The sequence below is a fragment of the Microbacterium sp. OVT16B genome (genome assembly GCF_019969705.1).
Classification (GTDB): Bacteria; Actinomycetota; Actinomycetes; order Actinomycetales; family Microbacteriaceae; genus Microbacterium; species Microbacterium natoriense.
The window spans coordinates 3692015-3749105 of sequence record NZ_JAHXZA010000001.1; the positions used below are offsets into that span (position 1 = coordinate 3692015).

Below are 57091 nucleotides of genomic sequence, written 5' to 3' on the forward strand. Positions count from 1 at the left end.
AACGTCGCCGGCCACCCGGGAGGACCCCAGAAGCGCTCGAGCTGCCGCGGGTCGCTGTAGGCGCTCCAGACCCGCTCGATCGGCGCCGCGAAGTCCGCGACGACGGTCATGGTGAGGTTCTCGGCATCCGTGGTGATGTCGGTGACAGGCATGTCAATCTCCCTGCTCTTTCGGTTCGGTGGTGCTCTGCTGCATGGGTGCCGGCTCGGCCAGCAGGTCGTCGAGCCGGGCGATGCGCGACCGCCACAGCTCTTCGTATCGGGCGAGGAGCGCCCTGGCGCGGGCGATCATCTCGGGGTTCGCGCGGACGAGCCGCTCGCGCCCCTCGGCGCGCTTGACGATGAGGTTCGCCGCTTCGAGCACGGACACGTGCTTCTGCACCGCGGCGAAGGACATCTCGTATTCGGAGGCGAGGGTCGAGACGGACTGCTCCCGCTCGATCGTCCGGCGCAGGATGTCGCGCCGGGTCGCCGTCGCCAGTGCGTGGAACACACGGTCGACCTCCGCTTCGCTGAGTTCTCTTTGTACAACCATTTGGTTGTACGTTATGCGACAGCGGATGCCGTGTCAAGAGGTTCCGTCAAGAACCTCGACGTAAGCCCCGGCTGGTACCCACTGCTGGCGCGACTCGACGCCCGCCTGAACGCGATCGCACCGGGATACGTCGGCAGCAGTGCAAGTCGAAGTTCGGCTCACTGTCGTTCTATGCCCTCCCGTCGGATGACGTCAGCGAGAACAACGAAGAGTTCAACGAGACGATCCGTGTTGCCGAGTGGGAGAGCATCGAGACCTGTGAGGCGTGTAGCTCAGCTGGCGCGTAGTACGTGATCCATCTTTGGGTGTCGACGCTGTGTCCCGCGCATCACAGAGCGAGGATAAGCCCCGCCGACGATGGGGTCAGTTAGCCCTTCGCATCCCGTCCAGCAGAAATCTGCCGTCGTAGATGGGCTGCTAGAAGCCGATCCCGGCGGCGACTAGATCACGAGCCAGCTGCAACGGAATGCGCTCCTGCTCAATGCGCCGCGCTCGCCCCCAGTTGTCATCAATGAGATCGAAGTACAGGGCACGCTCGTCGTCGGTGAGATGCTGCACCGGTCGCGGTTGACGAGGACCGAGGGCGCCTCCCCGCTTGTCAACGCTTGTCCCGAACCTCTCCCAGCGTGCAAAGGATCCTCGATCCATGAAGATCGAGCTAGCCAGTACGCCTGCCGCCCGGAAACCGTCGAGGATTTCAAGCCCGTCGGCATCCATGTCTCCCCAGTAGATGACGGCAGGAGCGCCGGTGATCCATTCGAAAGCCGCGATCGTCGAGCATCCTGTACCGGCGCCTTCGACGCTGATCGCACCGGCGAGCTCAGGAAAGTTCACCGCAGTGTCCTTGTTCTCGGAGATGATCACGACCCGTGGGTCATAGGCCGGTGCGAAGCGATCGCCTACAGTGGGGCTGTCGTACCTACGGCCGCCACCGTTGCGATGAGCCGGATCGAGGTAGGTGAAATGGATCCGTGATGGATGGTTCGGCGCCAAACCCAGATCATCCCGTCCCGCAAGCGCGGCAATCAGAGGCTGCCGGGTGTTCAACCACTTTGCGTGGAATCCCTCTAACGGCACCTGCCGCGGGGTGAGACCCGCGGCAGATTTCTCCGCGAACCATTCCGCTGCATGAAGGAGGAGCTCGAAATCGACATCGTCGAAACCGTCGACCTTGCGCAGCAGGCCGGCACGCACTTCAACGGCGGGGAACTGCTTGCAAAGCTCTGCCTCTCGGAGCCGTCCTCGCCGTAGACGCCCCGGCCAATCTCCTCCGATCAGTTCCGCAGCTGCGTCGATGCTGTCGATTGCGATGCGCGAGGGGATCGAATGCGGGACCCCACCAAGCCACCGGGTCCGGCTCTCGAGAATGACACCGCGCTCACGGGTCCACGATCGCCACAGGGTCACGGAGCCCTCTCAGGCCCTCGCACCTCCTGAGTGCATCTGAGCAACAGCCACCTCAGACGGACGTGCTGGCTTTAGCAACACGCCCTAGTCTCATCACCCTCGAAGGAACGGGTCGCCAAGGAAGATCGGCAGCCGAGCCCTGCTATTCGTCCCGATTCTGCGAGTTCATCGAACGACCAAACATAACCACTCCCATGCCAAGATACGAATATGACCCTGAAGGACGAGCCCTCGGAGCCGAGGACCTGGTTTATCGCTGACGCGCCGCTTTCCGACGCCGACAAGGACGCGTTCGGGCACCCAGATGTAGCCAACAATCTACTGACGATGTTGCGGGAGCCACACCTCGGCCGCAGAATGATCGGGCTGCTCGGATCCTTCGGCGTCGGTAAGAGCAGCGTTGTCGAGCTGTTAGGCAAGCTGCTCACCGGCGACAAGGAATACGCGTTGATCCGGGTGTCCGCAGAGCGCCACGAGATCGAGAACTTTCATAGATCGTTCGTCTTTTCCGTGGCAGAGGCGATACTGGACCGAGACCTTGCTTCGCGCCCTCAGGTCGAGCGGATCATCTCTCGCTTGGAATACTCCACGACTCAGAGTTGGTCTGATGTCAAGCTCTCAGGGGTCGGCCGCCTGCTGACGTTCATCAGTAGTCGCTTGCGGAGCAAGCTCGGCAAGTGGCTCGCGATCGTCGGCGGAATCGTGCTCGCGGTCCTGACGATCGCGACGCTCATCTTGATATTCAGCGGCTTCTTTACGACGGACACAGCCTCGCGCGTACTGTCCTGGACCGCAGCTTTCATTGGCAGCCTCGCGACGACGTTAGCTGCGGTGCCGCTATTCAGTCTCTTCCGGCACGCGGCGAAGCAAGCCGACCCATTCAAGCCAGGGCAGAGCACCTCGATGCGTCCGCGCGCCGAGGCAGCAGACGAGTATGAGCGAGTCTTCGCCAGTCTCGCTGAGCTCGTGAAGCCTCGTCTCGTGATCGCAGTCGACGACGTCGACCGCTTAGATCAGCATGAGATTCTTCCGGCGCTCAACGCGATCAGGAGCTTTCAGCTCACGGTGTCGACGGCTAGACAGCCGACGTTCATCGTCTCGCTCGATGACACGATCATTGCGAAGGCACTCGTCGCGCAGCGTGTGGACCAGGGGCCCATCAGTCGAGATGACGCGGATCTGCTCATCGATGAGTACCTCAACCGCCTGTTCACTCTCCGACAGATCATGCCGTTGCATGCGCGCCGAGACCTGCGAGCCTACGCGCGAGAACTCCTCGTCTCTACCGGCCATCGAGGTGCAGAAAAACTAGGGGATAGTCTCGAGACCGTCCTCAACATCCTCATTCATGACGAGGTGCAGTCCCCGCGCCACGTGATCCGATTGCTCAACGGGTACTTCGCTGACTACCGCCTTGCGATGAGACGCGAGCGCGGAGAGGACGGCAGGCGCGCAATCAGCGCGGGACTTGTGACGTCTGCGCCAGCGGTGCTCGCTCGGATGACTGTGCTGAAGAACGATTTCCCGACGTTCTTCGCTGCCCTCGTTGTCGACACCCAACTCGTCGCGGCCATAGAGAGCGATGTCCGGGGCACGCTCGATGCCACCGCCGCGGCAGAGGCCGCCGAGAAATCCGGGCTTTCAGTCGATTCGGCTACCTATGCCTCCCTGAAACGGTTCATTGGGCGCACCGCGACATGGACCGAACCGATCGAAGACCTGCTGCCTTTCCTTTACCTCGGCCAGGACAGCCTCGAGCGATCGATGGGGAGTGCCGATGCTCGTCGCGTCTTGTCTGTGCTGTCGAACCGCCAGATCGCAGAATTCGGTCAGCTCCTGGTCGATGCCTCCGGAGCACCCGACGAACAACGTGGCGCGTACGCCGAGTCCATCGTGGATGCGATCAATACCCTTGGCGGGCTTGAACTCGCCAACTCACTCGCAACCATTGTCGAGAACGCCGAGAGCGCGAACGCGCTCAGCAGCAAGATCGCTGACGCTGTTTCGGCAGGCATCGTCCGAGCGCCCGCCACAGACCTTTCAACAGAAGGTCTCGCGGTTCTCTTACAGGCAGTATCGAGCGACAAGCTGCGGGACGAGATTGCGGGCGCGCTCAGCAACGTCCCCGACACTGGCGATGCACGGGGAATCTGGACCACCTCCGTGCTGGATCATGACGCCAAGATCGCGGCCTATCCACTGGCGATCGGCAACGTCCGAACCGCTCTCCGCAGCGCGACTCGGGAGATGGTCGCAGGTCAGCTTGTCGAGGATCTGGAGTCCTACGCGAGCCACTTGCGTGCGGACTCAGACAGCGAGCTCGCCGAAATCATCCTTTCGTCCACGCTAGAAGCGTTCGCCCAATCTGAGAACGACTTGACTGAGGCCTTCGCGAACGCCTCCGCGGCGGCCGCGGCTTCGCTACCTGCATCCGCACTTTCGACGGAAATGAATGCCGCCGCGGTATCGGCGCTTCGCAGCGGAGCGACCTCGAACGGCGCACTCGCTGCGCTGCGTATCGTGCAAACGGTGGATCTCACGGTGCCGAAGCAACTGGCGGATCTGTCGTATGCGTATCTCGGAAGTGCAACGACCCCGACACGAGATGCGCTTGTGGACGGTTTCAAGCCCGACCATCTTGCCCCCGCCAAATGGTTGCTGACACAGACAATTCAGCGCGCTCCGGGGTTCACCGCCGCCTGGGGCGCAAAGCGAAAGGCAACTCTCCCTCGCCAGATCGCCGAGGTTCTCGCTCTGAGCATCGATGCCTGGAACACCATCTATCCCAGCGGCAACGAGATCGTTGCCACTCTTCTGAGAGAACGACCAAGTGATGCCACGCCGGTCGTCGCCAGCGCAGCGCGTCTCGTATCCCGCGCCACCGAGGAAATCGACAGCGACGAGCAGGCACTGCTTGAGCATATACTCGGCCATGCCTCGGATCTGTCTGATGAAGGGCTCACCCCGCTTCAGTCGGCGCTCCGGCAAGCCCTCCTCATCACCGGAGACAAAGGTCTTCGCGAACAAATGATCGCGCTACTCCCGCCGATCAGAACCGAACCTGATTGGGAGCCCTGGCTTGAGAAGACGGTGCTCGAGACGGCGGCGGCAGCTGACTCCACTCTCGCATCAGTAGAGGCTGCTGCTGACGTAGTTCTCGCGGCGTCGCCGCCTGAACCTTCGGCAACAGCGGCAACGGCCGTTCACGAGTTGATTCGAACAAAGATGATCCCCTACCGCCACTACGCTCCTGCCGTGCGCCTCATGGGCTCGTTCGACTGGCCGGAGGATAGCCTCGCGCCAGCACTGGAGATGATCGCCCCCGTTCTCGACGAGGGTGACGAAGCAGCGATCGAATCCGTTTTCAGGCACCTCGGCGATGTCGATCGAGGTGGCCTCACTCCGACAGCGGTCTCACAGATCCGCAACGCCGCTGAGGACCGATTGGATCACGCCCCAGCGGCGCGGGCGATGATAATTCGCCACCTGCCACTCGAGGAAGGACTCGAAGTCGCACTCACCGCCGGCCACGAAGGCAAGACGACAATGCTCGAAGCATTGGACGAAGCCTCCAGCGACGAGATCACAGCTCTCGTGGAGGGCATCCCCGCAATATGGGTGAGCCGAGAATCCTCAGCACCACTCGGAGCTGAGCTGCTCACCTACATCGCAGACTTGGACCAGACAACATATGTCGACGCCGTCGTTAAAGTCACATCGGACTTCATGGCCAACGACGATTCAGTTATCGTACCCGGGCGCCTCGGTGAGCTCGCCGACGCGAGCGAGTCGAGCATCGAACCAGTGGCTGAGGTAATCTCCTCCGGCCTGGCAGGCGCGGCCCACGAGGTACTCACAGCCACTCGGCTTTTGGGGGCCGTCGGCACTTCGTCTGCGCTTGACAAGAAGCTCTCGGCGCCGATCGCTGCGGCGCTCTGGCGGTGGAGCCGAGAGGAGTTGGATCGCGACATCGCCATACGCATCGCGGACGCCGCGCGCGCGGGGAGTGCGTCGAGAAGCGCCGCACAACAAATCATCGGTCCTCGCGGCCCTCGCAAAGAGCCTGCCAAGACGATCTACCTAGACGTACGTCGAGTTCTCTCCAAATCGGAGTGATCTTCGATCCCGCCGTGCGCGGGCAGAGCGAGCATTCTGGTCCTGGGCGATCGTCCATGTCATGCACGAGACCGGCATGTGGCAGGAAGAAGTCTGAGCTCTCGGCAACCGCCTTGATCATCTACGAAGCATCGAGAGGCGAGAAGATGCCCTTGCTACGGGTTGTCCCGTCGAAATCCGATCGAGAACGCGTGCTCCTAGTTTCGCCCGACTCGCATACGTTCTGGCTCGCCGTCGGCTCGCCGGGGAAACTCCTGCCATACCGGACCGAGATCGTCGACATCGTGAAAGACAAGGGATGGATTTCGGTATCCGCTCTGATGGCGACGCAACAGTCGACCATGGTGACTGAGGGGAAGCACAGCCCCGTGGAATGGTTCAGGCGTGGCGGCGACGTGGACGCGCTGGCCCGGATCATCGAGGGTCAGAAGTGGCGATAGAGATTATGGCCATGCAACGGCACAGCGGGCGCCGCCCACCTGTTGCCTAACGAGTGCGGCCTCGAGCTGCGAGAAACTCCGTCGCCGTCTCAACTTGATACCGCTCGTCGACGTAACTTGCCGGAGTGACATTTCGGGTTACGAAGAGGGTGCTTAGGTGAAACTGCTCGCCGTCAGGCGGGTCGCCGAGTCCGAGACGCGTCGCAATGCTCGCGACGTGGGGCGCTAGTTCGTTCTCCTTGCGGGCGAGCTGCGTTGTATAGCAGGGCTTGGTCCCGCGGTCTCCTACCTTGTCCCGGAAGAAGGTGCGCAGTTGGCGTGCCGTCTCAGCGAATCCGTGTACCGACGCAGGGTCCTTCGCCTCTATCAACCAGATGGTGCTATCGCCAGGGCGTCCGCAAACGAGGTCGACTTCGGTTGTGAGAGTCGGAACGCCGAGTCGCGCGTGGTCATTAGGTTTCACGCGGGCGATCGTGATGTATCCAAGTTCCTCCAGCTGAGTTTGGAGAATTCTTTCGAACCGAATGTTGCGGCGCGCACGGCGGTCCGCAAGCGCGTTGCTGACCGGCTGAGGGACGTCTCCCGCCCAGGGAAGAACTCCTTGGAGGAGGTGGCGGTAGTAGACCTGAACGGAGGTCAGTAAGTACTGCGGACTGACAATGAGTCGTCCGTCCGAGTCTTGCACCAGCGGTTGCACGAGGAGCCGATGACGCCGTGTGCGCGTTTGCCAAGGCTTCCAATCCACGGCTTGCATGTGGACGGCCGTGCTCGTGAGCATCCCGATAGCGGCTTCGACACGCGTGCTCTGCAACTCATCCGCGCCCCGGCCCAGCGCGTCACATACCCATGCTGTTGCTTCGGCCACGGTGACGTGCGCGGTCGTTCTGCCTGGCTCGAACGTCTCCCACTTTGCGAGAGCGGCGAGGGTGGAGAGCATGTCCTGCGACGTCGCCCCCCATGCCTGCTGGAAAGCACCCTCGACGTCGTCTCCTTCGTTCGTCTGTTGCAACGAATCGTCATCTTGAGTGCCATACAACCGAACGCTTGCGACCGCACGGCTCAATTCGTCGTTACGCAGGCCCCACGCCGAAACGTCGGGATGCGAATCGTCGTCGACGGCCAGCTCGTACATCGGGCTGAGGTTGATGACTGCAGGCGCGATTTGGTGATACATCCGCTCGCTCAATGTGGTCGCGGTGAGGTACGCGTCTGCGGCGGCAAGAAGACCGCTCCACGCCTGAGGAGTGATCGGCTTCGCTTCCGCCGACGCATCCAGGATGCGCAAGGCGGCTTCCACCACGATCTCGTTGCATTGACGAAGCTGAAGTGTCTCCGCCGAGAGCTCGGCGGTGCGGGTGAGCGGATCCCATTCGGTCGAGAGGTTCGCCGCGACTCGGGACAGATCGTCTTGCTGATGAATAGCGCTGTCCATTACTCTCGCCAGCTGCTCCATTCCCGTCAACACCACCTCGCTCACGTCGTGTCTCTTGATTCCTTCCATCAGAGTTTCGAGAGCAAGGGGCGCAAGATGTTCGCGGATAAGTCGATTCGCGTCGTCCGCTCGGTACTCTCCAGGTTCGACGCCGGCATCGTGGAGTCGGCGCCCCAAAGCCGCAATCATGCGGCTCTCGTCAGAGGGTCGTAGACGCCACGGATCAGGCAGGTGATTGAGAGTGGTCCGCGACTGCTTCATCTCCAGGATGAGAAAGGGTTTTGCTGTGCGCCACTGGTCGCGGAGCGCCGCTGCAACTTCAATATCCATGCCTCCCGCGCGGAGGAGGTCGAACACTGCGTCCACTGTTAGGAGATTCGCCGCGTGCGGATCTCCATTTGCCGAGTCTGCGAATCTTTCGACATCGATGCGCCACAAAACGTTGACTGGTTCATCGACGGCACGCGCGACGGGGTCGAGATACGCCGTGACCACGCTGGTTGATTCATCCGAGGCCGTTTCCGATGTGTGGAGATAGAGGACATATCCGGGCACATCGTTCGTCTGGTGCGCGGAACGCCATCGATCACCAAGCGAAGCGAAGCCGTAGATTAGCCCGCCGCATAAGTCGAAGATAAACCGTCGATGATCGGCAGACAGTTTCTCCACGCTCGCCCGCGCCACCGCAACGGGGGGTTCGGTGAGAGCGAGGGACCACCCGTCAACACCAGGCGCGGTGGCGACGCCGCGGGTGGCCTCGTACTTGGAGTCACCAGCGATCATCGCGACATTTGCGACGGGTCCCGGGGCGACCTCAGCTGCTCGGAGGTCTCGAATCGGGGGAAGCCCCACCCTGTGGAGCGCCACTTCGAGATCCGAGAGCTCTACCGCTCGATCCCACTCGGCCTCGCCCGCATGCGCTTCAAAGTAGACGGCAGTAGGTATCACACCGCCCTTGAAGAACGACTTGCCGTTGGCCTTCCATGGTTCCCAGTAGTTGATCGCTTCCCACCCGAAACTCTCGGGGAAATCGGGAGCGCTCAGATCCCGCGTGAATGCGTAGAGATCATCGTCGGACGTCGCCGTTCCCGCGATCCAGGTCAAGTCTTCGAGCGCGAGGTTGGCTTCACCGACCGCCTGCGACACAGCGATGTGACCGGCCGCAGCGAACACCGTCAGCGGGATGACCTCCGTACCCGGTTTGATGGTTCCTTGTCGCCCGCCCGCCATGCGCACCGAAACTGGGTCGGATTGCGACCTAATCTGTTTCGCCAGATCCACTGAGCCGATGCGCGGCGGTGGCGTAGACCCCAGATCGGGAACATAAATGACCGAGACTGCGATGCAGGTGGATGGGTTCACCGGCACCAGCCACTGAACGTCGATCCCTCGAAGCGGGGAATCGACACCTTCGCTGCTGGGAGGGGCTTCGATCAAGGTGTCGGAAAAGCGCCATAGGGCCTGGCGGATCTGGTTCAGGCAAGAACTCCGGAGTGCCCGTCGCGCATGCCCGTCTCGATCGAGCGCGGATATCAATTCTTGTACGGCATGAGCCATGATCTCTGGAACGAAGAGTGGCGGCACCCATCGGAATCCGCCAGCGGAGTCACCAAAGCGGAGGAACCTCCCGAATGGACTGGACGGGCTCTCGATATCGAACGCGGCCCCACCCGCGGAGTTCGTCATCCATTCCAACGCCCTTTTGTCAGCCTCGTCGAGTTCGATGTGGTCGACGGGGTCCATGTTGAGGAAGTCGCGCGTCGCTTCGTACTCAGCGCCCGGCAATGAAACTTCGTCGCTGAGCTCGAGGTCCGGGACTGCCACCCACGCGTCCGCAAGGTGGCGGACACAGAGATCGCCGTACCTCATCGCCAGGTTGACCACGTTCGCGATACCGAATCGAAATCGCCTGCGGAGCCGATCGTCTACCGCTTCGGCCATTCTGAGCGCGCGCGTGAGATCAGCGACGGGCCGTTCGGTGAGGCCAGGAACTGCACGCAGCGATTCAGAGCCGACGGCGAGGAAGGCTGTTCGGGTCGGGTCGGTGGGAATGAAGTCTTCACGCGCCGGGCCGATCCCATAGGTGGTAGCCACTAGATCGGACAGTGCTTGGATCGACGGCAGCGACTGGTACTCGTCTGATGCCGGAGCGGCGGAGGCTCGTAGTGCGGCCGCGAAGCTGCTTCCCAATGTCACCGATCGATGCCTGTTGCCCGGGGACGTGGCGGCGGCGAATATCAACGTCCAGAGCTCGTCCGGATCGTACGCTGAAAAGGCTTGTTCGAGTGCGTCTGGCTCCAGTTGCGTGGCGCTCACCGCGCGCGGTTGAGCTCGAGGCCGCTTGTTTCTACGAGATTGTCTGCTTTTCCCCACGCAAGCATTCAAGCGCAAGCCGGCGACATCCCAGCCCATTACTGTGCGTTGAAGATGTTGTTCAACGGGGAGAAGGGTCTGCTGCAGGAACAAGTGACATCTGAGCTGTGGTGCTGTAAGGCATCGCTGGAAGGATGAACGCCATGCCTAAGCCTTGCCCACGCGAGTCCCGAGACGAAGTCGTTCGGGACAGTTGCTTCGAGGGAGACATGGACACGGTCGTGAAGGACCACGCCCGGGCGTTCCTATTCCGGAGCCCGAATGACCCCGCCGACGCCTCGCAGTGGCGACATTCGCGCCCTATCGCAGATGGGACGACCGCGAGCGCAGGAAGAGCTCTTGTCGGAACCGCGTTTCGGCGACACGACCGGCCTTTGCATGACACGGGTCTGCTGTAGGAACTGGTTACATCTGAGCTGTGGCGCCTGGGGGTGCTGCTGGAAGGATGAACATCATGCCTAAGCCCTATTCGCGTGAGTCTCGTGACGACGTGGTTCGCGTCACGGAGAACCGTGAGCCCGGCGTCCCGTTGCGTCAGATCGCGGCGGACTTCGGGTTCAGCGAGGCGTGTCTGTAGAACTGGATGCGACAGGCCGCTGTCGAGACGGGAGCGAAGCCCGGGACGACCGCGACGGAGAACGCCGAGCTGCGTGAGTTGCGCAAGCGGAATCGGCTGCTCGAGCAGGAGAACGAGGTGCTGCGGCGGGCGGCGGCGTATTTCGCCCAGGCTCATCTGTCGGGAGAATGATGTACCCGCTCGTGAGAGAGCTCGCCGCTGACGGGATCCCCGTTGTGGTGCAGAGTCACATCCTGCGGCGACAACGCCTGGGCCGTTTGACACCCATCGAGTTCGAGACCACCATGACCAAGAACCTGACCCTCGCGACCTAACCGAAACTGTCACCAGTTCCTACAGCGGACCCCTGTACCGAACACCGGCGTCGTGGTCGCGTTACGCTTTCGACCCTTCGCTTCAGACGCCCGGGGAGGACGGTCTCTATCGGCGTGTGGAAGCCGAACGGTGCTCGGACAAACCGCCCCAAATTCAGCCTGGAATCAGTATGGCGAGCTCGCCGAGGAGGGGCGGATCCGCCCCTGGGCGGGAGACGGTGACTGCGGCTGCGCGCGCGCTGAAGCGGAGGAGCCCAGCGAGGGAGCTGCCGTCGATGCGGCGCAGCTTCTCGCGCGATTCCGCCGAGTCGAGGCCGAGATCGAGGAGGCCGTGGATGAGCGCGCTCATGAACGTGTCGCCCGCCCCGACCGTGTCCACGACCTCCACCTGCCGCCCGGGAACGTGCGTCACGCCGTCCCGGGTCACCGCGAAAGCACCGTTCGCGCCCTCCGTGACCACGATCACCGACGGCCCGCGTTCCAGCCACGACCGGGCCACGTCGAGGGGGTCGACGTCGGGATACAGCCACGCGAGATCCTCGTCGCTGGCCTTGACGACGTCGGCGAGGGCGACGAAGCTCTCCACATCGGCGACCGCCCGGCGATGGTCGGGGAGAAGTGCCGGACGCACGTTGGGGTCGTACGTGATCAACGATGTCTCCCGCATCTCCGTGAGAAGCGCGCGCACCGCCGCTGCCCCTGGCGCCATCAGGGCGGCGATGGAGCCGGTGTGCACGACTCCGACGCGGTCGGTGCCGGCGGACGCAGCCTCGGCCAAGGACCAGGAGATGTCGAACTCGTAGCGCGCCGAGCCGGAATCGTCGAGGCGTGCGGTCGCCGTCGCCGTCCGCGTCGTCGCCGAAGAGGTGACCCGGACTCCTGCCGCGGTCAGCCACTCGCGCACCTGCTCGCCATGCGCGTCATCGCCGAGCTGGGTCAGGAAGTGCGCGGTGTCGCCGAGGCGGCCGAGCGCGAGGGCGACGTTGGCCGGACTCCCGCCTGGGCTCTCGTCGATGCGCCCATCTCCGCGATGGACGACATCGACGAGAGCTTCTCCGATGACGAGGACGTGACGGCTCATGAACGCCCGATGGGCGTCAGGAAGGAGAGGACGCTCTGCGGTTCGACGATCCTCGGCACGAGCGCGGCGTTGAACGCACGCCCGGCCTCCGCCCCGAGATGCGCATCGAACGCTTCGCGGTCGCGGTACACCTCGAAGACGACGAAGCGGTCCGGGTCCTCGGCCCGGCGATACACCTCGAACCTCTCGTTGCCGGGTTCGGCCCGCACCGTCTGCGCATACTCCTGGATCAGGGCATCGACCTCGTCGGCCGCGGCGGGAAGCGCCGTGAACTCGGCGGAGAGGACGACTCGGCTGCCGCTCATGCCTGTGCTGCTCCCGTCATGATCGCCACGGCATCCGTCATGCTGTGCGACTGCGGCGTGATTGTCGCCGCCTTTTTGCCGAGACGCTGGATGTGGATGCGGTCGGCCACCTGGAACACGTGCGGCATGTTGTGGGAGATGAGGATGACGGGCACGCCGTTGCCTCGGAGGTTCTCGATGAGCTCGAGCACCTGGTTCGATTCGCGCACGCCCAGGGCCGCGGTCGGCTCGTCGAGGATGACCACCTTCGAACCGAAGGCCGCCGCTCGCGCCACGGCCACGGCCTGACGCTGACCCCCGGAGAGGTTCTCGACCGAGACGGTCACATCCTGCAGCGTGGAGATCCCCAGCTTCAGCACCTGGTCGCGGGCGTCCTTGCGCATGCCGGCGGTGTCGAGCGCACGGAACACGGAGCCGAGGATGCCGGGCTTGCGGCGTTCGCGCCCGAGGTAGAGGTTGGCGGCCACGTCGAGCGCGGGGGAGACGGCGAGGTTCTGATAGACCGTCTCGATCCCGGCGTTGCGTGCGTCCTGCGGCCCCTTGAACTGCACCGGCTGTCCGTCGAGAAGCAGCTGTCCCTCGTCGGGGATGTATGCGCCGGTGAGGCACTTGATCAGCGTCGACTTGCCCGCGCCGTTGTCGCCAATCACGGCGAGGACTTCGCCGGCGTGGAGCTTCAGGCTCACGCCGTCGAGCCCGACCACGCGGCCGAACGTCTTCACGAGACGCTTGGCCTCGAGCACGGGCACGCCGGTGGGGGTCGGTGCGGGCGAGAGGGCTTCCGCTGTCTGGCTCATTTGCGTACCTTTCGGATCCACTGGTCGATGGCGACCGCGACGATGACGAGGATGCCGATCGCGAGGGTCTGGTAGAGACCGTCGACGCCGGCGAGGAAGAGGCCGTTGCGGAAGACGCCGACGATGATGGCGCCCAGCAGCGTGCCCCAGATGATGCCGCGACCGCCGAACAGCGAGGTCCCGCCGATCACGACGGCCGTGATGGAGTCGAGGTTGAGGTCGGCGCCCGCGTTGGGGCTGGCGGCTCCCGATCGGCCGATCTGGATCCAGGCGGCGACGGCGAGGATGGCGCCAGCCGCGATGTAGACGCTGAAGAGCACTTTCCTGGTCGAGATGCCGGCGAGGCGTGCGGCATCCGCGTCGTCGCCGACGGCGTACACGTGGCGACCCCAGGCGGTGCGGCCGAGGATGTACGCGACGAGGGCGTACAGCGCGAGCATGACCAGCACGCCGACCGTGAGGCGGACGTCGCCGAGCGGCAGCGCCGTGGCGGTCCAGGTTAGCAGCTCCGGCATGTCCGACTTCCGGATCGTCTGGCCGCCGCTGTAGAGCAGCGTCAGGGCGATGAAGACGTTGAACGTACCGAGGGTCGCGATGAACGGGGGCAGCTTCACGCGGGTGACGAGCAGACCGTTCAGGGCTCCGGCGACGAGGGCGGCGATGAGCCCGACGAGCAGGGCGACGGGTGCAGGGAGGCCGTTGTTCGCGGCGGTCTGTGCCATGACCATCGAGGTGCCGATCATCAGGGCGCCCACCGAGAGGTCGATGCCCGCGGTGAGGATGATCAGGGTCTGCGCGATGGCGACGGTGCCGACGACCGAGACCTGGTCGAGCACGAGCGAGAGGTTCGCGGCGGCGAAGAAGCGCGGGTTGATCGTGCCGAACACGATCACCGCGATGACGAGCACGACGGCCGGGCTGATCGCCGGGTACCGGTGCAGGACGCCGCGGACCCGATCCACCGGCGTGCGGTGGTCGAGGAACTCCGCAGCGAGATCCAAGGAGGATGTGGGGGCTGTTTGCGTCAAGATGTCACTTCCGTAGGTCGTTGCGGGATGCCGCGGGCACGTGTTCCGGCCCGCGGCATCCGCAGGAGTACTGCTTACTCGCCGCCCCAGCAGATGCCGGAGGCTTCGGCGGTGTCGATCGACTTCACGCCGTCGACAGGCTGGTCGGTCACGAGCTCGACGCCGGTGTTGAAGAAGTCGAGGCCTTCGGAGTTCTCGGGCTTCGTGCCGTCGTTGACGAGGTCGACGATCGCCTGGACGCCGAGCTCGGCCATCTTCACCGGGTACTGCTGGCTCGTTGCGTCGATGATCCCGTCCTCGACCTGGCCGACACCGGCGCAGCCGCCGTCGATCGAGACGATCAGGACGTCGTCCTTGCTCTTGCCGGCAGCTTCGAGGGCCTGGTAGGCGCCGTAGGCTGCGGGTTCGTTGATCGTGTAGACGACGTTGATGTCGGGGTTCTTCGCGAGGAGGTTCTCCATCGCCGTGCGCCCGCCGTCCTCGGCGCCCTGGGACGCCTCGTTGCCGACGATCGTGTAGGAGCCGCCCTTGCCGCCGGTGTAGGAGCCCTCGGACTCCTCGTCCCCGTTGACCTGGTCGTCGCCGAGCTCGATGCCCATGCCGTCGAGGAAGCCCTGGTCGCGGTTGTAGTCCACGCTCACGGCCTTGTCGTCGAACAGGTCGACGAGTCCGATGACGGCGTCTTCGCCGTCGAGGGTGGCGGCGGTCCACTGGCCGACGTACTGTCCGGCGAGGAAATTGTCGGTCGCGAACGTGATGTCCACGGCGTCGGCGGGGTCGGGCGCGGTGTCGAGGGCGATCACGAAGATCCCCGCGTCACGGGCCTTGTCGATCGCGTCGAGCACGGCCGGGCCGTTGGGGGTGATCAGGATGCCCTTGTCGCCCTTGGAGATGGCCGCCTCGATGGCCTGGATCTGGGTGTCTTCATCGCCGTCTTCCTTGCCGGCGGCGAGGGTGAGCGAGACGCCGTCCTTCTCGGCCGCGGCCTTGGCGCCGTCCTGCATCGCCACGAAGAACGGGTTGGAGTTGGTCTTCACGATGAGCGACACGCCGATCGTGTCATCGTCGGATCCGCCGCCGGCGGCGTTCGTGCCGCCGGAGCAGCCGGTCAGTGTCAGCGCGAGACCTGCCGACACCGAGACCGCGGCCAGAACGGCGCGGGTGAATCGTGGGGTGTGCTTCGTCATTGAGTTCCTCTCGGCCGTCGTCGCCGGGTTGACAACGATGTCAAGGGATTTTCTAGTCGATCGCTCAAGTAGAGTCAAGTCACCCTTCAGGAAATGAGACTCAAGCGTGACATCGATGTCGACATCCCCGGCGCACCGGCCTCGCGCCACGATGAAGCACGTCGCCGCGCTCGCAGGCGTCGGGGTCAAGACGGTGTCCCGCGTCATCAACGACGAGCCGAATGTCACAGAGGCCACGGCAGAACGGGTGTGGAACGCGGTTCGCGAACTCGACTATCAGCTCGACCTGCAGGCGGGGAGTCTGCGACGCGCCGACGGGCGCACCCGCACCCTCGGCCTCCTGGTCGGAAGCGTGGACAACCCGTTCGCCGGCGCCATCCATCGGGCGGTGGAGGACATCGCATCCGCCCGTGGCGTCGCCGTCTTCGCCTCGAGCATGGATGACGATGCCGGTCGGGAATCGGAGGCTGTGCGGGCGTTCCTCCAGCGCCGCGTCGACGGACTGATCCTCACCACGGCCAGCGATCATCCCGAGTATCTGCCCCTGCTGCGCGAGCGCGGCCTGCCCGTCGTCTACGTCGACCGTGAGCCGGTGGAGCCCGAGGTCGATAGCGTCGCCAGTGACAACCGCGCGGGAGCGGCGGTCGCGACGGCGCACCTGCTCGCGCACGGGCATCAGCGAATCGCGCTGCTCACCGACCGGCTCGACCTCATCACTGCCCGCGAGCGGCGCCAGGGCTACCTCGACGCCCTGGCCGAAGCCGGGGTGCCGGTGGCGGAGGAGCTGATCGTCACGGGCCTGCGCGACGCGGAGGGAGCCCAGGCCGCACTCGCGCGCCTCCTGGTTTCGGGCTCTCCGCCCACCGCGGTCTTCAGTGCCCAGAACCTCATCACGATCGGGGCAGTGCACGCACTCCGGGCCGCTGGTCTCTCCCGGTCGACCGCCCTCGTCGGCTTCGACGACGTCGCGCTCGCCGACCTCATGGATCCGGGTGTGACCGTGGTGGCGCAGGACCCGCAGCACATGGGAACGCTCGCGGCTGAGAGGCTGTTCGCGCTTCTCGGCGACGATGACGATGCCCCGACGAAGACCGTCGTCCCGGTGGCGCTGATCCCGCGAGGCAGCGGCGAGATCGCTCCGCAGCCGACCTCCTGATCGCTGTTGCATTGGGCGGCGGCGACCCTCTAAGCTCCTTCATCAATGATTGACATCGATGTCAACCCACTGATCGCACGAAGGAGAGCGAACCGTTGCCTGATCCGAGACGTCCACGTCGGACGCAGTCCCGCATGCCCGGAAGCATCATCATCGGCGGGGCGGTGAGCGCGATGCTGGCCCTCGGCTGCGTGCTCCCCGCGGCGGCCGCCGAACCTCAGCCTGGGGAGGAGCAGTACCGTCCGCTGATCCACTTCACGCCCGAGAAGAACTGGATGAACGATCCGAACGGCATGGTCTACGTCGACGGGACGTATCACCTCTTCTACCAGCACAACCCGGCCGGAACCCGGTGGGGGAACATGAGCTGGGGCCACGCCACGTCGTCGGATCTGCTGCACTGGGAGGAGCAGCCGCTGGCGATCGGGCAGACGTTCGATGAGGACGGCGACTCCATCGAGGACATCTTCTCGGGGTCGATCGTCGTCGACGAGGACAACTCGGCCGGGTTCGGCCCTGCGGGGTCGCAGCCGCTCGTCGCGATCTACACCTCCGCGTATACGCCGGAGCACCCGGAGCACCCGGGAATCCAGGCCCAGTCGCTCGCGTACAGCCTCGACGGCGGACAGACCTGGACCAAGTACGACGGCAACCCCGTTCTCGACCGGAAGTCGGCGAACTTCCGCGACCCGAAGGTGTTCTGGTACGACGGCCCGGCCGGTTCGTACTGGGTCATGACCGCGGTCGAGGCACTCGACCATAAGGTGGTTCTGTACAAGAGCACTGATCTCAAGTCGTGGGAGCACCTCTCCGATTTCGGGCCTGCGAACTCGACCGCCGGCATCTGGGAATGTCCCGACCTGTTCGAGCTTCCGGTCGACGGCGACCCGGAGAACACCAAGTGGGTCATGGTGGTCAACCTCAACCCCGGCGCGGTCAACGGTGGCAGCGGTGGGCAGTACTTCGTCGGCGAGTTCGACGGCGTGACCTTCACCTCGGAGAGCACGGACGGCCCTGCGGAGCTGCCTGCCGGCACGACGTTCGCGGGCTTCGACGACGGTGACTACGACGGCTGGACCGCCTCCAACGAGCCCGGGAACTGGGCGAACGGGCCGTGGGGAAGCGTGCCGGCGACGGGTGCGCTGGAGGGCCAGAGCCCGGTTACCGGCTTCATCGGGGAGGGTCTCGCGAACAGCTTCCTCGACCACGACTGGGCGATCGGCACCCTGGAGTCACCCGAGTTCACGATCGAGGACGACTACATCAACCTGCTCGTCGGAGGCGGCAAGCATCCGCATGTCCCGGGTGGGCAGATCGGCAACGAGCCGCCCGAGGGGCGCACGATCTTCGACTTCGAGCTGCCCGAGGGGGAGACGCTGCAGAGCACCGGCTGGGAGCTCACGGGCGACTTCGCCGTCGACCCGTCACGGAACCCTGCGACGCAGGGCGGGGAGTACTACCTGGGCGCGAAGCGCGTGAACACCTTCGAGGGCGGCCCCAGCGGGGACGCGAACATCGGCACGATGACCTCGCCGACGTTCACGATCGACGGCGACTACGCATCGTTCCTGATCGGCGGCGGTCGTCGGGACGACGGAACGCTCCAGGCGGAGCTGGTCGTCGACGGCGAGGCCGTGCGCTCTGCGACCGGACGCGACGGCGGTGAGCTCGACTGGGTCTCCTGGGACGTGTCCGAGTTCGACGGCCGAGACGCGCAGCTGCGCATCCGCGACGAGGCCACCGGCGGGTGGGGGCATCTGACCTTCGACCAGCTCGTCATCGGCGACGAGGAGTCGAGGAAACGGTCGAACGAGACGAGCGTGAACCTGATCGTCGACGGCGACGTGGTGCGCAGCGCCACCGGCTCGAACAGCGAGAACCTCGACTGGGCGTCGTGGGACGTCGGGGAGTTCCGGGGCAAGCAGGCGACGATCCGTGCCGTCGACAACAATCGGCAGGGATGGGGGCACATCCTGTTCGATCAGGTGACGTTCTCGGATGCGCCGGTCCCGACAGCGCTCGAGGGGTACGACTGGCTCGATTGGGGTCGCGACTACTACGCCGCGGTGTCGTACTTCGGCACTCCGTCCGGATCCCGGATCATGCAGGGCTGGATGAACAATTGGGACTACGCCGGAGACATCCCGACCTCGACGTGGCGCGGCTCGATGAGCCTGCCGCGAGAGATCGTGCTCACCGACACGGACGATGGACCGCGGCTGCGCCAGCAGGTGGTCTCGCAGATCGACGGACAGCTCGACAAGAAGGCGGCGAAGACGCTCAGTGACGTCGCGGTCGACGGCGACACCGCGCTCGGGTTGTCCGCCGAGGTGGCGAAGCTCGATGTGACGTTGCGCCCGGGCGATGCGGATGCGGCGGGGATCACGGTCTTCTCCGACGGGAAGAAGGGAACGCAGATCGGCTACGACACCCGATCCGGGAGGCTCTTCGTCGACCGGACGAACTCCGGGAACGTCGGCTTCCACCCGTCGTTCGCCTCGGTCTCCGACGCCCCGCTCGCGCTCGATGAGGACGGCACGGTCACGCTCGAGATCTATCTGGATCGGGCATCCGTCGAACTGTTCACCGATGACGGGATGCTGTCGATCACTGATCAGGTGTTCCCCGAGGCGGGCGCCACGGCCGTCTCCGCCTGGTCTCGCGGGGGCGCAGCCACCGTCGAGGACATCACGGTCACGCCGCTCACGCCCACCATGTGGCAGGTTCCCGACCCCGTCGATGAGGCGGCGATCACGCTCAGCAGCAACACGGTGAAGGCCGGCGGCACGGTCACCGTCTCGGGTACCGGGTTCGAGCCCGAGGCTGATGTGAAGCTCGAGCTGAAGTCGGATCCCGTCTCGCTGGGGGCTGCCACGGCCGACGGGAACGGAGACTTCCGTCAGCAGGTGACGATCCCCGCGGCTACGCCGGTCGGGGCGCACACGCTCGTGGTGCTGCGGGCGGATGGCTCCGAGCTGTCGGCGCCGCTGACGGTCACGGCGCGAGACGGCGGCGGGACCGGCGGCGGTGCGGGAGCGGATCCGGGCAGTGATGGCAGCGGCTTGCCGGGCGGCCTCGCGAACACCGGCGCCGAGCCGTGGATGCTGCTGGCGGCGGGCGTCCTGACCGTGCTCACCGGTGCGGCGCTTCTGCGGCGGCGAATCCGGAGCCGTCTCCGCTGATGCCGAGTCGGCGTGTGGGGCGTAGTGCATCTGCGTCCTACACGCCGATTGATCCCGCCAAGAAACGCTCGTTCCAACCATTGGCATGGTCGATGAACAAGAGAGCCCCCGGAGTTCCGGGGGCTCTCTTGTTCTGCAAGGGCGGACGCGGACTCTGTATCGGCGCCTGCGCGAACTGCGCGGTCTGCCATTGCCATCGGCGCCTCGATGAGCATCTTGACGGGTTCGGACAGTTCAGACTTCGTGCGCTCGAGATCGATGACCCACATGCAGGTGAAGACTGCCTGGCTGAAGTCGTCGTCGCATCCCGTCTCTGGCATTCTTGTAAAGCCCGCAGGGATCGCGGATCAGCTCAAGCCGGCCGCGGATGTATGTAGCTCCGTAAGAGAGATCGTCTTCGATCCGTCCGAGTTGGGACTCCACGTTCTGCTTCTGATCCTCGGTCTCACGAGTGCGCGCGACTAGCTGCTGGAGACGGTTCTTTCACTGACCGCGGAGTTGGGGCTGAACCGCTCCTTGGTCGGCAAGTACGTTGTCGATGAACCGTCCCCGGACGGTTCACGCTGACGCTATGAGGTCCGGTGTATCGCTGCTGGGCGAGGCAGATGCGATCGCGCGCGTCTGCGCGATCGGGCAAGGTCCGACCTCGAGCCCCGGACGCGGGAGGCCGGCAGGGCGACGAATGACGCGATGACTTCCAGCAAGCGACGCATGCGAGTGCACCAGCAGGAAAGTGTCACGACAAGGGCGGCTCGAGAGAGCCATACGTCCCTCACCAGGTGACATTCAGTGTCATCTCGCCCCGTTTCCGACAGTTCTGCGAATGCGAATGCGGGCGCGACGGCTATCCGGCGCGCAGCCCCACCGATTCTCGACGCAGGCCGGAACGCGCCGACCCGAACCAGACGGCTCACAGCCCTTCGGCGATCTCCTTGATCGCGGCGAGGCGGCGGTCCCAGTCACGGCCGATGGCGTCGAGCTTCGCGGCGGTGACGGCGAGCTCGGCGCCCATCACGCGGAAGCGCACCTCGCGCCCGACCGGGATCGGCTCGACGAGGCCGACCTCCTGCAGGACCGCGAGGTGCTTCGCGATGGCCTGACGGCTCACCGGCAGGCGCCCGGCGAGGGCGGATGCCGAGGCATCCCCCTCGCCGAGAGCCGTCAGGATGCTCCACCGCGTCTCGTCTGCGAGAGCGGCGAACATGGGGATCAGAGTGTCCGCGGTCACACTTCACCTTCGACCAGGGCGACGAGCTTGTCCAGCTCGGAGTCCCAGCCGGTGCGGTGGCTCTCGAGGTTCTCGAGCGGGGCCGACGTGCGCTCGAAGCCGCTCTCGACGACGGTGAGCTGCGTGCCGCCGTCGATCGGCTCCAGCGTGAATGTGAAGACCGTCGAGGTCTCGGGGTCGAGCACCTCAGGTCGTGCATCCTGCGCGTCGTCGTTGCCCCAGCGGTAGGCGATGAGGTTCGGCTCGTCGCAGGCCTCGACGCGCAGCGGGATCGCCCCGTAGTCGGGGAACGTCATCGTGCCGGTCGCTCCGACGCCGGCCCCGTCGAGCACCGTGCGGCCGAACCAGCGCGAGATGTGCTCCGGTTCGGTCACGGCGCGCCAGACCTTGTCGACGGATGCCGCGATGCGGATCGTGCGCCGCACCGAGAACGTCTCCTCGTCGACGACGGATGCGGGGTTCTCAGTCATGTTGACCATCATGGTTCCTTTCCCGGGGTGCGGCCGGATCGCCGTTCACCTGCAACTCAAGAGTTGCACACAACCTTCGATACCGCAACCCTGGAGTTGCACTTGTTCGACGGCCCCGTCTCACGTCCGGAGCGTTCGCGCAACCCGCTGTGACCTCGAGCACCACGCGCCTACGCTCGGAGCATGGCCGATCTCACCCAGCCCACCGGACACGAAGACGCACTGCGCGCCCTCCCGCGCGACGACGGCACCCCGCCGCGCGCGCTGGTGCTCGGCGCGACCGGCTACATCGGCGGACGCCTCACCCCGCGACTCCTGAACGCCGGATACCGCGTGCGCATCCTCGCGCGCGACGCAGCGCGGGCGGCATCCTTCCCCTGGGGAGCCGACTGCGAGATCGTCGAGGGCTCGGCCGACGACGCGGATGCCGTCGCCGACGCCGTGCGCGATGTCGACGTCATCTACTACCTGATCCACTCGATGAGCGCGGGCAAGGGCTTCGAGGAGGCGGACGAGAGGGCGGCGGAGACCGTCGCCGAGGCCGCGGCGACCGCGGGCGTGCACCGCATCGTGTACCTGGGCGGGCTTCATCCCGCCGACGTCGCGCTCTCCCCACACCTGCGCTCCCGCGTGCGCGTCGGAGAGATCCTCCTGGCGTCCGGCGTGCCGACGCTCGTGCTGCAGGCGGGCGTGGTGATCGGCTCGGGCTCGGCATCCTTCGAGATGATCCGGCACCTGACCGAGGTGCTGCCGTACATGCCGGCGCCGAAGTGGGTGCGCAACCGCATCCAGCCGATCGCGGTGCGCGACGTGCTGCACTACCTCCTCGGGGCGGCCCGCGTGGATGCCGACGTCAATCGCGCCGTCGACATCGGCGGACCCGACGTGCTGCGGTACGGACAGATGATGAACGGCTATGCCGTCGAGGCCGGACTCCCGCAGCGGGCGATCGCCGCGCTGCCCGTGCTCACGCCGGGGCTCGCCTCGCACTGGGTGAACCTCGTCACCCCGGTGCCCCGCGCGATCGCGCGACCGCTCGTCGCATCGCTGCAGAACGAGTGCGTCGTGAAGGACAGGGCGGTGGACGAGATCATCCCGCTCCCGTCGGGCGGGCTCACGCCCTACCGCCAGGCCGTGTCGCTCGCGCTGGGCCGGCTCGACGCCGACAGCGTGGAGACCAGCTGGCAGGATGCGGAGGTGTCCGGCGCCCCGAGCGACCCGCTGCCGAGCGACCCCGACTGGGCCGGCCGCACGGTGTTCACCGACGCGCGCACCGTCGAGACCGACGCCTCGGCCGCCGACCTGTGGCGCGTCATCGTCGGCATCGGCGGGGAGAACGGGTGGTACTCGTCGCCGCTGCTCTGGGCCGTGCGCGGGTGGATGGACCGGCTCGTGGGCGGAGTCGGGCTTCAACGAGGACGCCGCAGCCGGAGCGCCGCGAGGGTCGGCGACGCGATCGACTTCTGGCGCGTCGAGGCCGTCGAGCATGCGGATGCCGGGAGCCTCCTGCGCCTGCGCGCCGAGATGAAGGTGCCCGGCGACGCCTGGCTGGAGCTGCGGGCGGTGCCGGAGGGGGATCGGGCGAGGTACGAGCAGCGGGCCGTTTTCTTCCCCCGCGGACTGGGCGGGCGGCTGTACTGGCTGGCCGTGCTGCCGTTCCACGGCTTCATCTTCGCGGGCATGGCGGCGCGGATCACCGCGGCGGCCGAGATGCCCAGAGAGCCGATGACTCCGGTCGCGGACATCGCGGACGACGCCGCCCCCTCGCACACCTGACCGTCGCGCGACGCCCAGGACGGACTAGCGCGGCCCGCGCCTGCCCACGCCCGCGAACAGCGAGTGCAGCAGCGGGAGCACCGACACGCAGACGAGCGTGATCCCCAGCGGCGGAGCGGACGGGACGAGCAGGGCGCCGCCGATGAGAAGCGCCGCGAACAGCACCCCGGAGGCGATGCGCCTCGCGATGCCCTCCAGACGATCGAGCCGCCGTTCGAGGCGCGACGTGTCGAACGTCACGCTGCCCTCGTCGACGCGCGTGATGATGTCGTCGATCCGCTTCGGCAGCCGCCAGGCCACGGCGGCGTTCTGCATGGCCTGCTTCGCGAGGTCCTGAATCAGGTTCCCGGACTCGTCGCGCAGCAGGCGCCCGGCGTAGGGCTCCGCGGCATCCCACACGTTGAACGACGGGTCGAGGCTGCTGCACATGCCCGACGTCAACGAGACGGCACGGATCAGCAGCAGCATGTTCTCGGGGAGCTGGAGGGGCAGCGACCGCACCATGTCGCCGAACTCGTCGGCGAAGTCGCGGAACTCCCGCGGGTCGACCGTGCTGAGCTCGGCGAAGCCCATGCCGCCGAAACGCGCGAACAGGGCGGTCAGCGCGCGTTCGAGCTCGGCCGTGTCGGCCGAGGGCAGCAGCACGCCGATCTCCTGCGCGGCCTTCACGAGGCCACGGCTGTCGCGCCCGGCGATCGCTATGAGGAGGGTGCGCAGCCCGTCGCGGAGGCTGTCGGGCACCTCGGCCATCATCCCGAAGTCGATGAAGGTGAGCCGGAAGCCGCGTTCCCCAGCGGCGGATGCCGGCACCGGGGTCACGAAGATGTTGCCGGGGTGCGGGTCGGCGTGCACGAAGCTGTGGGTGAAGACCTGGTCGAACATGACCTCGGCGAACACGTCGGCGACCTCGGAGGGGTCGATGCCCGCCGTCCGCAGGGCGTCGGTGTCGTTGATCTTGATCGCGGTGACGTCCGACAGGGTCAGCACCCGACGCGTCGAGCGCTCCCAGACGATCTCCGGGGTGTCGACGCGGGGGTCGTCGGCGAAGTTCTCGCGGAACCTCTCGGCGCTCGCGGCCTCGTGCAGGTAGTCGATCTCCTCGAGGCTCGTCTGCGCGAACTCCTCGACGAGACCGGGGGCGTCGACGCGGTCGGCGACGATCCGCACGCGGGTGAGCCAGCGCGCGACCCGGCGGAGGGCGGCGAGGTCGGTCGCGACGATCGCGTCGATGCCCGGTCGCTGCACCTTGACGACGACGTTCTCGAGGCCGGTGTCGGCGGCGTCGAGGTCGGAGAGCCGGGCGCGGTGCGCCTGGCCGAGGGATGCCGCGGCCACGGGGTTCTCGTCGAACCACGCGTAGGCGCGCTCCAGCGGAACCCCCAGCTCGTCCTCGGCGACGACGCGGATGTCGGCGAACGGCACGGCGGGCACCTCGTCCTGCAGCCCTTCCAGCTCCTTCGTGATCTCCGGCGGGAGCACGTCGAGGCGGGACGACATGAACTGCCCGACCTTGATCATGAGCCCGCCCAGAGCGATCGCGAGGGCGTGGAAGCGCCGGGCGAAGCGCTGCATCCGACCGGCGCGCGTGCGCTCGGACACCCGGCTCAGCCCGATGCGGGGCAGGACGAGCTCGAACCACCAGATGGCGAGGAACTCGCGCGCCGCGAACGACAGGATGCGGCGGTAGCGGGCGCGGTGGGCGCCCTGCGCCGCAGCATCCGTCATCGCGCCGTCCTCTCGCTGCTCCTCAGCGGAGGCCGCACTGCCACGCGGTCAGTCCTGGGCGAGGATCGAGTACAGCCTACGACGGGCCTCGTCGAGCACCTCGATGGCCTGCTGGACCTGCTCGGGCGACCCCGTGCGCCCCACCTGGGCGGCAGCCGCGGCGAGGTCGACGCCGGCCTTGGGCAGCGCGCTGAAGCGGGTGTGGTCGCGGGGTCCTGAGGCCTCCCACGGCGCGGGGGTCTCGGTGGCCTCGGCGGCGACCTCTGCTCCGGCATCCGTGAGCGAGTAGGTCTTGCGGCCGTTCTGCTCCTCGGCGGTGATGAGGCCCTCGTCGGCGAGCAGCTGCAGGGTCGGGTAGACCGAGCCGGCGCTGGGCTTCCAGCTGCCGCCGCTGCGCTCGGCGATCTCGTTGATGATCTGGTAGCCGTGCATGGGCTTCTCGGCGAGAAGCGAGAGCACGGCCGTGCGAACGTCGCCTCGCGCCATGCGCGAGCCGCCGCTGGGTCGGGGCGCGAACGAGGTGCGCAGCTGCTCCATGGCCTCGAAGAGGGCGGATGCCGGTCCGGCGCCCGCACCCGCGAACGGGTTCGAGGGGAATGAGTTGTTCATGGTGACCTCCCGATATCGGTAGCGATACTCAACGATATGTCGTTGAGGCTGGGAGTGGGGTGGGAATCTCAGACGTCGAGACGGCCGTGCACGACGCCCCACGACTTCGTGACCGGGTCGAGGATCGCGGGAACCTCGGAGTGCGGGGCCGCTCGACCCGCCTCCACGCACTGCCCCTGGCTGCACTGGTGCTGCACGACCACGAGCTCCTCCTCTGGCAGGCGGAGGAAGAGCCGGAAGACGATGCTCTCGTCGGCGATCTCCTCCGATCGCAGCACGCGGAGGGCGGTCGGGGCGCCGACCCTGACCAGCTCGACCGTGGCTGCCGCGCTCATACCCACGTGGAACCAGAGGCTCAGGCCGACGACCCCGAGGAACACGCTGACGAGGAACACCGACACGACGACCCACCAGTCGGGCACGGCGAGGATGCTCAGGACCACGCCGACGAGACCGACCACGACGAGCATGGCCGCGATGATGCGCTGACCGACCGCGCCGCGGAGGCTGGTCAGCTCGACCTCGGTCCATTCCGGGGGTTCGACGGGCATGTGGTCACTCTAGGGCGCGCCGTCGCGGACGCGGGCTTCCGGGGGCCCGTCGGCTTTCGGAGGGCTCAGTTAGCTTCCGAGGTCTCAGTCGCGCAGCACGGAGTCGAGCAGGCCGGGGAACAGCTCGTCGAGGTCGTCGCGGCGCAGCGTCAGCGTGCGTCGGCGCCCGTTGGGCTCGTTGCGGATGACACCCGCTTCACGGAGCACCTTCATGAAGTGCGACTTGGTCGACTTCGGCAGGTTCGGGTCGGTGGAGTGACAGGCGGCCATGTCGAGAGGGCCGTTGGCGAGCTGTCGCGTGATCGCCAGGCGCTCGGGGTCGCTGAGCGCGAAGAGCACGTCGGTGAGCCGGATGTCGGATCGATCCGGGTGCGGGAGGTCGCCAGGCATGGTTCGAGAATAGTTGAACAATCGACGGATGGCGAGTACGCTCCGATAGTTCGATGATTCTCGAACCGACAGGAGAGGTCATGACCATCACCCAGCCGATCGTCACTCCGGGGGCGACGCGCTCGCCCGCCGGGCCGCGGCGCGCACGGTTCGGTTTCGCGCTCGCGATCGCGGCGCAGATCGCGATGATGATCGGCGCGAGCGCTCCGTCGCCCTTCTACCCGGTGCTCGCGCAGGACATCGGGTTCGACGCGATCGTGATCAGTGCGGTGTTCGCCGTGTACGCGATCGCCCTGCTGCTCGCCCTGCTCACTGCGGGGTCCCTCTCCGATCATGTCGGGCGTCGCCCGGTCGCGATCGCCGGGTTCCTGCTGCTCGCCGCGAGTATGGCACTGTTCTGGCATGCCGACTCCGTCACGGCGCTCGTCCTCGCCCGTGTGCTGCAGGGCGTCGCGAGCGGCATTCTGATCTCCGCACTGTCGGCCGCCGTGCTCGACCTCGCGCCGGGCGGACGGACGGCCACCGCCGCACTGTGGAACGCGCTCAGCCCCGGCATCGGCCTCGCGCTGGGGGCGCTCGTCTCTGGAGTCGCCCTGGACCTCACCGGTCAGCCGCTGCTCGACGTGTTCGCCCCGCTCACCGTCGTGTACGTCGTGCTGGCGGCGCTGTTCCTGCTGGCGCCGGAGACCGCGCCGCGGCGACCGGGGGCATGGGCGTCTCTGAGCTTCCGGCTCTCGATCCCCGCCGGCATCCGCGCGGACTTCTGGCGTGCGGCGCCCGCGGTGATCGCCGGCTGGGCGACCGGCGGACTGTTCCTGTCGCTCGGCGCGACGATCGTGCGCACTGAGCTGGGCGGGGAGGCGCACACCTGGCAGGGGCTCTCGGTGGCGATGCTCGCCGGAGTCGGAGCGCTCACCGCGTTCGCGATGCGGCGGCGTCGCCCCCGTACGACGGTGATCTTCGGCACGGCCGCTCTCGCGTCCGGCACGGCGCTGTCTCTCCTGGCGCTCGGGGCGGGGTCACTGCCCTTCTATCTCGTGGCCACGGCGATCACGGGCATGGGCTTCGGCACCGCGTTCTCGGGCGTCGTCGCTTCGCTGGCTCCGCGCATCCCGGCGACGGAGCGAGCGGACACGTTCGCCGTGATCTTCCTGCTCGCCTATCTCGCGTTCGGCGTGCCGGCGGTCGTCGCCGGCGCCCTGGTCGGCGTGGTCGGGCTCGGTCCGGTGTGCGTCGGCTACGGGCTCGTCGTGATCACCCTGGCGGTGGTCGCGCTCGTGCTGCGGGTGCGGCGCGGGGAGTAGTGGGATGCCGGCGCGGCCAGTGTGACGGATGCCCTGGGGGGCTCGGGTGCCGGTCGCGTGACGGTCACCCGTGCAAGCCTGCGGGCGGTTTGTTCGCGTAAGTAGAGCTCACGTGCGTTCGTGTGCGTGAGCACAGCTCACGGACCGTCATTCGCGTGAACTCGCGTGACGCTCATTCGCGTGAACTCGTGTGACGCTCATTCGCGCGAGCTCGCGTGAGTTCTTTCTCGCGTAACGGCACCCCAGTGACGTCACTCGCGACCTCTCGTGACACCTCACGCGAACGCACGCGAAGGCAGCCCGCGCCGCCTCACGCCGCGATGTCGAACCGCGCGCGCCCGCCCAGTCTCGGCGTGCGGGACGCGTCGACGTATGCGGGCGGAATGAACCACACCCGCGCCGAGACCCCCGCACCGTCGATGCGGATCTCCCACCCGTTGTCGTGGATGCGGTGATGACAGCTCTCGCAGAGCAGCACACCGTTCGACAGGTCTGTCGGACCTCGGTCCCTCCGCCACCAGCGGATGTGATGAGCCTTCGTCATTCCCGGCGGGAGGCCGCACATCGCGCATCCGCCATCGCGTTCGACGAGGGCGAGGCGCTGCGCCCGCGTGAAGAGCCGCTTCTCCCGCCCCCAGTCGAGGATCTCGCTGTCGCCGCCGAGAACACAGGGGATGACTCCGCCACCAGCGGCCATCCTGCGGGCCGCTCCGACGCTGATCGACTGATCGATGCCGTCGATCGTCGCCGAACCGGTCCCGGACTCGAGGTCGTCGAGGGTCATCCGCACGATGACGGTCGCACCGGCCAGCGGGAGCCGTCGGTTCTCACACCCGAGGACGTGCGCGCACACGGCCGACAGCGCGTCAGCCTGAAGCATAGGGATCGTCCGCCGGTCAACATCGGGCGCATCGACGTCGGGCGCATCCTTGCGCGCCGCGAACGCCGCGGTGACGTACCCGCGGATGGCGGTGACGAGCGGCGCAGCGGTCTCGGCATCCAGTTGCGCGGAGAGATGCAGCATTCCGTCGCGCTCGAACATGGTGAGCGACCGGCGTGAGCGCTGCTCGTCCGACCGCGGCTCGACACCGTCGGGATCGAGCCACGCTTCGGCGCGCACGACGAGTGTGCGAACCTCGTCGAGCGCGAGCCCTGCGGCTGCCGCGGTCAGCACGCGCTCACCCTCCGCCACTCGCTCCGCACCGGCCGCGACGCGGCAGCGTTCAAGCAGGCCGATGATCAGCGACGCCGCCTGCGCGCCGATCTCCCCCGCGGCGAGCGCGGCACGGACGAGCGGATAGCGCGCGGGGAGACGAGCCCCCAGCAGGTCGGTGCGGGGCGCCGTCGCCTCACCCACCGAGACCAGCCTTGACGCGTCGCCGGTCGAGACGCCGACCGTCGCGGCGATCAGCTTCGCCGGCGACCGGAAGCCCTGTTGCTTCGCCAGCCCCTCGGCCCCCAGTTCAGGGCGCGACTCCCGCGAGATGGAGGCCGCCACGTCGACGTGCACGGCATCCAGTCGCCTGCGCACCACGCCGAGGGCCTCGTTCACGGCGAGAAGCTGCTCTCGACTCAGGCCGGTCGAGTCGCCGGCATCCGCCCACGCCTCATCGAGGCGGGACATCGCCTCCTGCAGACCGACCAGCTTCGACATGCCTCCATTTTAGGAGAGATGAGGGCGAGTTTCGTAGTTATGTTCTAATGGATTCCAGAACACCGGCATGCGTCGGTGTCGCTCTCGTCTCGTCACCCCCGGGGCAGCGTCAGCACCTCCGCGCCCGACTCGGTGACCGCGATCGTGTGCTCGGTGTGCGCCGTGCGGCATCCCGTGGCGCTGCGGAGCGTCCAGCCGTCGTCGTCCGTCACGAGCCGGTCAGTGTCGGCCATGACCCACGGTTCGAGGGCGAGAAGCAGGCCGGGACGCAGGATGTAGCCGCGCCCCGGGCGGCCGTCGTTGGCGACGTGCGGATCCTGGTGCATCGTCGAGCCGATCCCGTGGCCGCCGAACTCGAGGTTGACCGAGTAGCCCGCACCGCGCAGCACGGCGCCGATGGCGCGCGAGAGGTCGCCGATGCGCGCGCCGGGGCGTGCCGCGGCGATGCCTGCCGCCAATGCGCGCTCGGTCGCCTCGATCATCGCGAGATCGTCGGGAGACGCCGCCCGCCCGACGACGAAGCTGATGGCCGCGTCGGCCGCGATCCCCCGCAGCGACACGGCGAGGTCGAGCGTGAGCAGGTCGCCGTCTGCGAGCGCATAGTCGTGCGGCATGCCGTGCAGCACGGCGTCATTGACCGCCGTGCAGATGTAGTGGCCGAAGGGTCCGCGCCCGAAGGACGGGGCATAGTCGACGTAGCAGGACTCGGCGCCGGCATCCTCGATCATCTCCTTCGCCCAGCGGTCGATGTCGAGCAGATTCACCCCGACCACCGCGCGCTCCTTCAGGGAGTGCAGGATGCCGCCCACGAGCGCTCCCGTCTCCCGCGCCCGCTCCCGCTCGTCGGAATTCAGTATCTCGATCATGATGCGCCTGCTTTCCAATAACTATCCCGGTAATACTATCCCGGTATTAGAATCGTCACCATGATGGTCCGCCTGCCGTTGACTCCCGCCGAGATCGAGCGAGGAGAGCGGCTGGGCGCGCTGCTGCGGCGGGCGCGGGGAGAACGTTCCATGCTGGGCGTCGCTCTCGACGCCGGCGTCTCGCCGGAGACACTGCGCAAGATCGAGTCCGGACGCGTGGCGACCCCCGCGTTCGCGACGATCGGCGCGATCGCTCACGTGCTCGGCCTCTCGCTCGACGAGGTCTGGGCGGAGGTCGGCCCTCAGCCCGTCGACGCGACACGCACCCGGCTCGCGTCCTAGCGTCGTCCTACCGCCCGCGGCAGTTCCCCGAGACGGTCCGCCTCCTGCAGGGTCACCGCCCCGCGAGCATCTCCCCGAGCCGCCGGGCCTCGGCCTCCGGCATCCCGTATCCGTGCTCCGGCGCCGGGTACACGCCCTCGCGCACCTCGTCGGCGTAGGCTTCGACGCCCGCGACGGCGGCGGTGCGGAGGTCGGCGTAGCGCTTGACGAACTTGGCGGCGCTGCCCGGATAGAGGCCGAGGAGGTCGTGGAAGACGAGGACCTGCCCGTCGGCATCCGCTCCAGCGCCGATGCCGATCACGGGGATGTCGAGCAGCGGCATGAGTGCCGCGGTGACCTCCGACGGCACGGCTTCGACGACGAGCAGCGAGACACCGGCCGCCTGCAGGGCGAGGGCGTCGTCGATCACGGCGAGGGCGGCCTCGGCGGTGCGGCCCTGAGCACGGTAGCCGCCGAGGGCGGTCGCGGTCTGCGGGGTGAGCCCGACGTGGCCGACGACGGGGATGCCGGCGTTCACGAGCGCGCGGGCGCGGTCGACGGTCGTGCCGCCGCGCTCGATCTTGACGAGGTCGACGCCCGCCTCCTTGACGAAGCGCCGGGCCGTCTCGATCGCCTCGGCGTCGGAGGCCTCGTACGAGCCGAACGGCAGGTCGCCGACGAGGAGCGGGCGGTCGAGTCCACGGCGGACCGCCTTCGTGAGCATGAGCATCTCGTCGACCGTGACGGGCACGGTGCTGTCGTAGCCGAGCACTGTCATCGCGGCGGAGTCGCCGACGAGAACGAGGTCGACCCCGGCATCCTCGACGATCTGCGCGCTCGGGAAGTCGTAGGCCGTGACCATGACGAGGCGCTCACCCGCGGTCTTCTTGGCGGCGAGGTCGCCGAGGGTGAGGCGCTTCGTGGGGGCGGCGTGGGCGCTCACGCTGTCACCAGCTCTCCGACGGCGTCGTCGACCCTGATGATCGTGTTGCTCCGGTCGACGTGCACGACGGTCGGCTCGTAGTCGTCGAGGTCTTCTCGGGAGTAGTCGGCGTAGGAGATGACGATGATCGTGTCGCCCGTGTGCACAAGGCGCGCGGCGGCGCCGTTGACCTGGACGACGCCGGTTCCACGCTCTCCTTCGAGGGCGTAGGTCACGAAGCGCGCGCCGTTGTCGACGTCGACGACGTGCACCTGCTCGTGCGGGCGGATGTCGGAGGCCTCGAGCACGATGGGGTCGATCGTGATGGAGCCCACGTAGTGGAGGTCGCTGCCGGTGACGGTGGCGCGGTGGATCTTCGACTTCAGCATGGTGCGGAGCATCAGCGGGTGCCGTTCTGTTCTGAGGTGCGGCGGGGTTCTGAGGAGTGGGCGGGTTCGGGGGTGCGGCGGGGTTCTGGGATGCGGCTGGGTACTGGGATGTGGTCGTGCTCGGGGATGACGTTGTGTTCTGAGGGGTAGGCGGGTTCTGGAGTGCCGCTGGGGCCCGGGATGCAGTCGCGTTCTGTGATGCGGTCGTGCTCCGAGATGCGGTCGTGTTCCGAGGGGTGACCGGTGAGGAGGTGGTTGTCGATCAGGCGAGCCGCGCCGACGTGCGCGGCGACGGCGAGGAGGGAGTCCCGTGACGTGTCGGCGACGGGTTCGAGCGTCTCGGCGTCCCGGAGCTCGAGGTACTCGGTGCGGATGCCGGCGGCGTCGAGGACGTCGCGGGCGGCCGCGAAGATGCGATCGGCATCCCGTTCGCCGCCGTCGTGCAGCGCCTGGGCGGCGTCGAGGGCGCGGTTGAGCGCTGTGGCCTGCTGCCGGGCGGCGGGGTCGAGGTAGACGTTGCGCGAGCTCATGGCGAGTCCGTCGGCCTCGCGGACGATGGGGCATGCCTCGATGCGGACGTCGAGGTCGAGGTCGCGCACCACGCGCCGCACGACCAGGACCTGCTGAGCATCCTTCTGCCCGAAGTAGGCGACGTCGGGGCGGACGATACCGAACAGCTTGGTGACGACGGTGGCGACGCCGTCGAAATGATGCGCGCCACGGCTCGCGCCGTCGAGGACGTCGGTGATGCCGGCGACGTGGATGCTGGTGGCGAAGCCGTGCGGATAGACCTCGTCGGGCGCGGGGGCGAAGAGGATGTCGACGCCCTCCGCTTCTGCCTGCGTGGCGTCGCGGGCTTCGTCGCGCGGGTAGGTGCTGAGGTCTTCGTTCGGGGCGAACTGGGTCGGGTTGACGAAGAGGGAGACGACGACGAGGCCGTTCTCTTCGCGCGCGCGGCGCATGAGGGAGAGGTGACCCTCATGGAACGCGCCCATCGTGGGGACGAGGCCGACTGTTCTTTGTTTGGCCTTGGCTTCGCCGACCGCCTCGCGGACCTCGGGGATCGTGCGGAGGATCTTCATGCGCGGCCCTTCTCGGGGGTATGTGGGTCGGGCTCGGGGGTTTGCGGATCGGTCTCGGGGGTGCGCGGGTCGGCCTCAGAGGTGTGAGACACGGTCTCGGGGGCGTGAGACACGGCCTCAGTGTTGTGCGGGTCGACCTCGGGGTTACGCGAGTCGGCGATGCGCCTCGTGGCGGTGGCGAGCGCATCGAAGAGGTCCCGGTGCGCGCCCGTTGCGGCCCTCTGCGTCGCGACGGTGGCCTCGTCGCCGCGGACGATGGGTCCGGTGAGGGCATCCGCCGCGCCCTGATGCTGCCAGTTGTCGACCGACTGCCGGACGAGCGGGGCGAGGACCTCGCGCGGGTTCTCGACGCCCGCGGCGATGGTGAGCTGCTCGGCCGCATCGAGCACGGTGAGTACGAAGTTCGACGCGAAGGATGCCGCCGTGTGATACGCCGCCCGATCGGTCACAGTGAACGGGGTCATGCCGAGGGCGCGAGCGAGGTCTCTCGCGAGGCTCTTGTCCTCCTCGGTGCGTCCGTCGATCGCGGCACCGATGCCGTGGAACACGTCGGGGGTCTCGCCGCCGGTGAAGGTCTGGAGCGGGTGGATGCTGAAGTCCACCGCGTCGAGGCCGGTGGCGCCGGAGAGGTGGGCAGTTCTCGTGTTCTTCGTGCTGTTCGCAGCATCGGCAATCGCCGCGTCGGGAACGGCGAGGATCGCGATGTCGGTCTCGGGGATCTCGTCGGCTCTCCGGAACGGGCCGCGAACGTCGAAACCGGAGGCGCGGAGCGCTCGGGCGAGAAGACCGCCGAGACGTCCGGCGCCGACGATGGCGAAGGACGTCTCAGGAGTGAGCGAGGAGGTGGGATTCATGTCGGATGCCGGGTCACGATGGGGCGATCCGGATGGGACGAGTATCCGCCGCGGGAGGGGTGCGGGCCAAATCTGGGAGCAAGATGCTGCACGGGGAATCCCGGACCTCTACTTTTCGCTCCTAGTTACGTGGTTGTGCTTGTACTTTCGATCTCTTCTCTCACGTCATCCTGACCTAAGACCTCGCTAGTGCGGATTCTCTGGGGCAGTCGTTTGACTCGCGGGCGCTACTGCACCGCTTCTGGCGGGAGGACCCGATCACTTGGCACGCGAGACTGGGGCGAATTGGTCAAAAGGAAAGCACAGGAGCGTCCTCAAGCCGAGCCTCGGGAGTCACCGGCCTGCTTCGCTTGGCCGGGATCTCCGCGTCATCAGCCGCGAAGTACTTCTGCGCCTCCGACGCGTTCATGATGAGCAACCGCGCAATCCCCCCGGCGTTCGTCCTCGAAATAGCCGAACCTGTGGGATTGACTCCCAGCGATCGCAACACCGACGTCGCGACAGCCTTCGCGAGAAGGGGAGGGACCGAGTTCCCGATTTGCCGGTGTCCATGCCAGTTCGTTGCATGGAAACGGAACCAGTCAGGGAACGAATGAAGGCGAGCGGCTTCCCTAACCGTGATCACACGCGGCTCTGTGGGATGCAGCGGGCGGGCGGCACTGAACGCGCCACGTTCACTGCCGGTACCTGCGCGCAGCGTCCGCGAAGGATGCCGTTCCTTGAGACGCCATAGACGCGAAACACTATCCGTGTCGCCCTGCCGCAGCGCTTCAAATCGCTTGATCGATGAAGGGCGGTGCTCAGTGACGAGGTAACCACTCAGCACACCGCCGATCGCCGCTTGGCTTCGTGGATTCACATCACGCAGAATCGAGAGATACGGGTTGTCTAGCCCGGTCGCATATGCCGCCCCTTGGTCAGCGCTCATCTCGAGCAACTCGCCGTCCGCCTTGCTCCTGCCAACAAGACTGGGGAGGCCTTCCAGCGCATGGGCAACAGTGACCGTACCGAGAGTGGACTTTGTGATGGGTGCGAGTTCATACCCCTCGGCTACCCCGACGAGGAAGACTCGCTTACGTCGCTGCGGCACATCGTACTCGGAGGCGTCAAGCGGTTCGGAGTAGTCGCTGAGAGTGTACCCGGCCGCGCGGAAGCGGCGAACTGCGTCATCCAGCAGCGGAGCAAACTGGGGAGCGAGAATACCCGGAACGTTCTCCATGACGAACGCTCGTGGAGCAACCCCCTCCACGAGACGGACGAACTCTCCTACAAGCTCGTTACGGTCGTCATTCGCATCCTGCTTCCCCATAGTTGAGAACCCCTGACAAGACGGTCCACCAATGATGACATCGATGACTCCGTCCCAGTCGTCCGCTGGGTGGTGACGTCTCCAGCCCTCACCCGCTGCCGAAAGAAGGTCCGTAGGCAAGACTCGCCTCACGTCGCGGCAGAGGACTGGCGCCTCGGGGAAGTTGTAGGCGTGCGTCGCCGCGTGCACGGGATCGTACTCAACCGCTGCCACCACGTCGAAGCCGGCCATCTCGAACCCCAGGCTAAGGCCCCCTGCCCCGGCGAAGAGGTCGACGACGATCGGGCGGTGCTGACTGTCAGTTCTGGGGTCCACAGTGTAACGATCGCACAGGTTCTCGTATAGTCACAACTAGACTCGCACGAGGCTCAACGAGGCGCACCTGCAGGGGGGAATCAGAATGGCCGATACAACTGAATTGATCGATGGAAGCCCAACCAAGCGGTTCTTTATCGAGATCCTGACCCGCGATATCTCAATCACCGCGGCAATTCTCGATCTTGTAGACAACTCAATCGACAGCGCGAGGATGATGTGCCCTGACGGCGCCCTTGGTGGCCTGCGTGTCTCCATCACAGCAAATTCATCGGAGTTCTCGATTGAAGATAACTGTGCTGGTATTGGAGCAGCCAACGCCCGCGACTACGTGTTCCGGATCGGACGCCCCGACGATATCGCTCCGTCCCCGGAGTCGATCGGCCAGTTCGGCGTCGGGATGAAGCGAGCACTGTTCAAGATCGGTGCTTCCTTCGCGGTCGAATCAACGTCAAGCGCAGACAGCTTCACGGTCGACGTGGACACACAGGCGTGGATGCGCGATGAATCGTCCTGGACACTGCCGATGACAGTTCATGAACCATCGCTTGGCAGCACCGGGACGACAATCATCGTCGACAGGCTCTACCCCCAAGTTGCAGAAGCGTTCTCGTCAGAGAGCTTTCTTAGCCAACTAGCCGAAGAGCTCCGGTCCCGGCACCGCCTGGCTATGGGCAACGGTCTCACCATCACGCTGAACGAGAACGAACTAAAGTCGGCCGACTCCATGGTCGCCATGAGTGACCTCCTCCGCCCCGCAGTGAGCTCGTTCACAATTCCGACTCCCAACGCGGGTGACCTCTCGGTTCGAATAGTCGTTGGAGTCGCGCCGACGGGCCTCCACGGTATCGACGAGGACGCAGAACCAGAAGAACAGTCCAGCCCCGCCGCTGACGCGGGCTGGCTCGTCTTCGGCAACGGCAGGTTGCTTCTTGCCAACGACAAGTCCCGCCTTACCGGGTGGGGGTCAGGCCGCGCAAAGATCCCTCAGTACCACAATCAGTACGCCAGGTTTCGTGGCTTCGTGTACATGACTGCTCACAATGCAGGCGCGATTCCATGGAATACGATGAAAACGACGGTGGACCCGGATAGTCCCGTCTGGAGTCAAGTACTAACGCACATGATCACCACGGCTCGCGGTGTGATCGATCTGCTAAACCAAGCGAAAGCAGAACGTCGCCTGGCAACGGATGACATGGCGACCCCCACGCTGGATGCAATTCGATCCGCGTCGCCGGTTGACGCCGGCACGTATATCGACGTCCAATTTTCGATGTCCATGGAGGACTTGCGAGAAGGAATATCAGTGAGCGCAATCTTTCCCGCAGCTGATCCCGAACTTGCGGAGGCCTGGAAGAAGATCCAGTACACCGTCCTCATGCAGACATTCGATGAACTGGCTAGCGCACTTGGCCTATCCAATGCAGCTGAGATCGGCCGCTTGTCTTTCGATGCCTTCCACGCCGCGAACACAGAATCCTGATCATGGCCGCGCAGACGAGACACCAACCGCGTCGCGGAGGACCCCAGGGAAACCCCGAGCGAAATACAAGTCCACGTCAAGCCGCACTCGACGTGCTTGAGGAGCACTGGGCGGATAGCAACGGTCGCGTCGACTTCCCAGTTGATCCCGTCACCATCGCGAAGAGCATGGGAGCCAATGTTCTCCGCGCCACCTTGGACGACGACGTGTCTGGACTACTTGTAAAGGAGCCTAGCGACGAAGCTGCAACCATCTACCTAAACTCCGATGACCACGAGCGCCGCCAACGCTTTACTTGCGCCCACGAGCTTGGTCACCTTAGCCGACGGGGCAGCATCCCAGGTGAGCGATTGGGATATGTAGACAGCCGAGACCTTGAGTCGCGCACGGGAAAGAACCCTGAAGAAGTATGGGCGAACCAGTTTGCTGCGGAGCTACTTATGCCGGCCGCCGCTGTTCGCGCCTTGTGGGCACAAGGGGAAAGCCCCTCCAAACTCGCGCGAGTTTTCGGCGTGTCGCCAGCGGCTCTCGAGGTTCGCCTTAGCAACTTAGGACTCTCGTGACGTCGGCGAAAGCGTCGATCGATGTCATTACGCTTCGCGACTCCCCAGAAGAGGGCGCCGAGACCAAGCTCTCCGCAGACGTAGACAAAGACGCCTTCGAGCAGGCCGCGGAGGTACAGGATGCCAAGCCGATCGCTGCGCTGAAGTCAAGAAGAAGGCGCAAGCCGCGCGCAAGCGTTATTCTCCAACCGGCCGAAAGGGAGGCGCGCGAAGCTACTCTTAAGCTGCGTGCACGCGAGCAGGATGTAGGGCTGAAGCGTCTACTGGCTTGGGTGGCAATCGCTGCCGTGATCCTGCAACTTGCCGTAGCAGACGCATTTCTGGCGTATTACATGCTCTGGGCGGACGAGCCACCGTCAGATACGGTCCTTATAGCGTGGCTGTCGGCATCGGTGGTTGAAGTTATTGGCATTGTGGCAATCGTTGCTCGCAATCTGTTTCCCAACCGCACCAAAAGATTCAGAAAAGCGCCCAAGCGAAAAAAGTAAACTTCGTTGCAGAAATTTGACCTCCGCGATAAAATAGGGAGCAACACGCCTGTTGGCCGCTCACACTTTCAAGCCCCTCCCACGGTTTAGTCCGTAGCTCAAGGAGCTATGCAACACCGTCGACTGCAAACCCCCTCGACCCGCAAGCAAAACTTCGCTCAAGAAGCAAGGCTGCATCTTATTCCCCCGCGAACAGCGCACAAGTCCTGCTACCCTCCCCACCATGCCCTCCGAGCACACCATCGCCGCCCTCCGCGCCTTCGTCGAGGCTCGCGACTGGGATCAGTTCCACAGCCCTGAGAACCTGGCGAAGAGCATCGCTATCGAAGCATCCGAGCTCCTCGAGTGCTACCAGTGGACCTCGACCCCCGATCAGACGCGGGTGGAGGAAGAGCTCGCCGACGTCGTCACCTACTGCATCCATCTGGCGAACAAGCTCGGCGTCGACCTCGACGAGATCGTGATGCGCAAGCTCGACTCCACAGCGAAGAAGTATCCGGTGGAACTCGCCAAGGGGCGGATGACGAAGTACACGGAACTCCACGCTGAGGACGGCGTGTGACCGAGTTCACGATTCACCAGCTGCGCTTCCTGCGCAAGGCGGTCGACACCTGGGGAGCTCGCGCCGACGAGCATTCCGACTGGCCGGTCGTGTACGTCCTCAACGGTCTGGGGACCGCGAAGAAGGTCTACGTCGGCGAGACGACACGAGCTCAGAAGCGCATGCGCCAGCACCTCGCCGGACCCAAGAAGGACGAAGGGCTGCGGACGATCCGCGTCGTCGTCGATGAGAGGTTCAACAAGTCCGTCTGCCTCGATCTGGAGTCCCACCTGATCGAGTGGTTCTCGGCGGAGACCACCGCCAGGGTGCTGAACAGGAACAACGGCCTCACCGGCGCGCAGTACTACGACCGGGAGGTCTACCGAGAGTCGTTCCGCGATGTGTTCGAGGCACTCCGCGCGGAGGGGATGTTCACGCGGAGCATCCCGCAGATCGTCAACTCCGATCTGTTCAAGCTGTCGCCGTTCAAGGCTCTCAACGAGGAGCAGGCGATCGCTGTCAGTGACATCGTGGACGGGATTCTCGAAGGCCTGAGAAATCCAGGGATCAAGACGACCTCGGTGGTGCAGGGCGACCCTGGCACAGGCAAGACGATCGTCGCCATCTTCCTCATGAAGCTGCTCGCCGACATCGGCGACTACGTCGATGGTGAAGACATAGAGCCCGACTCGATGTTCTCGGAGTTCTTCGTACCAGAGAACCGCGAGCTCCTGAAGGACCTGCGGATGGCTCTGGTCATTCCTCAGCAATCGCTGCGCAAGTCGGTGCAGAAGGTGTTCCGAAAGACCCTCAAGCTCACGCCGACGATGGTGATGTCGCCGTTCCAACTCGCGGAGTCCGATACCGACTTCGACCTTGTCGTCGTGGACGAGGCGCATCGACTCAGCCAGCGCTCCAACCAGGCATCCGGCGTGCAGAACAAGAAGTACCGCGAGATCAACTCCGCGCTCTTCGGTCACGACGGTACGCAGTTCACGCAGCTCGACTGGATCACGGCTCGATCTGCACACCAGCTGCTGCTTCTCGATGGCCAGCAGACCGTTCGACCCCACGACCTGCCGCCGTCGACTCTGAGCGACGTCATCACCGGCGCGAAGAACGAGCACCGGCACTTCCGGCTGACCACGCAGATGCGAGTGAATGCCGATGCCGACTACGTGGAGTTCATACGGGCGACCCTCCGCGGAGAGGACGTCACCCGTCCGGACCTCGGCGACTACGACCTCCGCTTCTTCGCCGACCTCGGCGAGATGCGGGACGCGATCCGGGCGAAGGACGCCGAGGTCGGGCTGTCGCGGCTCCTCGCCGGCTACGCGTGGGACTGGGTCTCCAAGAAGGACCGCACGGCGTACGACATCGACCTCGACGGCCAACGACTGCGGTGGAACAGCACCGACAAGGACTGGATCAACTCCCCGCGTGCGCTGGACGAGGTGGGCTCGATCCACACGGTGCAGGGATACGACCTCAACTACGCCGGTGTGATCATCGGACCCGATCTGCGCGTCGACCCGACATCCGGCGCGATCGTCGCGGACCGCGAGTCGTACCGCGACAAGAAGGGCAAGGAGAACACCGGCCACCTGAAGGATGCGTTCTCCGACGACGACCTGCTCGTGTTCATCCGGAACATCTACGGAGTGCTCCTGACCCGCGGGATGCACGGCACCTACGTCTACGTGTGCGACCCGGGGCTGCGCGCGCGGCTTCGGGCACTGCTGGAGTCTCACGCGTGAGCTATCGCCCCCGCGTCTGGCTGTTCGACATGGACGGCACCCTCGCCCGTATCGGCGACAGGTCGCCGTACAACATGCGCGGCGTCGCGGAGGACACCCCGAATGCTCCAGTCGTGATGACCGCGCAGGCGCTCGCAGCGCACCCCGACGTGGACGCTATCGTCGTCGTCTCGGGGCGCGACGAGACCGCGCGGCGCGCCACCGAAGCCTGGCTGACGTTCAACGAGGTCCCGTTCGAACGCCTGCTGCTGCGCAAGACCGGCGACCAGCGCCCCGATCACATCGTCAAGGCGGAGATCCTCGATACCCAGATCTCCCCGCGCTATGACGTCATCGGCGTGGTCGACGACCGCCGTAGCGTCGTGAAGATGTGGCGATCTCGAGGACTCGTCTGCTTCCAGGTCGCCGAAGGGAACTTCTGAAGCGGGACGAGTCAGGCTCGATCGCTTCCTGCAGCATCCCGCTCCCTCTGGAGGTGGTGGCGGATGCTCAGGCGCCGATGCCTCGCAGCAGCACATCGACCGTGGCATCCACGTCGATCGGCCTGCCCAGCAGAGCGGCGTACGTGCCGAGCGCGACGACATGGTCGGCGATGACGTCGGCAGAAGCATCCGCTCTGACCTCTCCCGCTGACACAGCCAACGTCAGTCGTGCCGCCACCCACTCGCGGATCGGCGCAGCGAGGCGCTCGTTCAGCGCGGCGCCGAGTCCCGGGTCGGTCGCCGTGACGGCGATCAGCGCGCGGGCCAGCGCGCCGGTCTCCCCGCCGTCATCGGCGGAGAACCATGCCTTCAGGTCGGCGGCGAAATCTTCCGTGAAGGGCATCGTCGGAACGGGTAGCTCCCCCTCCAGCAGCGCCTCCCCGAGGATCGCGGCCTTCGACGGCCACCACCGGTAGATCGTCTGCTTCGAGACCCCGGCGACCTCGGCGAGGCCCTCGATCGTCACGGCCTCGTAGCCCGAAGAGGACAGGGCGGCGCGCATCGCCTCCAGCACGGCCTGCCGGGCGGATTCACTTCGAGGTCTAGGCACGATCACAGGCTACTCAGGCGTACACTGATCCATAACGAGACGCACCGTTGCGAAACAAGAAGGAGCACCAGCATGGCCCTCACCGCGCACTCCACCATCGGCGACTGGCTGAACGACGAGGTCGGCGGACCGCTCATCCGCGGACTCTTCGAGAAGACCGGCGCCGACCCCGAGCTCCTCACCCCCGTGCTCGGGCTCCCGCTGCAGCAGCTCGTCGCGATGAGCCAGGGCGCACTCCCGCAGTCAGTCGTCGACGACCTCGTCCGCGCGGCCAACGGCGGCGAGATCCCCGAAGACACCGGCGCCGAAGGGTGGTCCGAGACGCCCACTACCGGACGCTTCGCCGGCAAGACCGTGATCGTCACGGGCGCGGCATCCGGAATCGGCAGGGCCACGGCATCCCGCATCGCCCGCGAAGGCGGACGAGTGATCGCCGCCGACATCTCCGCCGAGAAGCTCGACGCGCTGAAGGCCGAGTTCCCGGGCGTCGTCACCGTCGCTGGTGACCTCACCCAGCAGAGCGCGATCGACGCCGTCATCGCCGCCGCGGGCGACCGCATCGACGGCCTCGCGAACGTCGCCGGCATCAACGACGACTTCTCCCCCGCTGGCGAGACGACGGATGCCGTCTGGGACCGCGTCATCGCGATCAACCTCACCGCCCCGTTCAAGCTCATGCGCGCGGTGCTCCCGATCATGGAGGCGGCCGGCAGCGGGTCGATCCTCAACGTGTCGAGCGAGGCCGGCCTGCGCGGCAACGCCTCCGGCAACGCCTACACGGCCAGCAAGCACGGCATCATCGGCGTGACGAAGTCCGCGGCGTTCATGTACGGGCCGAAGGGCATCCGCGTGAACTCCGTCGCCCCGGGCGGCGTGGCCACCGGAATCCCGATGCCCCCGAACATGTCGGAGTACGGTTCGGGTCGCCTCGCACCGTTCCAGCAGGCGATCCCCACTGTCGCGACGGCCGAGCACCTGGCGGCGTCGATCACGTTCCTGCTCAGCGACGACGCCGTGAACATCAACGGCGCCGTGCTCGCGAGCGACGGGGGCTGGTCGGTGCAGTAGGCCCCAGTGGCAGCTATGCCTTGACGGCAGACTCCAGACCCCGCTCAGGTGTCCAGCACCATGCCTGCTTGGTCGGGTCCTCGAAGGAGATGCACGTCACGGCGTACTTCTGCGCTTTGAGCAGCGGCTCGTAGGTGACGTCTGCGCGCACCGCCTGGGGCTCTCCCCACGCATGGTCGGATCCGTATGCGTTGCTGACCAGTACGTAAGAACCGGGCGGCAGCGAGGTGAAGGTGATGAAACCCTTCTCGCCTTTCGCGATCGAGTTCCCCCGCGTCTCGATTCGAATGTCGCGGAAGACGGTCGCCCCCTCACCCGCGTTCGTCACGAAGACTCCGTACGCGTCGCCGGCGCCTTCGTTCCATTTCACCCACCACGCTTGCAACTGACGAGCCACATCGGCATGCTGCCGCGAACGCTCTCGCTCCCGCGTCTCGTCGGCGAAGACCTTGGCCTCGCTACGCGTGCGCTCCGCCGTGGCGTTCGCCGCCAAAGCTGTGCGCAAAGCGAAGATGCTCACGAACGCTGCCGCCACAGAGGCCACTCCCGAAAGGAGTTCTGCCCAACTGCCTATTTCCAAACCTGCGAATTCCCCCACGCATTTGAGACTAGGCAGCGAGTCTCTCCGTCGCAGCCCCGAGTTCTGCCGGTTGTTCCCCTGGAACCACCCACTCACCCTGCACCGATCGACCTCCTCAGGGCTTCTCCACAGATTCCGACAACCGCCTCCTCGACGCACGCCTGTTGCCTGACGGACGAGTTACCGTGCCTGCATGCGGCTTCCATTCCCGCCAAGGCAACAGACCTACTATTTCTACTACTTCGCCCGTAGACTCCCAGAGTGGCAACCGTGACGAGAACCGAGCTCAACCAGCAGACCGCGAAGGTCCTGGCGCGTGTCGCCGCGGGAGAGACGCTGACGATCACCGATCGCGGGCGACCGATCGCACAGCTGTCCCCTCCGCAGGCCAGCGTCTGGGACGACCTGATCGCCGCGGGACACGTACGACTCCCGTCCCGATCCGGAGCGTTGGACATACAGAGGGTGAAGCTCGATCAGACGAGTGCGGAGATCATCGACGATCTGCGGGCGGATCGGCTGTGATCTATCTCGACACCTCCGCCGCGGCGAAACTGCTGATCGACGAAGCCGAGAGCGAGGCCGTCGCCGAACTCTTCGAGCGCGGAGCCGAGTTCGTGTCCTCGCGCCTCCTGGCCGTCGAGCTGGCCGCGATCGTCGACCGGCGGCTGATCGCCGGCCACGACGTGCAGCAGGTCATCGACCGCGTCGCTCTCGTGTCGCTCGACGACGACATCGCCGACGCAGCCATCGCCCTGCGGAGCGGACTGCGCACACTCGACGCTCTCCACCTCGCGACAGCGCTGCGACTCGGCACCGCTGTCGACGGCATCCTCACCTTCGATCTCGAGCTGCGTGCACGCGCCGAACATCACGGACTCGCACCGGTGCTCTGAGGCTCCACGGGCAGATCCGGTCGCCGCAACAAGCCCCTACCGCACCCCCTCACTCAGGCGTACCCTCACCTCAGAGGTGCACTGATGCCCGTTCCCGACAGCATCTTCTCCGGGTCCATCCCCGAGAACTACGACCGCTACATGGTGCCGCTGATCTTCGAGCCCTATGCGGCCGATGTCGCGCGCCGGGCGGCGGCGCTGGAGCCGCGGCGGGTGCTGGAGACCGCGGCCGGAACGGGCGTCGTCCCCCGGTTCCTGCTGCCGCTGCTGCCCGCAGGGTCGGCGTATGTCGCGACCGATCTCAGCGCGCCGATGCTGGACTACGCGGCATCCGTCCTGCCCGATCCGCGGCTGCGCTGGCAGACCGCCGACGCGCAGGACCTGCCCTTCGACGACGGCGCCTTCGACCTGGTGCTGTGCCAGTTCGGGGCGATGTTCTTCCCCGACCGCATCCGCGCCTACCGCGAGGCGCGGCGGGTGCTCGAACCCGGAGGGAGCTTCGTGTTCGCCGTCTGGGACGCGATCGAGAGGAACGACTTCGCCGACGAGGTGGGGCAGGCGCTCGCGGCGATGTTCCCCGCCGATCCTCCGCGCTTCATGGCCCGCACCCCGCACGGCTATCACGACGTCGCCCTGATCGAGCGGGAGGTGCGGGATGCCGGCTTCACCACCGTCACGATCGACACCGTGACCGCGCAGAGCGTCGCGCCGTCGGCCCTCGTCGCGGCGACCGCGTACTGCCAGGGCACACCCCTGCGCGGCGAGATCGAGGCTCGGGACCCGTCGGCCCTCGCCGAGGCGACGGTGCGGGCAGCCGCTGCGATCGCCGCCCGGTTCGGCGACGGAGAGGTGCGGGGGCGGATCCAGGCGCACGTCGTCACGGCCTCGGGCTGACGCGCGACAAGCGACAGACGAACGGGCGACAGTCGAACGGGCGAACGGGCGAACGGGCGAACGGGCGAACGTTTCGTCTCGCTGCGCTCGCTCAACGACCGGAGGCTGTGCCCTCCCCTAGACTTCCCTCAACCATGGGAGTCCCGGCAGGGGCTGAGAGGGCGCTGACGCCGCGCCGACCGTCATACCTGATGCGGGTCATGCCGCCGTAGGAAGTCGAGCCATATGTCGCGCCTCATCGCCGAGCCCACCGTCTCCCCCTCTCGAGCACGCAACGCCGTCCGCGGCGGACTGCTCGGCAACTTCGTCGACCAGGTCGATATCTTCCTGCCGGTCATCGCCCTCGCCCCCGCGGCTGCGATCGTGCTGGGTCCCGATGCGGCCGCCGCCCAGACGGGCCTGATCTTCGTCGCCACCCTGCTCGGGCGCCCGCTCGGCGCCGCGATCTTCGGGAGCCTCGCCGACCGCCACGGACGAACGAGAACCACCACGGCGGCGATCGCCGGCATCGCGATCACGACGCTGCTGATCGCCCTGATCCCCACCCACGACGTCGGCGGCGCGGCGACCCTGTGGGCCTTCGTGGCCCTGCGCTTCGTCGGCGGTGTGTTCCTCGGCGGCGAGTACTCCGCGGCGATCCCCCTCGCCATGGAGTGGACCGCCCCGCGCCGACGCGGTCTGCTCAGCGGCGGCATCATGGCCATGTCACCGCTCGCGAACGCGTTCATCGCCGGGCTCACGCTGATCCTCGTCCAGGTGCTCGGACCCGACGCCTACGCCGGCTGGGGGTGGCGGATGCCGTTCATCGCCGGCGCCCTGCTCGCCGCGGCGATGCTCTGGTACTACGTCGCCGGCGTCGACGACGCCCCGATCCCGACGAACGGCGCCCGCCGCACACGTCCGCTCGCCGCCATCCTCATCGGTCCGTTCCGCCGCCAGCTGTGGCAGGTGTTCGTGCTGATGACCGGGCTCTGGCTGTTCACCCAGATGGCGATCCCCGTGCTCACCGGGATGCTGCGCGAGGCGCCGCAGGTCGGACCGACGACCGTCCCGTTGATCATGCTGATCGCGACCCTCGTCTCGGCAGCCGCGATGCTCTCCGCCGGCGCGCTCTCGCAGCGGATCGGACGGAGACGCTTCTTCGTGGTCTTCGGGGCGGGGGCGCTCGTCGCCGCACCCCTCGCGTTCGCCTGGGCGCTGACCTCGCAGGGCGCCGCCGCCGTGCTCGCGGTGACCGTCGTGCAGATCGTCACGGTCTCCTCCTACGGTCCGGTGGGCGCGTACCTCGCCGAGCGCTTCCCCTCCGCCGTGCGGTCGAGCGGCTACGGGGTCGGGTACTCGCTGTCCCTCGTCGTGCCGGCGCTCTTCCCGTTCTGGCTGCCCTGGTTGCAGAGCGCACTCGGCCCGGTCGCGGCGGTCATGGCCGTGCTCGCCGCGGCATCCTCCCTCCTCGTGATCGGTGCGGTCCTCGGCCCCGAGCCGGATCGGACCGCAGCTCTGGAGTGAACCAGGGGCGCGCTTCGTCTCGCTGCGCTCGCTCAACGACCGGAGGCGGGGCGGTCCCGGTCGTTGAGCGAGGAGCGCAGCGACGAGACGAAGCGCCCGCCACGCCGCTGCGGGCTCAACGACCGGGTACCCCGGGTCAGTCCTTCGGGACGTTCTCGTCGGAGCTGTAGTTGCCGTCGCCCGACAGCGAGAGCGCACTGAACCGGATGGGACGCGTGACGCTCTTGAAGTCGAGAGGGCAGTGGCGCAGCCCGGCCGGGATGTACAGCGCACCCGACGTCGTGACCGAGTACGTCTCGCCGTCGAGGTCGATCAGCAGCTCGCCGCCGAGGTCGTGCGGGTTCTCCGGGTCGGACCCCGTCCAGATGAGCACCTCGTCGTAGTCGTGCTCGTGCTCGTTGACCCAGTGGCTGGGCTCGTCGGTGGGGTTGATCCACGAGTAGGTCATGTGGACCTTCGCTCCGGGGACGTCCGCTGCGCGCATCAGGGCGAACGCGTCGCCGATGTGGGCGGGGCGGGGCTCTCCGGTGCCGATGGCGCCCTCGTTCACGAGGTCGTCGGTGGTGTCCTGCATGTGCCGGACGAACAGGTGCTCGTACTTCGCTGTCACGACTGCTTCCTTTCAGATCGGGCGGCCTCGCATCGCCGAGATCAGGGGATGCGGATGCCGCCGCCTTCGACGCTAGGTACCCGTCCGACGCCCCGACCAGGGACTTCCGTCGCCTGTCCTGGTACGTCCGCGGGGTACCTTCCCCGCGCCCTCCCCACCCGCACGACAATGTTCGACATGACCTCACCGAACGTGCTGTCCGACGACGCGCAGCGCACCCTCCCCGACCTGGACCGGCTCGTCGGCCTCCCCTTGCGCCGCAAGCCCCGTATCCTCAGCCGCTGGATCCCCGCCGTCCTCTTCGGCGCCGTCGCCCTCGCGATCGGCTGGACCGTCGTCAGCGCGCCCGCTCTGAGCTGGCCCGTCGTCGGCGACTACCTCTTCAACCCGCGCATCCTCAGCGGCGTGCTCCTCACCCTCGTGTTCACGGTGCTGACCTTCGTGATCGGCCTCCTGCTGGGCGTGCTCCTCGCCGTCATGCGCCAGGCCGGCAACCCCGTGCTCACCGTCCTCGTCACCGGCTACGTGTGGATCTTCCGCGGCACCCCGCTGCTCGTCCAGCTCGTCTTCTGGTTCAACCTCGCGCTGCTGCTGCCGTTCATCGGCATCCGCATCCCCGCCTGGGGCATCGTGATCGGCGGAGAGACGAACGCCATCGTCACCCCCTTCCTCGCCGCGCTCATCGGGCTGGTGCTGCACACCGCCGCCTACATGGCCGAGGTCGTGCGCGGCGGGTTCCTCGCGGTGCCTCCCGGCCAGACGGATGCCGCGAAGGCGCTGGGCATGACGACGCTCGGTGCGCAGTGCCGCATCGTGATCCCGCAGGCGATCCGCGTCATCCTGCCCCCTCTGGGCAACCAGTTCATCGACATCCTCAAGGCGACGTCGATCGTCTCGGTGATCGGCGGAGGCGACCTCATGACCCAGGCCCAGCAGATCTACGGACAGAACTATCAGGTCATCCCCCTGCTCGTCGTCGCCTCGCTCTGGTACCTGGTGCTGGTCACCGCAGCGAGCATCGGACAGTACTTCCTCGAACGCTCCGTCGACCGCTCGAGACGACGCGTCGTGATCGCGAAGGAGGCCGCACTGTGACCGGCAACGCCCTCACCCTGCGCGGACTGCGCAAGGCCTTCCACGGCACCACGATCCTCGACTCCATCGACCTCGACGTCGCCCCCGGCGAGGTCATCTGCATCATCGGACCCTCCGGCGGCGGCAAGTCGACGCTGCTGCGCTGCATCAACCATCTCGAACCCCTCGACGCCGGCATCGTCCTCGTCGAGGACGAGCTCGTCGGCTGCGCGGTCGAGGGCGAGCACCTCGTCGAGACCGGCGACCGCCAGACAAGCAGGGTCCGCCGCCGCATGGGCATGGTGTTCCAGCAGTTCAACCTCTTCCCTCACCTGACGGCGCTGGAGAACGTGACGATCGGTCCGATCAGGGTCCTGAAGGAGACGAGGAGGGATGCCGAGCAGCACGCCCGCGCCCTCCTCGACCGTGTCGGACTCGGGCAGCACGCCGACAAGCATCCGGCCCAGCTCTCCGGCGGCCAGCAGCAGCGCGTGGCGATCGCCCGCGCCCTCGCGATGCGCCCGTCTCTCATGCTCTTCGACGAGCCGACCTCAGCGCTCGACCCCGAGCTGGTCGGCGAGGTGCTGCAGGTCATGCGATCGCTCGCGGATGCCGGGATGACGATGCTCGTCGTGACCCACGAGATCTCCTTCGCCAGGGAGGTAGCCGATACGGTGGTGTTCATGGAAGGCGGCGTGATCGTCGAGAAGGGGCCGGCGGCCCAGGTCCTCGCGCGCCCGACCTCGCCCCGCACGGCCTCGTTCCTGCGCAGCACGGGCACCCTGTCTCCCCAGCCGGAAGACGTCGGGCTCCAGCCGTGACCGTCGCGCAAGGCCGCCCTCCTCTGCACTCCATCGACGCCACGATGGCCGCGGCGGGAGGGCTGTTCCTGCTCGCCGACCTCCGCACCCAGGGCCCCGGTCCGTGGGCGGAGGTGCCGCACCGCCACGACTTCGTGGAGCTCGCCTGGCTCAGCGCCGGCTCCGGTCGCCACGTCATCGACTTCCAGGAGCACACCGCCGAACCCGGCGACCTCTTCATCGTCGCCGCGGGGCAGATGCACCACTGGGAACGCGGCGAGGTCGAGACCGACGGCGCCCTCGTGCTGTTCCGCCCTGAGCTGCTCCTCGGCAGGGGCGGCCCCGGAGAGTGGGCGCCGCTGTCGGGCAAGTGGCACCCCGACCCCGCGTCCGCCGCGCGCATCGACGCCCTCCTCGCGCAGCTCGACGTCGAGCAGCGGCAGCGCGCCCCCGGGCACGAGCTGGCGATCCGCAGCCTCCTCACCGCTCTGCTCGTGCTGTGCGGTCGGTATGTGTCATCCGGCACGGTCGCCGACGGACTCGCCGCCCAGTTCGAGCGCCTCGCGCGCGAGAGCCGCGGCACGCTCCGCACGGTCGCCGAGTGCGCCAGGGAGCTGTCCGTCACCCCCGGCCACCTCAGCGAGGTCGTCTCGACCGCCACCGGACGACCGCCGGGGGAGATCCTCCGCGAGGCCGTCGTGCACGAGGCCCAGCGCCTCCTCGCCCGCTCGGACTTCAGCTGCGCCCAGATCGCCAGGGAGCTCGGCTTCGACGACGCGTCGTACTTCTCCCGCTTCTTCCGCCGCGAGGTCGGGATGACCCCGTCGCGGTTCCGCGACCTCCAGCGCGACCACATCTCCGCGGCCTGAGCGTGGCGCCCCGCCCTCGGCGGACGCCCCGCGAAATGTGCCAGCCCTCCCGCTCTGGGTCCCTCGTCGGCGGCGTCCCGCGATTCCTACGCTGACAGCATCCCGCCGCATCTCAGAACGAAGGAGTCCTGAATGATCACCCGAACCCGTCTCACCCTCGCCGCCTCCGCCTCCGCGCTCGCCCTGCTGCTCGCCGGCTGCGGGTCGGGCGCCGCCGCCGGCCCGTCGGGAGAGAGCGCCGACCCCGCCCTCTCCGAGCTCATCACCCCCGGCGTGCTCACCGTGGGCCTCGTGCTGCCCGACGCGCCGTACTACATCGCCGATGACGACAATGTCCCCGTCTCCGGCATCACGAAAGACCTGCTCGACGCCGTCGCCGACGAGCTCGGTGTCGAGGTCGAGTACGTGCCCGTCGCGTGGGAGGGCGGCATCACCGGCGTCGCCGCCGGGCGCTACGACATCTTCGGCGGCAGCCTCTACGACACCGCGGAGCGGCAGGCCGCAGGCACCTTCATCGACTTCATGAAGGAGCAGGCCACCCTCATCACCACCGCAGGCAGGGCGGGCGAGTTCTCGGAGCAGGCGGATGTCTGCGGCCACTCGGTCGCGACGATCCGCGGCACCACCGACGTCGCCTACGCGACCGCCCTGTCGGAGCAGTGCACGAAGGACGGCGCCGAGCCGCTGACCGTCACCGAGTACCCGACGCAGCAGGACGCAGAGCTGGCCCTCGAATCCGGTCGCACGGATCTCGGCATCCAGAGCGTCCCCGCCGCGGAGTACGCCGTCAGCCAGGGCGCGAACAAGGCGCTCGTCGGCGACCCCTTCGACGGCGGCTTCTATGTCGGCAGCATGATGAACACGCAGAAGAAGGCGCTGATCGACGCCGTGCTCGCCGCGATGACGACGCTCTACGACGACGGCACCACCGCCGAGCTGTTCGCCCCCTACGGCATCGAGCCCGCCGCCCCCGGCATCAACCTCCAGAAGTAGCGCGTCGCGCGCGTTGCGCGACGCGTGTGCGTAAGCAGGCTGAGGGGCCACGAAGTGCCGCGTCACGGGGCGCGGATGCAGCGCTTCACGACCCCTCACGACCGAGGAACGAGCATCGCCCCGCCCGCGGGATGCGGACGGGGCGATGCGTTCAGGATGCTGCGATCAGGATGCTGCGGTCACTCGCTCTCGGTGGCGCCGAGCGCACGGCGACGACGGTGCGTCATCCACGCGCCCGCTCCGAGCGCCATCATCAGCGCACCGAGCAGGGCCGCGTTCGCCGCCGCACTGGCGTCGCCACCGGTGTTCGCCAGCGCGCCTCCGGTTCCGCTGCCCGTTCCCGCCGCCGTGCCCGAGCCGCCGGTGCCGCCGCCGGCTCCGGCCGTACCGGTCCCGGCCGCCGTGACCGTGAGCGCGAGCCTCGCGAGCTCGGTCTCACCGTCGCGGATCACGATGTGATGCGCACCGGGTTCGATGTCGGCGGGGATCACGAGGGCGACGTCGAGCGCGCCCTCGGAGACCTCGACGTTCGCGAGCGCACGGTACGTGCTCTCGATCCCGATCTCGACTGCCTCCGACGGAACCCCGGATGCCGTGAGCGTCACCGATCCGCCCGCGGCGACCTCGGTGCGCGACAGCTGGGCGACGAGTTCGGCGCCGGGGCCGTCGTCGACCGGCGTGAACGCCCAGTTGTCGACCTCGAACAGGTCGGCGTCGGCGTCGGCGCCCTCGGGAGCCGCGAAGACGAAGAACACGTCGTGCTCTCCGGCGGCTCCGGTCACGTCGGCCTGAACGGTGGTCCACTCGCCGACGGTTCCGTCGACCGGGATCTCCGCGACGACCTGTCCGTCGACATCGTCGAGACGCACCTGGATGCTGCCGCCCTCGACGAGCGGCTTCACGCGCGCCGACACGGTCTTCGCGCCGGAGCCGAAGTCGACGCCGGAGATTCCGGCGAAGTCGCCGTCATCGACGCCCGACAGCACCATGTTGCCCCCGCCGTTGTGCTCGGGGAACTCGACGGATGCGGCATCCGTCTTGGCCGTGCTGATGCCGAGCTGCCAGGCCAGCGTCTCCGCCTCGAACGTGCGGTACGGGTCGAAGCTCTCGACCTGCGCGACACCGGCGCGCGTGCCGACGATCGGCTTGATCGTCCCGTCGGCGTTGAACTCCAGCTTGTCGATGTGCACCGAGCGGTAGCCCTGGGTCGCCCCGGGGGTTCCGAGCGCCGCCGCCCACGCCGCACCGCGCGTCTGCGCGTGATACGTGAAGTACGTCTCGCCCTTGTAGGTGAACATGTCGGAGTGGTTGTTGCCGCCGTTGCCCGCTCCGAAGAACGTGCCCTGGTTCTGGAACGCCACCCCCGCGTACTCCGACGATCCGAGCTTCATCGGGTCGTCGGTCATCATGTACGCGATGCCGCCGCGCGACGGGTACTGCCCCGGCACCTCGTTGACCTGGAAGTTCGACGAGTAGGAGTAGTAGTACGTGTCGCCGCGCTTGAACATGCTCGAGGCCTCGAACATGCCGGGCCCGTCGATCTCGACCGGGTCGCCGTCGAGGGTGACCATGTCGTCCTTCAGTTTGACCACGCGGGTCGACTTCGGGTTCTGCGGTCCCTGCACGTTCGGCGCGGTGCCGATCTGGGAGTTGCCGCCGAAGTACAGGTAGCCCTGGCCGTCGTCGTCGATGAACACCTCGGGGTCGAAGAGCCACATGCCCGCGGGGAATCCGCCGCCGGCGATGTAGTCGCGAGACACGGTGTCGGGGATGATCTTCTTGCCCAGCGGGTCGTTCCACGGGCCGAGCGGCGAGCCGCCCACGACCACCGCGGTGCCGGTTCCGCTGTCGCAGAAGTAGAGGTAGACCTTGCCGTCCTTCTCGATCGCGGCGGGAGCCCAGGAGTTCCTCGACCACGGAGCCGCTCCGCCCTCACGGGCGATCGGGATGCTGCCGTGGTCGACCCAGTTGACCATGTCGCTGGTCGACATGACGTTGAGGCGGGTGATGCCGCCGTACCCGTTCGACTGCGTCGGAAGCCCGTTGGCGTCCTTGCTGTTCAGCTCGTACTGCTGCGTGTCGTCGGTCGAGTAGATGTAGAGACGGCCGTTGTAGATGAGGTGGTGCGGGTCGGCGCCGAACTTGTGGCCGACGAGCGGGTTGTGGTCGCCGACCGGCTTGGTCTGCACCTTCTCGAGGCTGGTGAACTCCGGCCCCTCAGGGGCGTCGGCGATCTTCACGAGCGACAGCTCGTCGACCTTGAAGTCCTGCAGCGCACTCGATCCCCACGGGGTCTCGACGAAGAGCCAGCCCGCGGCGACGTGCTTCGCCTCGGCCGTGAACTCCTGCGAGAACGACCCCCACTCGCCCTTCGTGAACGTGTGGCCGTAGTCGGCGCATCCGTTGAAGTTCGTGGGGCAGAACGTGAAGTTGAACTGCTGGGTGGCGTTGCCCTCGTCGTACTTGAGCTTGCCGGTGAGCCGGTAGGAGGCGCCGAGCTCGATCTTGTCCGCGACGCTCGCGAACGGACCGGACTGGGTGTTCTCGCGCCCCGTCACCTGCAGGGAGTGGGCGCCGCTCGCGGCGTCGTCGCTGAGGGCGAGCGTGCCGCCGCGGGTGTTCGTCCATCCCGTGAATCCGGAGACGAATCGGCCGTCCGGCAGAAGGTTGCCGGGCACGGCGGGCGGCTCGACGACGGCGGGGCCGCCGTCGTCGGTGGTCAGGGAGACGTCGTCGATCACGAACGACTGGATGTCGGTGTTCCAGGGCGTCTCGACGAAGAGGATGTCGTAGTCCGAGGTCAGCGGGGTGAACGTCTTCTGCACGCTCGCCCACTGCCCCGCGGTCGCCGTGGTCGACGCGACGACGTCGCAACGGCTGCGCGACGACGTGCAGAGCACGATGTTGAAGTTCTGCGTCGCCCGCCCGGTGTCGAACTTCAGCGAGAGGTTCAGGTCGTAGGACGCGTCGGTCGACAGCAGCCCGGTGACGGTGGCCGTCGGCCCCGACTGGAACGAGGTGCGTCCGCTGATGGCGAGCGACTTCGTGCCGGACTTGGCGTCGGTGCTCTGCGAGAGGGTGCCGCCGAGCGGGGCGCTCCATCCGGAGATCCCGCTCTCGAACGTCCCGTTCTGGATGATGCTGGTCGGTGCCGCGTAGGCGGCGCCGCCGAGGCCCACCGCGGTCACGGACGAGGCGATGAGCGCGGTCACGCCCATCACCGCCGCGGCGCGAGCGCCCGGTCGCCGTCTCCGGCGCGATCTGTCTTCTGGTCTCACGTGTCTCACTCCTTGCTGTCGATCGCTCGAGGGCGCACGAAAGCAGCGGCTCTCGTCGATGGACGGAGCCTGCGATCGGCCTCGGGCGAAGCGGGGATGTCGCCGGCCGACGCAGCGTCTTGGGGGTCGCTGCGGAAGGCCGGTCCTGCGTCGGTTCTGAGAGCTCGATCCCGCACTGGCCGCTGATGCGCGGCCCAAGGCGAGTCTCCCTGGCGTTCTCCTCCTCGAGATCCGAGCGCACGGCCATCGTGCGCGCATCGCACGGTGCGGGGACGTGCGTCTGGGGACGCTTCGAAAGTTACCGGTAACAGAGAGTTCTGGCAACCCTCGATGAGAATCCTGTGACGTTCTCGTGACCTTCCCTCACCCCTCCGCGGCGCGAGGGGTCGGAGAACGTCGGATGCGCGCCCCGCGATGCTGCGCTTCGCGACCCCTCAGGGTGCTGACCCCGCGAGGGAAGGGGGCTCGCACGCCCGGTAGAATGGGATCGCCCGCCGGCCCCCTTCCTGAGGAGTGCGCGTGACCAACGCCCCCGAAGCCACCGCCCACACGCACGTTCCCGACTCCGTCGAGAACGCGATCGCGACTCCCGAGAAGGAGCAGCCCTACGCGGCCCTCGGACTCAAGGACGACGAGTACGCGCGCATCAAGGAGATCCTGGGCCGCCGCCCCACCTCGGGCGAGCTGGCGATGTACTCGGTGATGTGGTCGGAGCACTGCTCCTACAAGTCGTCGAAGAACTACCTGCGCCGCTTCGGCCAGAAGGTCTCCGACGAGATGAAGGAACGCCTCATGGTGGGCATGGGCCAGAACGCGGGCGTCATCGACGTCGGCGAGGGCTGGGCCGTCACCTTCAAGGCCGAGTCGCACAACCACCCCTCGTTCATCGAGCCCTTCCAGGGTGCGGCGACCGGCGTCGGCGGCATCGTCCGCGACATCATCTCGATGGGCGCACGCCCCGTCGCGGTCATGGATGCCCTGCGCTTCGGCGCGATCGACCACCCCGACACCGCCCGCGTCGTGCACGGCGTCACCAGCGGCATCAGCTTCTACGGCAACTGCCTCGGCCTGCCGAACATCGGCGGCGAGACGGTCTTCGACTCCGTCTACCAGGCCAACCCGCTCGTCAACGCGCTCGCGGTCGGCGTCCTGCGCCACGAAGACCTCAAGCTCGCCAACGCCACCGGCGTGGGCAACAAGGTCGTGCTGTTCGGCGCCCGCACGGGTGGCGACGGCATCGGCGGCGCCAGCATCCTGGCCTCCGACTCCTTCGACTCAACCGGCCCGACCAAGCGCCCCGCGGTGCAGGTCGGCGACCCGTTCGCCGAGAAGGTGCTCATCGAGTGCTGCCTCGAGCTCTACCGCGACGAGCTCGTCGAGGCGATTCAAGACCTCGGAGCCGCCGGCATCTCCTGCGCCACGAGCGAGCTCGCAGCCAACGGCAACAGCGGCATGAAGGTGTCGCTCGACAACGTGCTGCTGCGCGACCCCACGCTGACCGCTGAGGAGATCCTCATGTCGGAGTCGCAGGAGCGCATGATGGCGATCGTCGCGCCCGAGAAGCTCGACGCGTTCCTCGCGGTCGTGAAGAAGTGGGACGTCGAGACCTCGGTGCTCGGCGAGGTCACCGGAGACGGCCGCCTCATCATCGACTGGCAGGGCGAGCGCATCGTCGACGTCGACCCCTCGACCGTCGCGGTCGACGGCCCCGTCTACGACCGTCCGGTCGCGTACCCGACGTGGATCGACGCGCTCCAGGCGGATGCCGCCGAGAATCTGCCCCGCTCGAACGACGCCGAGGTGCTGCGCGAGCAGTTCCTCGACCTCGTCGCGAGCCCGAACCTCGCCGACACCCGCTGGATCACGAACCAGTACGACTACTACGTGCTCGGCAACACGGCCCTCGCGTTCCCCGACGACGCCGGCATGATCCGCGTCGACGAGGAGTCGGGCCTGGGCTTCGCGATCTCGACCGACGCGAACGGCCGCTACTGCCAGCTCGACCCGTACGCGGGCGCGCAGCTGGCCCTCGCCGAGGCGTACCGCAACGTCGCCGTCACCGGCGCCGTGCCCACCGCGATCACGGACTGCCTGAACTTCGGCTCCCCCGAGAACCCCGAGGTCATGTGGCAGTTCGGCCAGACCGTCGACGGTCTCGCCGACGGATGCTACGAGCTGGGCACCCCGGTGACCGGCGGCAACGTGTCGTTCTACAACCAGACCGGCGACGTGCCGATCCACCCGACCCCGCTCGTGGGCGTGCTCGGCATCATCGACGACGTCTCCCGCCGCATCCCCTCCGGATGGCAGGACGAGGGTCAGAACATCTACCTGCTCGGCACGACCTCGACCGAGCTCTCCGGCTCGGCGTGGGCCGATGTGGTGCACCAGCACCTCGGCGGCCTGCCCCCGAAGGTCGACCTCGCCGGCGAGAAGCGCCTGGCCGGTCTCCTCGCCGCCGCGCGCGACGAGTGGCTGATCTCCTCGGCGCACGACGTCTCCGAGGGCGGTCTGGCTCAGGCCCTCGCCGAGGGCGTCATGCGCTTCGGCGTCGGCGCGCGCGTCTGGTTGAACGAGATCATCGAGCGCGACGGCGTGGACGCGACATCCGCCCTCTTCTCGGAGTCGACCGGTCGCGTGCTCGTGACCGTCCCCCGTGAGGACGACGTGAAGTTCCGCGGGCTGTGCGAGGGTCGCGGCTACCCGGTCGCGCGTATCGGCGTGACCGACAGCGAGCCTCAGCTCGAGGTGCAGGGCGTCTTCACCGTCTCGGCCGCCGAGCTGCGCGAGCGCTCGCAGGCCACCCTTCCGGCGGCCTTCGGCCCGACCGTCGCGGAGCCGGTCGCATGACCGACGACAGCGACTACGGCGACCTCGACGTCCGCCGCAACCGGCGCGTCCGCATCGTGGCCTGGACGGTCATCATCGCGCTGATCCTCGGCGGCGGCGGCGCGACCGTCCT

The 57091-nt window shown here is 66.9% G+C and carries 52 protein-coding genes and 1 riboswitch (2 of these 53 cut by a window edge); of the genes, 26 read left to right on the top strand and 26 right to left on the bottom strand.

What is annotated here, in order from left to right; all coding sequences use genetic code 11:
* From LC438_RS17300 to LC438_RS17310, 3 genes are all read right to left on the bottom strand, one after another.
* Window positions 1-152 carry the 5' portion of an SRPBCC family protein gene (locus LC438_RS17300; RefSeq protein WP_223587314.1) on the bottom strand. 826 nt of this gene lie to the left of the window's left edge, so only the first 152 of its 978 coding nucleotides appear in the window; it begins with the start codon at window positions 150-152; its stop codon lies off the left edge, out of view.
* A gap of 1 nt (window position 153) precedes the next feature.
* Window positions 154-534 (bottom strand): helix-turn-helix domain-containing protein, encoded by a 381-nt coding sequence (locus tag LC438_RS17305; RefSeq protein ID WP_223587315.1) that lies wholly within the window; start codon window positions 532-534, stop codon window positions 154-156.
* 417 nt (window positions 535-951) lie between these two features.
* Window positions 952-1941, bottom strand: a complete 990-nt coding sequence (locus tag LC438_RS17310; protein ID WP_223587316.1) for a DUF3322 and DUF2220 domain-containing protein — start codon at window positions 1939-1941, stop codon at window positions 952-954.
* 210 nt (window positions 1942-2151) lie between these two features.
* Here LC438_RS17310 and LC438_RS17315 point away from each other — a divergent pair, with 210 nt between their 5' ends.
* Both LC438_RS17315 and LC438_RS17320 read left to right on the top strand, forming a co-directional pair.
* Window positions 2152-6057 carry a P-loop NTPase fold protein gene (locus LC438_RS17315; protein ID WP_223587317.1) on the top strand — a complete coding sequence of 1302 codons (3906 nt, stop codon included), beginning with the start codon at window positions 2152-2154 and terminating at the stop codon, window positions 6055-6057.
* A gap of 113 nt (window positions 6058-6170) precedes the next feature.
* On the top strand, window positions 6171-6497 hold the full coding sequence (locus tag LC438_RS17320) for a hypothetical protein (RefSeq protein WP_223587318.1): 327 nt from the start codon (window positions 6171-6173) through the stop codon (window positions 6495-6497).
* 46 nt (window positions 6498-6543) lie between these two features.
* On the opposite strand, the gene LC438_RS17325 is transcribed toward LC438_RS17320, so the two are convergent.
* Window positions 6544-10245, bottom strand: coding sequence for a hypothetical protein (locus LC438_RS17325; protein WP_223587319.1), 3702 nt, complete (start codon window positions 10243-10245; stop codon window positions 6544-6546).
* 511 nt (window positions 10246-10756) lie between these two features.
* On the opposite strand from LC438_RS17325, the gene LC438_RS18600 reads away from it, so the two are divergent.
* A complete protein-coding gene (locus LC438_RS18600; RefSeq protein WP_263294840.1) occupies window positions 10757-10879 on the top strand; it encodes a hypothetical protein in 123 nt (40 codons plus the stop codon).
* A gap of 6 nt (window positions 10880-10885) precedes the next feature.
* Window positions 10886-11050 (top strand): hypothetical protein, encoded by a 165-nt coding sequence (locus tag LC438_RS17330; RefSeq protein ID WP_223587320.1) that lies wholly within the window; start codon window positions 10886-10888, stop codon window positions 11048-11050.
* 297 nt (window positions 11051-11347) lie between these two features.
* Here the strand turns inward: LC438_RS17330 and LC438_RS17335 are convergent, their stop codons facing one another.
* The 5 genes from LC438_RS17335 to LC438_RS17355 all read right to left on the bottom strand — a co-directional run bounded on the left by LC438_RS17335 (window position 11348) and on the right by LC438_RS17355 (window position 15591).
* The gene (locus tag LC438_RS17335) at window positions 11348-12274 is read right to left on the bottom strand and encodes a carbohydrate kinase (RefSeq protein WP_223587321.1); all 927 of its coding nucleotides are present in this window, start codon (window positions 12272-12274) and stop codon (window positions 11348-11350) included.
* Entirely contained in the window at window positions 12271-12579 is a 309-nt protein-coding gene (locus tag LC438_RS17340; protein ID WP_223587322.1) for a putative quinol monooxygenase, read from the bottom strand. The genes LC438_RS17335 and LC438_RS17340 overlap by 4 nt, the downstream gene beginning before the upstream one ends.
* Entirely contained in the window at window positions 12576-13376 is an 801-nt protein-coding gene (locus LC438_RS17345) for an ATP-binding cassette domain-containing protein (protein ID WP_223587323.1), read from the bottom strand. Before LC438_RS17345 ends, LC438_RS17340 begins: the two co-directional genes overlap by 4 nt.
* Window positions 13373-14377 carry an ABC transporter permease gene (locus LC438_RS17350; RefSeq protein WP_223587324.1) on the bottom strand — a complete coding sequence of 335 codons (1005 nt, stop codon included), beginning with the start codon at window positions 14375-14377 and terminating at the stop codon, window positions 13373-13375. Before LC438_RS17350 ends, LC438_RS17345 begins: the two co-directional genes overlap by 4 nt.
* Before the next feature lie 101 nt (window positions 14378-14478).
* A complete protein-coding gene (locus LC438_RS17355) occupies window positions 14479-15591 on the bottom strand; it encodes a substrate-binding domain-containing protein (protein ID WP_223587325.1) in 1113 nt (370 codons plus the stop codon).
* Between the two features lie 115 nt (window positions 15592-15706).
* On the opposite strand from LC438_RS17355, the gene LC438_RS17360 reads away from it, so the two are divergent.
* Both LC438_RS17360 and LC438_RS17365 read left to right on the top strand, forming a co-directional pair.
* Window positions 15707-16747: a LacI family DNA-binding transcriptional regulator gene (locus tag LC438_RS17360; protein ID WP_223587326.1), complete on the top strand. Its 1041-nt coding sequence runs from the start codon at window positions 15707-15709 to the stop codon at window positions 16745-16747.
* A gap of 134 nt (window positions 16748-16881) precedes the next feature.
* Window positions 16882-19929 carry a GH32 C-terminal domain-containing protein gene (locus tag LC438_RS17365; RefSeq protein ID WP_374197883.1) on the top strand — a complete coding sequence of 1016 codons (3048 nt, stop codon included), beginning with the start codon at window positions 16882-16884 and terminating at the stop codon, window positions 19927-19929.
* 910 nt (window positions 19930-20839) lie between these two features.
* Here the strand turns inward: LC438_RS17365 and LC438_RS17370 are convergent.
* Entirely contained in the window at window positions 20840-21157 is a 318-nt protein-coding gene (locus LC438_RS17370) for a metalloregulator ArsR/SmtB family transcription factor (protein WP_223587327.1), read from the bottom strand.
* Window positions 21154-21627 carry an SRPBCC family protein gene (locus tag LC438_RS17375; RefSeq protein ID WP_223587328.1) on the bottom strand — a complete coding sequence of 158 codons (474 nt, stop codon included), beginning with the start codon at window positions 21625-21627 and terminating at the stop codon, window positions 21154-21156. Before LC438_RS17375 ends, LC438_RS17370 begins: the two co-directional genes overlap by 4 nt.
* A 183-nt stretch (window positions 21628-21810) precedes the next feature.
* Between LC438_RS17375 and LC438_RS17380 the strand changes: the two genes are divergently transcribed.
* Entirely contained in the window at window positions 21811-23403 is a 1593-nt protein-coding gene (locus LC438_RS17380; RefSeq protein WP_223587329.1) for an SDR family oxidoreductase, read from the top strand.
* A gap of 24 nt (window positions 23404-23427) precedes the next feature.
* On the opposite strand, the gene LC438_RS17385 is transcribed toward LC438_RS17380, so the two are convergent.
* From LC438_RS17385 to LC438_RS17400, 4 genes are all read right to left on the bottom strand, one after another.
* Window positions 23428-25128, bottom strand: coding sequence for an AarF/ABC1/UbiB kinase family protein (locus LC438_RS17385; RefSeq protein ID WP_223587330.1), 1701 nt, complete (start codon window positions 25126-25128; stop codon window positions 23428-23430).
* A 48-nt stretch (window positions 25129-25176) separates the two neighbouring features.
* Window positions 25177-25737, bottom strand: coding sequence for a PadR family transcriptional regulator (locus LC438_RS17390; RefSeq protein ID WP_223587331.1), 561 nt, complete (start codon window positions 25735-25737; stop codon window positions 25177-25179).
* 68 nt (window positions 25738-25805) lie between these two features.
* Complete coding sequence (locus LC438_RS17395) at window positions 25806-26288, bottom strand: hypothetical protein (protein ID WP_223587332.1); 483 nt, start codon at window positions 26286-26288, stop codon at window positions 25806-25808.
* Between the two features lie 84 nt (window positions 26289-26372).
* Window positions 26373-26678 (bottom strand): helix-turn-helix transcriptional regulator, encoded by a 306-nt coding sequence (locus LC438_RS17400; RefSeq protein ID WP_223587333.1) that lies wholly within the window; start codon window positions 26676-26678, stop codon window positions 26373-26375.
* Between the two features lie 80 nt (window positions 26679-26758).
* On the opposite strand from LC438_RS17400, the gene LC438_RS17405 reads away from it, so the two are divergent.
* A complete protein-coding gene (locus LC438_RS17405) occupies window positions 26759-27982 on the top strand; it encodes an MFS transporter (protein WP_223587334.1) in 1224 nt (407 codons plus the stop codon).
* A gap of 310 nt (window positions 27983-28292) precedes the next feature.
* Here the strand turns inward: LC438_RS17405 and LC438_RS17410 are convergent, their stop codons facing one another.
* Together LC438_RS17410 and map are read right to left on the bottom strand one after the other, a co-directional pair.
* Window positions 28293-29636, bottom strand: coding sequence for an HNH endonuclease signature motif containing protein (locus LC438_RS17410; protein ID WP_223587335.1), 1344 nt, complete (start codon window positions 29634-29636; stop codon window positions 28293-28295).
* A 92-nt stretch (window positions 29637-29728) separates the two neighbouring features.
* Complete coding sequence (gene map, locus LC438_RS17415; protein WP_223587336.1) at window positions 29729-30502, bottom strand: type I methionyl aminopeptidase; 774 nt, start codon at window positions 30500-30502, stop codon at window positions 29729-29731.
* 63 nt (window positions 30503-30565) lie between these two features.
* Here map and LC438_RS17420 point away from each other — a divergent pair, with 63 nt between their 5' ends.
* A complete protein-coding gene (locus tag LC438_RS17420; protein WP_223587489.1) occupies window positions 30566-30844 on the top strand; it encodes a helix-turn-helix domain-containing protein in 279 nt (92 codons plus the stop codon).
* A gap of 52 nt (window positions 30845-30896) precedes the next feature.
* Here the strand turns inward: LC438_RS17420 and panB are convergent, their stop codons facing one another.
* The 5 genes from panB to LC438_RS17445 all read right to left on the bottom strand — a co-directional run bounded on the left by panB (window position 30897) and on the right by LC438_RS17445 (window position 35694).
* Entirely contained in the window at window positions 30897-31766 is an 870-nt protein-coding gene (gene panB / locus LC438_RS17425) for a 3-methyl-2-oxobutanoate hydroxymethyltransferase (RefSeq protein WP_223587337.1), read from the bottom strand.
* A complete protein-coding gene (gene panD, locus LC438_RS17430) occupies window positions 31763-32134 on the bottom strand; it encodes an aspartate 1-decarboxylase (RefSeq protein ID WP_308116188.1) in 372 nt (123 codons plus the stop codon). Before panD ends, panB begins: the two co-directional genes overlap by 4 nt.
* Window positions 32135-32145: 11 nt before the next feature.
* Entirely contained in the window at window positions 32146-33216 is a 1071-nt protein-coding gene (panC, locus tag LC438_RS17435) for a pantoate--beta-alanine ligase (RefSeq protein WP_308116189.1), read from the bottom strand.
* On the bottom strand, window positions 33213-34070 hold the full coding sequence (locus LC438_RS17440; protein ID WP_223587339.1) for a Rossmann-like and DUF2520 domain-containing protein: 858 nt from the start codon (window positions 34068-34070) through the stop codon (window positions 33213-33215). The genes panC and LC438_RS17440 overlap by 4 nt, the downstream gene beginning before the upstream one ends.
* Window positions 34071-34359: 289 nt before the next feature.
* Window positions 34360-35694 (bottom strand): DNA cytosine methyltransferase, encoded by a 1335-nt coding sequence (locus LC438_RS17445; RefSeq protein WP_223587340.1) that lies wholly within the window; start codon window positions 35692-35694, stop codon window positions 34360-34362.
* Window positions 35695-35779: 85 nt separating this feature from the next.
* On the opposite strand from LC438_RS17445, the gene LC438_RS17450 reads away from it, so the two are divergent.
* From LC438_RS17450 to LC438_RS17475, 6 genes are all read left to right on the top strand, one after another.
* Window positions 35780-37180 (top strand): ATP-binding protein, encoded by a 1401-nt coding sequence (locus LC438_RS17450; protein WP_223587341.1) that lies wholly within the window; start codon window positions 35780-35782, stop codon window positions 37178-37180.
* Between the two features lie 167 nt (window positions 37181-37347).
* Window positions 37348-37743, top strand: coding sequence for an ImmA/IrrE family metallo-endopeptidase (locus LC438_RS18930; RefSeq protein WP_223587490.1), 396 nt, complete (start codon window positions 37348-37350; stop codon window positions 37741-37743).
* Window positions 37740-38231, top strand: a complete 492-nt coding sequence (locus tag LC438_RS17460) for a hypothetical protein (protein WP_223587342.1) — start codon at window positions 37740-37742, stop codon at window positions 38229-38231. Before LC438_RS18930 ends, LC438_RS17460 begins: the two co-directional genes overlap by 4 nt.
* Window positions 38232-38454: 223 nt before the next feature.
* Complete coding sequence (locus LC438_RS17465) at window positions 38455-38793, top strand: nucleotide pyrophosphohydrolase (protein WP_223587343.1); 339 nt, start codon at window positions 38455-38457, stop codon at window positions 38791-38793.
* Window positions 38790-40529: a DUF2075 domain-containing protein gene (locus LC438_RS17470; RefSeq protein WP_223587344.1), complete on the top strand. Its 1740-nt coding sequence runs from the start codon at window positions 38790-38792 to the stop codon at window positions 40527-40529. The genes LC438_RS17465 and LC438_RS17470 overlap by 4 nt, the downstream gene beginning before the upstream one ends.
* A complete protein-coding gene (locus tag LC438_RS17475; protein WP_223587345.1) occupies window positions 40526-40951 on the top strand; it encodes a polynucleotide kinase in 426 nt (141 codons plus the stop codon). The genes LC438_RS17470 and LC438_RS17475 overlap by 4 nt, the downstream gene beginning before the upstream one ends.
* Window positions 40952-41018: 67 nt before the next feature.
* Here the strand turns inward: LC438_RS17475 and LC438_RS17480 are convergent, their stop codons facing one another.
* Window positions 41019-41561, bottom strand: coding sequence for a TetR/AcrR family transcriptional regulator (locus LC438_RS17480; RefSeq protein WP_223587346.1), 543 nt, complete (start codon window positions 41559-41561; stop codon window positions 41019-41021).
* 72 nt (window positions 41562-41633) lie between these two features.
* Here LC438_RS17480 and LC438_RS17485 point away from each other — a divergent pair, with 72 nt between their 5' ends.
* Window positions 41634-42629, top strand: a complete 996-nt coding sequence (locus LC438_RS17485) for an SDR family NAD(P)-dependent oxidoreductase (RefSeq protein ID WP_223587347.1) — start codon at window positions 41634-41636, stop codon at window positions 42627-42629.
* A 13-nt stretch (window positions 42630-42642) separates the two neighbouring features.
* Here the strand turns inward: LC438_RS17485 and LC438_RS17490 are convergent, their stop codons facing one another.
* On the bottom strand, window positions 42643-43149 hold the full coding sequence (locus LC438_RS17490) for a hypothetical protein (RefSeq protein ID WP_223587348.1): 507 nt from the start codon (window positions 43147-43149) through the stop codon (window positions 42643-42645).
* A gap of 330 nt (window positions 43150-43479) precedes the next feature.
* Between LC438_RS17490 and LC438_RS18825 the strand changes: the two genes are divergently transcribed.
* The 4 genes from LC438_RS18825 (at window position 43480) to LC438_RS17510 (ending at window position 46505) form a co-directional block, all read left to right on the top strand.
* On the top strand, window positions 43480-43734 hold the full coding sequence (locus LC438_RS18825; RefSeq protein WP_219844649.1) for a type II toxin-antitoxin system Phd/YefM family antitoxin: 255 nt from the start codon (window positions 43480-43482) through the stop codon (window positions 43732-43734).
* Window positions 43731-44105: a type II toxin-antitoxin system VapC family toxin gene (locus LC438_RS17500; protein WP_223587349.1), complete on the top strand. Its 375-nt coding sequence runs from the start codon at window positions 43731-43733 to the stop codon at window positions 44103-44105. Before LC438_RS18825 ends, LC438_RS17500 begins: the two co-directional genes overlap by 4 nt.
* Before the next feature lie 84 nt (window positions 44106-44189).
* A complete protein-coding gene (locus tag LC438_RS17505) occupies window positions 44190-44999 on the top strand; it encodes a class I SAM-dependent methyltransferase (protein WP_105677211.1) in 810 nt (269 codons plus the stop codon).
* A gap of 124 nt (window positions 45000-45123) precedes the next feature.
* Window positions 45124-45230: riboswitch (TPP riboswitch) on the top strand.
* Entirely contained in the window at window positions 45225-46505 is a 1281-nt protein-coding gene (locus tag LC438_RS17510) for an MFS transporter (protein ID WP_223587350.1), read from the top strand. It overlaps the preceding riboswitch by 6 nt.
* A gap of 136 nt (window positions 46506-46641) precedes the next feature.
* Here the strand turns inward: LC438_RS17510 and LC438_RS17515 are convergent, their stop codons facing one another.
* On the bottom strand, window positions 46642-47115 hold the full coding sequence (locus tag LC438_RS17515; RefSeq protein ID WP_223587351.1) for a hypothetical protein: 474 nt from the start codon (window positions 47113-47115) through the stop codon (window positions 46642-46644).
* Between the two features lie 177 nt (window positions 47116-47292).
* On the opposite strand from LC438_RS17515, the gene LC438_RS17520 reads away from it, so the two are divergent.
* The 4 genes from LC438_RS17520 to LC438_RS17535 all read left to right on the top strand — a co-directional run bounded on the left by LC438_RS17520 (window position 47293) and on the right by LC438_RS17535 (window position 50851).
* Window positions 47293-48210 (top strand): amino acid ABC transporter permease, encoded by a 918-nt coding sequence (locus LC438_RS17520; protein ID WP_223587352.1) that lies wholly within the window; start codon window positions 47293-47295, stop codon window positions 48208-48210.
* Window positions 48207-49010, top strand: coding sequence for an amino acid ABC transporter ATP-binding protein (locus tag LC438_RS17525; protein ID WP_308116190.1), 804 nt, complete (start codon window positions 48207-48209; stop codon window positions 49008-49010). The genes LC438_RS17520 and LC438_RS17525 overlap by 4 nt, the downstream gene beginning before the upstream one ends.
* On the top strand, window positions 49007-49858 hold the full coding sequence (locus LC438_RS17530; RefSeq protein ID WP_223587353.1) for a helix-turn-helix domain-containing protein: 852 nt from the start codon (window positions 49007-49009) through the stop codon (window positions 49856-49858). The genes LC438_RS17525 and LC438_RS17530 overlap by 4 nt, the downstream gene beginning before the upstream one ends.
* Before the next feature lie 132 nt (window positions 49859-49990).
* Window positions 49991-50851, top strand: a complete 861-nt coding sequence (locus LC438_RS17535) for a transporter substrate-binding domain-containing protein (RefSeq protein ID WP_223587354.1) — start codon at window positions 49991-49993, stop codon at window positions 50849-50851.
* 179 nt (window positions 50852-51030) lie between these two features.
* Here the strand turns inward: LC438_RS17535 and LC438_RS17540 are convergent, their stop codons facing one another.
* Complete coding sequence (locus LC438_RS17540; RefSeq protein ID WP_223587492.1) at window positions 51031-54069, bottom strand: carbohydrate binding domain-containing protein; 3039 nt, start codon at window positions 54067-54069, stop codon at window positions 51031-51033.
* A 579-nt stretch (window positions 54070-54648) separates the two neighbouring features.
* Here LC438_RS17540 and purL point away from each other — a divergent pair.
* Both purL and LC438_RS18610 read left to right on the top strand, forming a co-directional pair.
* Entirely contained in the window at window positions 54649-56979 is a 2331-nt protein-coding gene (gene purL, locus LC438_RS17545; RefSeq protein ID WP_223587355.1) for a phosphoribosylformylglycinamidine synthase subunit PurL, read from the top strand.
* A protein-coding gene (locus LC438_RS18610) for a hypothetical protein (RefSeq protein ID WP_258132733.1) crosses the window boundary here: on the top strand, window positions 56976-57091 show its 5' portion. Its footprint extends 19 nt past the window's final position; the window shows 116 of its 135 coding nt (coding positions 1-116); the start codon lies at window positions 56976-56978; the stop codon falls past the right edge of the window. The genes purL and LC438_RS18610 overlap by 4 nt, the downstream gene beginning before the upstream one ends.

What these genes read in the sequence shown, in the direction of transcription:
- LC438_RS18600 (WP_263294840.1), top strand. Translation starts at nt 10,757, where the DNA reads ATGCCTAAGCCCTATTCGCGTGAGTCTCGTGACGACGTGGTTCGCGTC.
- LC438_RS17355 (WP_223587325.1), bottom strand. Translation starts at nt 15,591, where the DNA reads ATGACGAAGCACACCCCACGATTCACCCGCGCCGTTCTGGCCGCGGTC.
- panC (WP_308116189.1), bottom strand. Translation starts at nt 33,216, where the DNA reads ATGAAGATCCTCCGCACGATCCCCGAGGTCCGCGAGGCGGTCGGCGAA.
- LC438_RS17510 (WP_223587350.1), top strand. Translation starts at nt 45,225, where the DNA reads ATGTCGCGCCTCATCGCCGAGCCCACCGTCTCCCCCTCTCGAGCACGC.
- map (WP_223587336.1), bottom strand. Translation starts at nt 30,502, where the DNA reads ATGATCGAGATACTGAATTCCGACGAGCGGGAGCGGGCGCGGGAGACG.
- LC438_RS17340 (WP_223587322.1), bottom strand. Translation starts at nt 12,579, where the DNA reads ATGAGCGGCAGCCGAGTCGTCCTCTCCGCCGAGTTCACGGCGCTTCCC.
- LC438_RS17450 (WP_223587341.1), top strand. Translation starts at nt 35,780, where the DNA reads ATGGCCGATACAACTGAATTGATCGATGGAAGCCCAACCAAGCGGTTC.
- LC438_RS17400 (WP_223587333.1), bottom strand. Translation starts at nt 26,678, where the DNA reads ATGCCTGGCGACCTCCCGCACCCGGATCGATCCGACATCCGGCTCACC.
- LC438_RS17375 (WP_223587328.1), bottom strand. Translation starts at nt 21,627, where the DNA reads ATGACTGAGAACCCCGCATCCGTCGTCGACGAGGAGACGTTCTCGGTG.
- LC438_RS17485 (WP_223587347.1), top strand. Translation starts at nt 41,634, where the DNA reads ATGGCCCTCACCGCGCACTCCACCATCGGCGACTGGCTGAACGACGAG.
- LC438_RS17395 (WP_223587332.1), bottom strand. Translation starts at nt 26,288, where the DNA reads ATGCCCGTCGAACCCCCGGAATGGACCGAGGTCGAGCTGACCAGCCTC.
- LC438_RS17365 (WP_374197883.1), top strand. Translation starts at nt 16,882, where the DNA reads ATGCCCGGAAGCATCATCATCGGCGGGGCGGTGAGCGCGATGCTGGCC.
- LC438_RS17380 (WP_223587329.1), top strand. Translation starts at nt 21,811, where the DNA reads ATGGCCGATCTCACCCAGCCCACCGGACACGAAGACGCACTGCGCGCC.
- LC438_RS17465 (WP_223587343.1), top strand. Translation starts at nt 38,455, where the DNA reads ATGCCCTCCGAGCACACCATCGCCGCCCTCCGCGCCTTCGTCGAGGCT.
- LC438_RS17505 (WP_105677211.1), top strand. Translation starts at nt 44,190, where the DNA reads ATGCCCGTTCCCGACAGCATCTTCTCCGGGTCCATCCCCGAGAACTAC.
- LC438_RS17330 (WP_223587320.1), top strand. Translation starts at nt 10,886, where the DNA reads ATGCGACAGGCCGCTGTCGAGACGGGAGCGAAGCCCGGGACGACCGCG.
- LC438_RS17385 (WP_223587330.1), bottom strand. Translation starts at nt 25,128, where the DNA reads ATGACGGATGCTGCGGCGCAGGGCGCCCACCGCGCCCGCTACCGCCGC.
- LC438_RS17315 (WP_223587317.1), top strand. Translation starts at nt 2,152, where the DNA reads ATGACCCTGAAGGACGAGCCCTCGGAGCCGAGGACCTGGTTTATCGCT.
- LC438_RS17335 (WP_223587321.1), bottom strand. Translation starts at nt 12,274, where the DNA reads ATGAGCCGTCACGTCCTCGTCATCGGAGAAGCTCTCGTCGATGTCGTC.
- LC438_RS17405 (WP_223587334.1), top strand. Translation starts at nt 26,759, where the DNA reads ATGACCATCACCCAGCCGATCGTCACTCCGGGGGCGACGCGCTCGCCC.
- LC438_RS17305 (WP_223587315.1), bottom strand. Translation starts at nt 534, where the DNA reads ATGGTTGTACAAAGAGAACTCAGCGAAGCGGAGGTCGACCGTGTGTTC.
- LC438_RS17420 (WP_223587489.1), top strand. Translation starts at nt 30,566, where the DNA reads ATGGTCCGCCTGCCGTTGACTCCCGCCGAGATCGAGCGAGGAGAGCGG.
- LC438_RS17535 (WP_223587354.1), top strand. Translation starts at nt 49,991, where the DNA reads ATGATCACCCGAACCCGTCTCACCCTCGCCGCCTCCGCCTCCGCGCTC.
- LC438_RS17345 (WP_223587323.1), bottom strand. Translation starts at nt 13,376, where the DNA reads ATGAGCCAGACAGCGGAAGCCCTCTCGCCCGCACCGACCCCCACCGGC.
- LC438_RS17540 (WP_223587492.1), bottom strand. Translation starts at nt 54,069, where the DNA reads ATGGGCGTGACCGCGCTCATCGCCTCGTCCGTGACCGCGGTGGGCCTC.
- LC438_RS17360 (WP_223587326.1), top strand. Translation starts at nt 15,707, where the DNA reads ATGTCGACATCCCCGGCGCACCGGCCTCGCGCCACGATGAAGCACGTC.
- LC438_RS17520 (WP_223587352.1), top strand. Translation starts at nt 47,293, where the DNA reads ATGACCTCACCGAACGTGCTGTCCGACGACGCGCAGCGCACCCTCCCC.
- LC438_RS17410 (WP_223587335.1), bottom strand. Translation starts at nt 29,636, where the DNA reads ATGTCGAAGCTGGTCGGTCTGCAGGAGGCGATGTCCCGCCTCGATGAG.
- LC438_RS18930 (WP_223587490.1), top strand. Translation starts at nt 37,348, where the DNA reads ATGGGAGCCAATGTTCTCCGCGCCACCTTGGACGACGACGTGTCTGGA.
- panD (WP_308116188.1), bottom strand. Translation starts at nt 32,134, where the DNA reads ATGCTGAAGTCGAAGATCCACCGCGCCACCGTCACCGGCAGCGACCTC.
- LC438_RS17390 (WP_223587331.1), bottom strand. Translation starts at nt 25,737, where the DNA reads ATGAACAACTCATTCCCCTCGAACCCGTTCGCGGGTGCGGGCGCCGGA.
- LC438_RS17440 (WP_223587339.1), bottom strand. Translation starts at nt 34,070, where the DNA reads ATGAATCCCACCTCCTCGCTCACTCCTGAGACGTCCTTCGCCATCGTC.